The 57,671-nt window shown below is 46.3% G+C and carries 45 protein-coding genes and 1 tRNA gene (1 of these 46 running past the window's edge); 25 read left to right on the forward strand and 21 right to left on the reverse strand.

Features of this window, described 5'->3' with window-relative positions; all coding sequences use genetic code 11:
• Positions 1–292: 292 nt before the first annotated feature.
• The 5 genes from V7S65_RS10640 to V7S65_RS10660 form a co-directional block, all read right to left on the reverse strand.
• Entirely contained in the window at positions 293–1,711 is a 1,419-nt protein-coding gene (locus tag V7S65_RS10640; protein WP_336387141.1) for an efflux transporter outer membrane subunit, read from the reverse strand.
• 41 nt (positions 1,712–1,752) lie between these two features.
• Positions 1,753–4,917 carry an efflux RND transporter permease subunit gene (locus V7S65_RS10645; RefSeq protein WP_336387140.1) on the reverse strand — a complete coding sequence of 1,055 codons (3,165 nt, stop codon included), beginning with the start codon at positions 4,915–4,917 and terminating at the stop codon, positions 1,753–1,755.
• Positions 4,918–5,051: 134 nt separating this feature from the next.
• Positions 5,052–6,245, reverse strand: a complete 1,194-nt coding sequence (locus tag V7S65_RS10650; RefSeq protein WP_336387139.1) for an efflux RND transporter periplasmic adaptor subunit — start codon at positions 6,243–6,245, stop codon at positions 5,052–5,054.
• A gap of 343 nt (positions 6,246–6,588) precedes the next feature.
• Positions 6,589–7,473: a helix-turn-helix domain-containing protein gene (locus V7S65_RS10655; RefSeq protein ID WP_079473401.1), complete on the reverse strand. Its 885-nt coding sequence runs from the start codon at positions 7,471–7,473 to the stop codon at positions 6,589–6,591.
• Between the two features lie 104 nt (positions 7,474–7,577).
• Positions 7,578–9,698, reverse strand: coding sequence for an endonuclease MutS2 (locus tag V7S65_RS10660; protein WP_079473400.1), 2,121 nt, complete (start codon positions 9,696–9,698; stop codon positions 7,578–7,580).
• A gap of 432 nt (positions 9,699–10,130) precedes the next feature.
• On the opposite strand from V7S65_RS10660, the gene msrA reads away from it, so the two are divergent.
• The 4 genes from msrA to ygiD all read left to right on the forward strand — a co-directional run bounded on the left by msrA (position 10,131) and on the right by ygiD (position 12,764).
• Positions 10,131–10,778 (forward strand): peptide-methionine (S)-S-oxide reductase MsrA, encoded by a 648-nt coding sequence (msrA, locus tag V7S65_RS10665; protein ID WP_310009564.1) that lies wholly within the window; start codon positions 10,131–10,133, stop codon positions 10,776–10,778.
• Between the two features lie 235 nt (positions 10,779–11,013).
• Positions 11,014–11,433 (forward strand): hypothetical protein, encoded by a 420-nt coding sequence (locus tag V7S65_RS10670; RefSeq protein ID WP_079473399.1) that lies wholly within the window; start codon positions 11,014–11,016, stop codon positions 11,431–11,433.
• Between the two features lie 57 nt (positions 11,434–11,490).
• Positions 11,491–11,901, forward strand: coding sequence for an Rrf2 family transcriptional regulator (locus tag V7S65_RS10675; RefSeq protein WP_079473398.1), 411 nt, complete (start codon positions 11,491–11,493; stop codon positions 11,899–11,901).
• Positions 11,902–11,942: 41 nt separating this feature from the next.
• A complete protein-coding gene (gene ygiD, locus V7S65_RS10680; protein ID WP_336387138.1) occupies positions 11,943–12,764 on the forward strand; it encodes a 4,5-DOPA dioxygenase extradiol in 822 nt (273 codons plus the stop codon).
• 20 nt (positions 12,765–12,784) lie between these two features.
• Here the strand turns inward: ygiD and V7S65_RS10685 are convergent, their stop codons facing one another.
• Positions 12,785–13,759, reverse strand: a complete 975-nt coding sequence (locus tag V7S65_RS10685) for a TolB family protein (protein WP_336387137.1) — start codon at positions 13,757–13,759, stop codon at positions 12,785–12,787.
• Between the two features lie 212 nt (positions 13,760–13,971).
• Between V7S65_RS10685 and V7S65_RS10690 the strand changes: the two genes are divergently transcribed.
• The 3 genes from V7S65_RS10690 to V7S65_RS10700 all read left to right on the forward strand — a co-directional run bounded on the left by V7S65_RS10690 (position 13,972) and on the right by V7S65_RS10700 (position 17,042).
• Positions 13,972–15,891, forward strand: coding sequence for an ATP-binding protein (locus tag V7S65_RS10690; protein ID WP_336387136.1), 1,920 nt, complete (start codon positions 13,972–13,974; stop codon positions 15,889–15,891).
• Positions 15,878–16,510, forward strand: a complete 633-nt coding sequence (locus V7S65_RS10695; protein ID WP_336387135.1) for a response regulator transcription factor — start codon at positions 15,878–15,880, stop codon at positions 16,508–16,510. The genes V7S65_RS10690 and V7S65_RS10695 overlap by 14 nt, the downstream gene beginning before the upstream one ends.
• Positions 16,511–16,580: 70 nt before the next feature.
• The gene (locus tag V7S65_RS10700; RefSeq protein WP_079473393.1) at positions 16,581–17,042 is read left to right on the forward strand and encodes a hypothetical protein; all 462 of its coding nucleotides are present in this window, start codon (positions 16,581–16,583) and stop codon (positions 17,040–17,042) included.
• A gap of 45 nt (positions 17,043–17,087) precedes the next feature.
• On the opposite strand, the gene V7S65_RS10705 is transcribed toward V7S65_RS10700, so the two are convergent.
• Both V7S65_RS10705 and V7S65_RS10710 read right to left on the reverse strand, forming a co-directional pair.
• Complete coding sequence (locus V7S65_RS10705; protein ID WP_336387134.1) at positions 17,088–19,481, reverse strand: ABC transporter permease; 2,394 nt, start codon at positions 19,479–19,481, stop codon at positions 17,088–17,090.
• A 155-nt stretch (positions 19,482–19,636) separates the two neighbouring features.
• A complete protein-coding gene (locus V7S65_RS10710; RefSeq protein WP_336387133.1) occupies positions 19,637–24,268 on the reverse strand; it encodes a DUF3320 domain-containing protein in 4,632 nt (1,543 codons plus the stop codon).
• Positions 24,269–24,443: 175 nt separating this feature from the next.
• Here V7S65_RS10710 and V7S65_RS10715 point away from each other — a divergent pair, with 175 nt between their 5' ends.
• The gene (locus tag V7S65_RS10715; protein WP_079473391.1) at positions 24,444–24,857 is read left to right on the forward strand and encodes a hypothetical protein; all 414 of its coding nucleotides are present in this window, start codon (positions 24,444–24,446) and stop codon (positions 24,855–24,857) included.
• Between the two features lie 97 nt (positions 24,858–24,954).
• On the opposite strand, the gene V7S65_RS10720 is transcribed toward V7S65_RS10715, so the two are convergent.
• Positions 24,955–25,028: transfer RNA gene (locus V7S65_RS10720), tRNA-Arg, on the reverse strand.
• A 135-nt stretch (positions 25,029–25,163) separates the two neighbouring features.
• On the opposite strand from V7S65_RS10720, the gene ung reads away from it, so the two are divergent.
• Both ung and V7S65_RS10730 read left to right on the forward strand, forming a co-directional pair.
• Positions 25,164–25,835, forward strand: coding sequence for a uracil-DNA glycosylase (gene ung / locus V7S65_RS10725; protein WP_079473390.1), 672 nt, complete (start codon positions 25,164–25,166; stop codon positions 25,833–25,835).
• Positions 25,836–25,848: 13 nt separating this feature from the next.
• Positions 25,849–26,592, forward strand: a complete 744-nt coding sequence (locus V7S65_RS10730) for a lysophospholipid acyltransferase family protein (protein ID WP_336387132.1) — start codon at positions 25,849–25,851, stop codon at positions 26,590–26,592.
• Positions 26,593–26,638: 46 nt separating this feature from the next.
• Here the strand turns inward: V7S65_RS10730 and V7S65_RS10735 are convergent, their stop codons facing one another.
• Positions 26,639–29,269 (reverse strand): putative LPS assembly protein LptD, encoded by a 2,631-nt coding sequence (locus V7S65_RS10735; protein ID WP_133256221.1) that lies wholly within the window; start codon positions 29,267–29,269, stop codon positions 26,639–26,641.
• A 326-nt stretch (positions 29,270–29,595) separates the two neighbouring features.
• Between V7S65_RS10735 and V7S65_RS10740 the strand changes: the two genes are divergently transcribed.
• The 8 genes from V7S65_RS10740 (at position 29,596) to V7S65_RS10775 (ending at position 40,772) form a co-directional block, all read left to right on the forward strand.
• Positions 29,596–30,828, forward strand: coding sequence for an N-acetylmuramoyl-L-alanine amidase family protein (locus tag V7S65_RS10740; RefSeq protein WP_336387131.1), 1,233 nt, complete (start codon positions 29,596–29,598; stop codon positions 30,826–30,828).
• A gap of 125 nt (positions 30,829–30,953) precedes the next feature.
• Positions 30,954–31,952 (forward strand): MlaD family protein, encoded by a 999-nt coding sequence (locus V7S65_RS10745; protein WP_079473386.1) that lies wholly within the window; start codon positions 30,954–30,956, stop codon positions 31,950–31,952.
• A gap of 9 nt (positions 31,953–31,961) precedes the next feature.
• Positions 31,962–33,845, forward strand: coding sequence for an OstA-like protein (locus V7S65_RS10750; protein WP_336387130.1), 1,884 nt, complete (start codon positions 31,962–31,964; stop codon positions 33,843–33,845).
• A 95-nt stretch (positions 33,846–33,940) separates the two neighbouring features.
• On the forward strand, positions 33,941–35,152 hold the full coding sequence (gene nhaA / locus V7S65_RS10755; protein ID WP_227024608.1) for a Na+/H+ antiporter NhaA: 1,212 nt from the start codon (positions 33,941–33,943) through the stop codon (positions 35,150–35,152).
• 85 nt (positions 35,153–35,237) lie between these two features.
• Positions 35,238–35,765, forward strand: a complete 528-nt coding sequence (locus tag V7S65_RS10760) for a hypothetical protein (RefSeq protein WP_079473384.1) — start codon at positions 35,238–35,240, stop codon at positions 35,763–35,765.
• A gap of 99 nt (positions 35,766–35,864) precedes the next feature.
• Entirely contained in the window at positions 35,865–37,382 is a 1,518-nt protein-coding gene (locus V7S65_RS10765; RefSeq protein ID WP_336387129.1) for an NAD(P)H-hydrate dehydratase, read from the forward strand.
• Between the two features lie 179 nt (positions 37,383–37,561).
• The gene (locus tag V7S65_RS10770; RefSeq protein ID WP_336387128.1) at positions 37,562–39,775 is read left to right on the forward strand and encodes a sodium-translocating pyrophosphatase; all 2,214 of its coding nucleotides are present in this window, start codon (positions 37,562–37,564) and stop codon (positions 39,773–39,775) included.
• A gap of 367 nt (positions 39,776–40,142) precedes the next feature.
• A complete protein-coding gene (locus V7S65_RS10775) occupies positions 40,143–40,772 on the forward strand; it encodes an NAD(P)-dependent oxidoreductase (protein WP_079473381.1) in 630 nt (209 codons plus the stop codon).
• 47 nt (positions 40,773–40,819) lie between these two features.
• Here V7S65_RS10775 and V7S65_RS10780 read toward each other — a convergent pair whose 3' ends face one another.
• Entirely contained in the window at positions 40,820–41,818 is a 999-nt protein-coding gene (locus V7S65_RS10780; protein ID WP_079473380.1) for a helix-turn-helix transcriptional regulator, read from the reverse strand.
• A gap of 110 nt (positions 41,819–41,928) precedes the next feature.
• Between V7S65_RS10780 and V7S65_RS10785 the strand changes: the two genes are divergently transcribed.
• From V7S65_RS10785 to V7S65_RS10815, 7 genes are all read left to right on the forward strand, one after another.
• Complete coding sequence (locus V7S65_RS10785) at positions 41,929–42,141, forward strand: hypothetical protein (protein ID WP_079473379.1); 213 nt, start codon at positions 41,929–41,931, stop codon at positions 42,139–42,141.
• Between the two features lie 183 nt (positions 42,142–42,324).
• On the forward strand, positions 42,325–44,706 hold the full coding sequence (locus V7S65_RS10790) for a TonB-dependent receptor (RefSeq protein ID WP_336387127.1): 2,382 nt from the start codon (positions 42,325–42,327) through the stop codon (positions 44,704–44,706).
• A gap of 21 nt (positions 44,707–44,727) precedes the next feature.
• Entirely contained in the window at positions 44,728–45,591 is an 864-nt protein-coding gene (locus V7S65_RS10795) for a DUF4249 domain-containing protein (protein ID WP_111579047.1), read from the forward strand.
• A gap of 119 nt (positions 45,592–45,710) precedes the next feature.
• Positions 45,711–46,589, forward strand: coding sequence for a sterol desaturase family protein (locus V7S65_RS10800; RefSeq protein WP_336387126.1), 879 nt, complete (start codon positions 45,711–45,713; stop codon positions 46,587–46,589).
• A 154-nt stretch (positions 46,590–46,743) separates the two neighbouring features.
• Positions 46,744–47,133, forward strand: a complete 390-nt coding sequence (locus V7S65_RS10805; RefSeq protein WP_079473376.1) for a BlaI/MecI/CopY family transcriptional regulator — start codon at positions 46,744–46,746, stop codon at positions 47,131–47,133.
• 10 nt (positions 47,134–47,143) lie between these two features.
• Positions 47,144–49,423, forward strand: coding sequence for a M56 family metallopeptidase (locus V7S65_RS10810; protein ID WP_336387125.1), 2,280 nt, complete (start codon positions 47,144–47,146; stop codon positions 49,421–49,423).
• Between the two features lie 114 nt (positions 49,424–49,537).
• On the forward strand, positions 49,538–50,668 hold the full coding sequence (locus V7S65_RS10815) for a C1 family peptidase (protein ID WP_336387124.1): 1,131 nt from the start codon (positions 49,538–49,540) through the stop codon (positions 50,666–50,668).
• A 161-nt stretch (positions 50,669–50,829) separates the two neighbouring features.
• On the opposite strand, the gene V7S65_RS10820 is transcribed toward V7S65_RS10815, so the two are convergent.
• The 10 genes from V7S65_RS10820 to V7S65_RS10865 form a co-directional block, all read right to left on the reverse strand.
• The gene (locus V7S65_RS10820) at positions 50,830–51,117 is read right to left on the reverse strand and encodes an acylphosphatase (protein ID WP_079473374.1); all 288 of its coding nucleotides are present in this window, start codon (positions 51,115–51,117) and stop codon (positions 50,830–50,832) included.
• A gap of 448 nt (positions 51,118–51,565) precedes the next feature.
• Positions 51,566–52,165, reverse strand: coding sequence for a 2'-5' RNA ligase family protein (locus V7S65_RS10825; RefSeq protein WP_079473373.1), 600 nt, complete (start codon positions 52,163–52,165; stop codon positions 51,566–51,568).
• A gap of 131 nt (positions 52,166–52,296) precedes the next feature.
• Positions 52,297–53,058 carry a triose-phosphate isomerase gene (tpiA, locus tag V7S65_RS10830; protein WP_336387123.1) on the reverse strand — a complete coding sequence of 254 codons (762 nt, stop codon included), beginning with the start codon at positions 53,056–53,058 and terminating at the stop codon, positions 52,297–52,299.
• A 9-nt stretch (positions 53,059–53,067) separates the two neighbouring features.
• Positions 53,068–54,246: a putative sugar nucleotidyl transferase gene (locus V7S65_RS10835; protein WP_336387122.1), complete on the reverse strand. Its 1,179-nt coding sequence runs from the start codon at positions 54,244–54,246 to the stop codon at positions 53,068–53,070.
• 70 nt (positions 54,247–54,316) lie between these two features.
• On the reverse strand, positions 54,317–54,568 hold the full coding sequence (locus tag V7S65_RS10840) for a type B 50S ribosomal protein L31 (RefSeq protein ID WP_079473370.1): 252 nt from the start codon (positions 54,566–54,568) through the stop codon (positions 54,317–54,319).
• Between the two features lie 74 nt (positions 54,569–54,642).
• Entirely contained in the window at positions 54,643–55,134 is a 492-nt protein-coding gene (locus V7S65_RS10845; protein ID WP_079473369.1) for a YajQ family cyclic di-GMP-binding protein, read from the reverse strand.
• 93 nt (positions 55,135–55,227) lie between these two features.
• Complete coding sequence (locus V7S65_RS10850) at positions 55,228–55,962, reverse strand: head GIN domain-containing protein (RefSeq protein WP_336387121.1); 735 nt, start codon at positions 55,960–55,962, stop codon at positions 55,228–55,230.
• Positions 55,963–56,013: 51 nt separating this feature from the next.
• The gene (locus tag V7S65_RS10855; RefSeq protein ID WP_079473367.1) at positions 56,014–57,096 is read right to left on the reverse strand and encodes a hypothetical protein; all 1,083 of its coding nucleotides are present in this window, start codon (positions 57,094–57,096) and stop codon (positions 56,014–56,016) included.
• Positions 57,080–57,637 (reverse strand): hypothetical protein, encoded by a 558-nt coding sequence (locus V7S65_RS10860; protein WP_336387120.1) that lies wholly within the window; start codon positions 57,635–57,637, stop codon positions 57,080–57,082. Before V7S65_RS10860 ends, V7S65_RS10855 begins: the two co-directional genes overlap by 17 nt.
• Positions 57,637–57,671, reverse strand: the end of a protein-coding gene (locus V7S65_RS10865; RefSeq protein WP_079473365.1) for an RNA polymerase sigma factor. 532 nt of this gene lie beyond the right edge of the window; only the last 35 of its 567 coding nucleotides appear in the window; the start codon falls outside the window, past its right edge; the stop codon is at positions 57,637–57,639. Before V7S65_RS10865 ends, V7S65_RS10860 begins: the two co-directional genes overlap by 1 nt.

Below are 57,671 nucleotides of genomic sequence, written 5' to 3' on the forward strand. Positions count from 1 at the left end.
GGATTCGAACCCCGGGACCTGTTACAGTCAACAGTTTTCAAGACTGCCGCAATCGACCGCTCTGCCAACTCTCCAGGGACGCAAAAGTATAAAAGAAATTGAAAATAAAAAAAAATTCGTGGATTATTTTTAAAACCAGCCAGCAGCAAGGGTTCCCGAAATAAAAATCCCGGCTTACAACACGTAAACCGGGACGATATGATGAAAATGACGGACCTAAGCGATCTGTTTCTTGTAATGATTCTAAAAGCTCTGCTGATGGTCTTTCGCTTTGATCCGTCATTTGCTGCGACTATTTCCAGCCACCGCCCAGGGAGCGGTACAGGTCTACCATCGCGCTGAGGCGCTGGCGGTCTATGTCGGCCTGGGCCAGTTCGGCCTGCAGGGAACGCGACTGTGCAGTGATTACTTCGAGGTAGTTAGCCATACCACTGCGGAACAGCAGTTGGGCCTGTTGTACGGCCAGCTGGGAAGTATTTACCTGGCGAACCGCAATTTCCTGCTGCACCTTTACTTTGTCCAGCTTTACCAATGCATCACTTACCTCTCCTACTGCTATGAGGGCCGATTGTTTAAATTGGATCACGGCCTGTTCACGCTGGATTTTAGCTACTTCCAGTTGCGTTTTTAACTGACGGCGCTGGAAGATAGGCTGTGCCACGCTTCCAGCCACTGTACCAAACAGGGAAGCAGGAAGATTAAACCAGTTGCTGGCTTTGAAGGCATTCAATCCACCGCTGCCGGTGATGGTGAGCGTAGGATACATGCTACCCTGCGCCACGCCTACCTGTGCGTTAGCGGCTACCAGTCCCATTTCGCTGGCGCGTACATCCGGGCGGCGGCTGATCATGGCGGCGGGAATACCTGCCGGCAATGATTCCGTTACCTGGAAGTCGCTCAGTTTACTGCTACGTGTAATCGTTGACGGTAGCTCACCGGTTAAAATGCGCAACGCATTTTCCTGGATGGCAATACCTTGTTCCAGCTGTGGTATCAGCAGTTCCGCAGTTTGCTGCTGCGAAATGGCCTGTTGTACACCCAGCTCGGTTACTTCACCGGCGTTTTTCTGCAGGCGGATCATCTTTACGATGGTGTCGCTGAGTGCCAGGTTTCTGCGGGCCACACTGAGCTGGTTGTCCAGCATCAGCAGGTTGAAGTAACTGTTGGCTATTGCTGCTACCAGCCCGGTTTGCACGGCGTGCTCACCTTCGTATGATTGCAGATAGCTGGCCAGTGCAGCTTCTTTCTGACGTTTTATCTTACCCCAGATATCAATTTCCCACGACATACCTACACCGATGTTAAAATCTTCGATATGGTCGCCGAGGTTATTAACAGAAAGGTTCAATCCATTGAAACTATTCTTGGAAGGGAAGTTGGTACTACCCGATGCAGTAGCCGTAAAAGCCGGTAACCAGGCTACTTTGGCTTGTTTCAGATAGGCCTGTGCCGTTTCTACTTTTTTCACCGCCAGCTGCAGATCATAGTTGCCGGTGAGGGCCTGGCTGATCAGCTGCTGTAAAGTGGAATCTGTAAAAAATTTCTTCCATTCTATTTCTGCTATACTGCTGGTGTCTGAAGGAGCAGTGTCATTATTGAACTGCTGTGGCAGCGCCACCGGGGGCCGCTCGTAATTGCGTCCTACCCGGCAAGCTGCTAATCCTACAACTAAGGACAACAGAATTAAAAATGAGCTATAACTTGTTTTCATTTGTCTTTTTTCTGATTCTGATAATAGATAATGATGATCTTTTAGTGTACCAGCTTTGCTTCATGTCCTTCTTCCAGTTCCACTATCGGCTTGCGGCTGATTTTCTCTTGCAGGAACTGGAAAATTACAAACAGCACAGGTATGATGAATACCCCCAGGACCACCCCGGTAAGCATACCACCTACAGTACTCCAACCGATCGAATGATTTCCTTTGGCAGATGCACCTTGTGTAAAGATTAATGGCAACATACCAACAATAAAGGCAAAGGAAGTCATCAATATTGGACGAAGACGAAGCTGGGCTGCTTCCAAAGCCGCATCAACAAGCTTATAACCCGCTCTTCGCCGTTGTATGGCAAACTCCACGATCAGGATCGCATTTTTTGCCAATAATCCTATCAACATGATCATACCTATTTGTACGTAGATATTGCCTTCTATGCCGCTAAGGCCAATGAAACTATATACGCCTAATATACCCGTAGGTACGGTAAGGATTACTGCCAGTGGCAGGATATAGCTTTCATACTGTGCAGCCAGCAGGAAGAATACGAACAATACACTCAATAAAAACACGAACGCAGTTTGGTTCCCTGCTCTTATCTCTTCCCTGGTAATACCTGTAAACTCATAGGCATATCCTTGTGGCAATGCCTTTTTCGATACTTCTCCGATGGCTGTAATTACATCACCGGTACTGTAACCTGGCTTAGGTGTAGCATTAATGGTAACAGCACTATACAGGTTGTTTCGTGTAACCGTTTCCGGGCCATATACACGTGTGAATTTGGCCACTGTACTTACCGGTACCATCGTACCCAGGTTGTTCTTTACGTAAATAGCATCCAACGAACTTTTATCCATCCGGTATGAAACATCGGCCTGCGCCATTACGCGGCTATATTTCCCGAAGCGGTTAAAGTCTGAAACGAAACTACTACCATAATATGTTTGCAGCGTATTCAACAAATCACCAACAGATACACCCAATTGTTTCACTTTTATATCATCTATATCAATGGTGTATTGTGGATTACCCGTATTAAAAGTAGTGAACGCACTTGCCACTTCCGGCCGCTGACTTAATGCACCAATAAAACCCCATGCCGTTCCCGCTAATTTCTCCAGCGATCCGTTTGTTCTGTCCTGCAACATCATTTCTACCCCGCTCACATTACCGAAACCCTGTATTGTTGGAAAACCAACAAAGAAAGTTAAGGCATCATGTACTTGCATTGATTTGCCTAACAAACCGCCGGCAATAGCAGTAGGGTCTTTTACAGCACCTCTCTCCTTACGATCTTTTAACCGCACAAATATCGCAGCATTAGGGGAAGCATTCGCATTTGTTACGAAGTTCATCCCATTTGCAGCCCATACATCGCTCACGCCCTCATCTTTCATCGTAATTTTACTGATCTGGCTCGTTGCATTCTCCGTTCTGCTAAGTGAACTACCGGGAGGTGTTTGGGTAATACCAACTACAAATCCCTGATCCTCATCCGGAATAAACCCGGTAGGTGTTGTTTTGATCAGCAAAACTGTAGCAACCACCACAAGCAATAATCCGGTAATGGCCACCCATCTGTTCTTCAGCAGGAATTTGATGCTCCGTATATATCTTGCCGTCATTGCATTAAAAGCGGTATTAAACGCATGGAAGAAGCGGGCACCAAAACCTTTTTTCTCTCCACCTTCGCCTATATGCTGATTCTTTAAGAATAAAGCACACAACGCCGGGCTTAGCGTTAACGCATTCACCGCAGAAATAACGATAGCAATGGCCAGTGTAAAGGCGAATTGTTTATAGAATACGCCTGCAGGACCTTGTACAAAGCTCACTGGTACAAACACTGCTGCCATTACCAATGTGATCGAAACAATCGCACCGGATATCTCACTCATCGTTTTAACTGTTGCCTCTCTTGCCGGTAAATGCTCACGTTCCATCGTTGAGTGTACGGCCTCTACCACCACAATCGCATCATCCACCACAATACCAATGGCCAGTACCAATGCGAACAATGTAAGCAGGTTAATACTAAAGCCGAATAACTGTAAGAAGAAGAAGGTACCTATAATCGAAACAGGAACGGCAATTACCGGGATCAATGTAGAGCGCAGATCTTGCAGGAAAACGAAAACCACGATGGCCACCAGGATGAACGCAATGATCAGTGTTTCTTTTACCTGGTCGATAGATGCATCCAAAAACTCCTTCGAGTTGTACATGATCTTAAACTTCATACCATCGGGTAACGCCTTTTCAAATTCTCCAATCTGGCGTTCCAGTTCGGTAAGAATTTCATTGGCATTGGACCCCGGTGTCTGCACAATACCAAAACCAGTAGCCGGTTTGCCATCAAGCAAATTCGAGGCAGTATAAGTATAGCCTCCAAGTTCAACCCTGGCCAAATCTTTAAGGCGAAGAACAGAACCATCGTTATTTGCCTTAATCACCATGTTTTCATACTCTTCAGGCTTGTTCGACTTTCCCTTGTACTTAATAATATACTCAAAAGATTCTTTACTACTTTGTCCCAAACGCCCTGGTGCAGCTTCTACGTTCTGATCTTTGATCGCATTCATCACCTCTGTTGTAGAAAGATTATTAGCAACAAGCCTGTCCGGTTTCAACCAGATACGCATCGAATAATCCTTTGAACCAAATGGCTGTACCTGTGCTACCCCTGGTATACGTTGTAACTGAGGGATGATATTAATTCTTGCATAGTTATTTAAGAACAGTTCGTTATACTTAACGCTGTCCTCGCTGTATATCGCCACAAACATCAGGAAGCTGCTCTGTACTTTCTGTGTAGAAAGCCCGGCTTGCAATACTTCGGGAGGCAGCTGGCTATTGGCCTTAGATACGCGGTTTTGTACGTTTACCGCCGCAATATCTGGATCCGTTCCTTGTCTAAAAAAAACTGTCAGGACGTAGCTACCATCGTTATTGGAATTGGAGGTCATGTACGTCATGTTCTCCACACCATTTACCGATTCTTCTATCGGGGTAGCAACTGTACGGGCTATCACCTCCCCGTTGGCGCCAGGGTAATTGGCGATAACCTGTACAGATGGCGGCGCAATCTCAGGAAATAAAGCCGTGGGCAGGGAAAATAAAGACAACCCTCCCAGTATAACCAATATGATAGAAATAACCGTTGATAACACCGGCCTTTCAATAAATCGTTTTAACATAAATAACAATTATGGGTTGCGGTATGTCCGCACGAGCACAAACAGTGCATGTGTATAACAACACTGCCTGCGTCGCAATTTGAATAATGTTTTGTGTAAACGTTCTTAACACTGGCGTGTTTTCACGCTTAATTTTAAAGTAGTGGCTTTGCTTTCAACAAGCTATCTGTAGATACCATCTGTGGCTGAATAACAACACCATCTTTTAAACCGCCCATCATCATGGTAGATTGAGAAGATAATACAATTTTCTCTCCTTCTTTTACGCCACCAGTAACAAAATAATAGTTAGACGTTTTGCCAGAAATGGTGAGTGGTTTTGTAACGATTTTATTACTATCGGCCACGGTATAAACGAACACTTTGTCTTGCAGTTCAAATGTGGCTTCCTGGGGAATTACCAGTGCAGAAGCATGTAAAGTAGGTATTCTTACTTTACCGGTACTACCACTTCTAAGTACTCCCTGTGCATTAGGAAAGCTGGCACGTAAACTAATTGCACCAATAGTTTTGTCAAACTGCCCTTCCACTATTTCAACTTTTCCTTTTTCAGGATAAACACTGCCATCTGCCAGGATTAATTCTACTGCCGGCATTCCTTTTACTTTTTCAGCAATACTATTACCTGGATATTTTTCCTTGAATTTGAGGAAATCGGTTTCACTCAAAGAGAAATAAACACGCATATCCTTTACTTCAGAAATAGTAGTCAATGCGCCTGCCATTCCCCTGCTAACAAGGCTTCCTGTTTTAAAAGGAATACTGCCTACATAACCATCGCTGGGTGCGCTAATATTTGTGAACCCAAGATTGATACGGGCGGTTTCTACCTGGGCCTGTGCCTGGGCAACATTAGCTTTCGCTGAATTGTAACTTGCTTCGGCCGATTTTAATTGAACATCCGATACCACATTATTACTAAGTAACGGTTTCAATTTATCAACGTTGATTTGTGCATTCTCTAATGCCGCTGTTGCAGCTTGTAAATTTGCAGTGGCATTGTTGAGTTGTTCTACATAAGGTCTTCTGTCGATCGTGAAAAGTGTTTGACCTTTTCTAACGTAAGCACCCTCATCTACTGAAATATTCGTTAGATAGCCGTCTACCTGTGGTCTTATTTCGACATCACGGGTTCCTTCTACCGAAGCAGAGAAATCCTGAAATGTTGTAGCAGGCAATGTAACTGCTTTAATTACAGGTAAAGATGCTGGTGGCGGTGCTTCATTCTTTGCCTGCGATGTGCTGCAGGCAGACAGTACCGAAAGAACAAAAAAACTATAAAGTAAGCCTGCTGGCAATGTGGTTAATGTTGATTTCAATGGTTTCATACTACTTTGTTTTAAACGACTAACAATAAAAATCCCCGGTACGATCAAGGCCAATAAACAGCAGCCTTGCTTCGCAGCAATCAATATAGTGACAGCAATCGGGTTGTGAAATACATGTAGGTAGTCCCGCAACACTCAGACACCTATAACGTTACAGCACATTATACGTCTGAGCACAGCAATTTGTTACTACTGTAAAAAAGAAATTGAAGGTTTGCGGTCGGCCGCTAAAAAATTCTCATCGGTTTTCAAAATTTAGAATGATGCACGGGCGACATCATTATTTTAAACACAATGCAAAAATAGATATTTAAAGTTAACGGACGTTTAAATTATTACGGGTTTAATTGTACTTTTCACGGATACTCTTTTGAAACGATGCAGGAGTGAATCCGGAATGCTTCTTAAAGAAACGGTTAAAATAGGCATCATCTTCAAAATTCAACTGCGCCGCAATCTGCTTAATGGAGTGCTCCCCCCAGTACAGCAGGCGTTTTGCCTCCATAATCCGTTTCTCGTCAATAATAAATTTGGCATTCCTTCCCAGCAACGCCTTCACCGTGTCATTTAAATGTCCCGGTGAAACGTACAACATTTCCGCATAATCCGAAACCTGTGCTTTCTCATGAAAATGCTGGTCTACCAGCATCTTAAACTGCCGCGCCATATTATATTGCGAACTCTCTGCATTCATCCAGTTACCGGAAGGTTCAGAAATACGTCCGCACGCAATAACAAAAGCATTCAGCAGGTTACGGATGATAGCATCCTTGCGCAGTTTGTCGCCGTTATACTCTTTCCTGATCAAATCTGCATAAGACAATACTTCCTCCAGCTGCTCCTGATTCAGCGGAATCATACCGGAACTGAATACACAGCGCCAGCAACTCACCACTCCCTGCATTTCGGGCACCAGGAAGTCGTTGGTGAAGTAAAGGTTAATGAGTTCCGCATCGGGATCCATCTCATGCTGATGCACCTGGTTAGGTTCCATCAGCATGAGCGCCGGCGCTTCCATCTCGTATTTCTTAAAATCAATAATCTGCGTTATGCGACCCTTGATCAATATATCTATACTATATCCATTATGACGATGCGGTATGTTCAGATCACCTGCGCACTCATAACCATTCCACTCCCCCATGAAAAAATTGGCCCCTTCTGCGTAATCGCAGTTATAAACCTGTACATCCGAATTCCGTGTTACAACACGTTCTAATACTTCCATATTGGTTTAATACTTTATCGGGTAAATGATTTTTTGAATTAATTATTAAAGGTAGATGATTAAGTTTTGTTACACCATCTATACAGGTATAGATATTATATATATCATTTCCCCTCCTCTACCTTTTCGGCAGGTTTTTCCTGCACCAGCACAAGATCACTCAGTTTCACATTGATAGGAATGTTACCAATTTTTACAATGGCACGCTTATCACGGATCTCCAGCACTTTACCAACCTGCCTGTTGGTAACTATTTTCACCTGGGTGCCTACCTCAATCTGGCCCTTGATCTCCTCAAATTTGTCCTGTACCTTTTTATTGAGCTGTTCGGTATGCTGTTTCTCCCGGCGGCGGAACAAAAGAATCTCTGCCTGCTTCATTACTTTCTCCTTATCATCGGCCCTCTTCCACTCTATCACGATCTGCTTCAGCTTCCGCTCCATATCTTTCAGGTACTGCAGGTCATCTTCCTTGATCTGGTTCTGTAATTTCAGCAAAGTATACTGTTGCTGCTTGCGTTCTTTGTCGGCCAGTACTTCATATTCCTTCTTCAAACGCTCGTTTTCCTTCAGTAATTTCTGCAGCTCCTTTTCTTTGCTTTCTACTTTCTGCAGATCCTGTTCGGCTTTGTTCAGCAGCTTATCCAGCTGGAAATGCCCCTCATCCACCAGCTTCTTGGCGCGCGCAATGAGCGACGGGTTCAGCCCGATCCGCTCCGCAATGGAGAAAGTATACGAGCTGCCGGGTTTCCCCACCATCAGCTTATACATGGGCATCAGGGTTTGTTCATCGAAGCCCATTGCCCCGTTAACGATCCCTTTTACCTTGTTGGCCATCACTTTCAGGTTCAGATAGTGCGTGGTAACTACACCATAGGCGTGTTTCTTGGCCAGTTCCTCCATGATCACTTCCGCAAAAGCGCCGCCCAGGTTGGGGTCCGACCCGCTTCCCAGTTCATCTATAAAGAAAAGCGTTCTGCCGTTGGCATTTTCCATGAAATATTTCATGTTTTTGAGATGGGAACTGTACGTACTCAGCTCAAACTCCAGCGATTGCGTATCCCCGATATGGATCATCAGTTGTTTGAAGATCCCGATCTGGGAAGATGGATGTACCGGCACCAGCAGCCCGGATTGCAGCATCAGCTGAATAAGCCCGATGGTTTTCAGGGTCACCGTTTTACCCCCGGCATTGGGTCCGCTGATCACAAGGATATGCGCGTCTTTATCCAGGTTAATGCTTACCGGGATGGTAGGCTTCTGGTTTTTCCGGTTATAAAGCAGCAATAGCGGGTGATACGCCTGTATGAGGTTCAGCTGTGCATGCGGCAGCAGCATGGGGTAGTTCGCATCCATATCCAGCGCCAGTTTGGCTTTTGCCCGGATAAAATCGAACGTGCCCAGTATTTCATGATAGCCGTTCAGCAAAAAGGAAAACCCGCTTAATGCGGCCGTCATGGCTTTGAGAATGCGGTATACCTCGCGTCCTTCCTCTCTTTCGAGGGACTGGATATCATTATTCAGTTCTATGGTTTCTTCCGGTTCCAGGAAGGAAGTCTTCCGTGTATCGGATTCACCATGAATAATACCCTTTACCATGCGTTTATTCTCCGCATAAATGGCTACTACCCTGCGGCCGTTGAGGAAAGCCTCTTCCTGGTCGGCCAGGTAGTTGAGCTTTTGCAGCTTCTGCAGGATACGGTCAAACACGCGGCGCAGCTCTGTACGTTTGCGGTACAGCGAAATACGGATCCGGGCCAGCTCCGGGGAAGCATTGTCCCTTACCTGTCCCAGTTCATCCAGCACTTCATCAATGGTAGCGGTGATCTTTTTTTCGTAATGGGTTTCTTTGATCACTTCATACAATGCGGAGTACTGGGCACGGCGGTCGTGATCAAAGAACCGGACGATGCTGTGCATGCTTTCTGCCAGTTTACGCAGCAGCATGGCCTGTTCCCCGGTGAGTACGGCGCCTTCGATAGACAGCAGGCGCAGTTCCCTTTTGAGGTTCAGGATGAAATCGTTCGGGAAATTTTCCTGTAACAGGGTGAGTTGTTTATATTCATGTGCCTGTTGCAGGGCAGTTTTTACGTAATCTATATGCGTGTGCAGGCGGAGTGCTGCGGCCATTTCCTTGCCGAGCTCTGTTTTGCAATGCTCTTGCAGCAATGCCTGTACTTTGTCGAATTCCAACTGCATTAACGCAGATTCAGGAAAATATTTCAAGTGTTAATTTATTTAAAGTAAGAAGGCACCAACAATCAGGTATTGTTCGTGTCTGCGTAAAAGGTTTACGTTCAAGTGCGCGTAAAAGCGCTGCCAACATGGTGGCGGAGAAAGCTGATCCGGGAAAATTATTAATTCTTGTTCATCTTTGTTGTCATTATGCTATCAAACGTTATCCGGCAATTCCGGCTTATACTATCGGTTCCTGCTGCTGCTGACGTATGCTTTTGGGAGGTTTTCAGGGCGCTCCTGGGTTCCTGGAAACTGCAAAAGAATGTTAAAGTTACTTAACTTGTCGGTCTCCTCCATCATATATTACGTAAATTATAGAAAGGAATGTCACTTTAAAGATGCCGAGAATGGCTGCAATCCCTTAACAGCATTACGTTCCCGACATATAAAAAAAAGCTGCATCCTTGAAATTTTTATTTTATGAGAAAATATTCAATATTCATTTGCCTGATTGCAATGGCGTTTTCCGCCTGTGCCCAGCAAAAAAAAGACAAAGTGCCTGGAGATATGGAAGTAACCAATAAGGAAAAAACGGCTACCGCCACCTTTGGAGGCGGCTGCTTCTGGTGTACAGAAGCGCAATTTCAGTACCTGGACGGTGTAACAAAAGTAGAATCCGGCTATGCCGGCGGTGATGTACCCAATCCCACCTACGAACAGGTATGTACCGGTACTACCGGCCATGCGGAAGTGATCCGCGTCACCTACGACACGGCAAAGATCAGCTATGAAGAACTGCTGCAGGCGTTCTGGCTGAGCCACGACCCTACCCAGCTGAACAGGCAGGGCAACGACGTAGGTACCCAGTACCGCAGCGTAATCTTCTATAATAACGAGGCCCAGAAAGAGAAAGCGGAGTTTTATAAGAAGAAACTGCAGGAATCCGGCGCGTACGACAAACCTATTGTGACAGAAATTGCACCGCTCACCACCTTTTATGAGGCGGAAGATTACCACCAGAACTATTATAACCAGAACGGATCACAGCCGTATTGCACTTTTGTGATCAAACCCAAACTGGAAAAGTTCAAAAAAGCGTTTGCAGGGCACCTGAAAAAGCAACTTTAAGGGACGATAGTGCATGGGGAGTGCATCAATAGTGCATCAATAGTGCATGAGGAGTGCATGCTAACAGTATACATAGTGCATGGATAGTGCAATGCCTATCCATGTCCTATGTATCCCAGAGGCATCCGGGAAGTATTAACCTTACATCGGCAACCTCCCCCCTCCTGCATTTATCGCTGAAACCTAAAAAACTTTTATTAACTTATGCAGCAGTTAATAAAAAGTTCCACCATTAATGAGCACTGTACAAGTATGTCCCTGGTGTGGGAGCACGGATCTTATCCGTACCATACCGGAAAAAGACCCATTTCACGTACTGTTTATCTGCCAAAACTGTCAAAAGGTAGTTAACGATCAAACAACCCCGGAAAACCGGAAAAACGCCGTTTCTAAACGTACCATCGAGGAAAAAGCCATACAACTGAGCATGCATTCCGGGAAATTGCACGCCGTTAAATACTACCTCACAGAAATGAACAAGCTCCCCGGCACCAATATTGGCCTGCTGGAAGCCAAAGAAGCCGTGGAAGCCCTCATCGGCGCCCGCGGAGTGGCCAGTGCAGTGAAACAGCCCAGCCGGAATGGTTGTGTTATTGCCCTTATCGTATTGGTGCTCATCATTGCCAGCGTGGTTTACTTCTACACCCACAGATAAATTTTTCCATTCTCCCCTATTATTGTATTTTTGTACTGTAATAAAGTCGATTACAGAATGAACAACGGAAGATTTCCCATATCACTGCATATCCTCACGCTGATGGCCAGCGCGGAAGGGGAACTGTTGTCGTCCGACTTTATTGCCGGCAGCATCAACATCAACCCGGTACTGGTACGCAAGGAAATCAGCAACCTCCGCAACCATGGGCTCATAGAAAGTAAAGAAGGTAAAAACGGAGGCGCCACCCTGGCTAAACCGGCCGACAAGATCCGGCTCTCAGAAGTATACCACGCCGTACAACAGGCTTCCCTGCTGGGAAATAGCAAAAATAAGCCCAACCCCGACTGCCTCGTAGGGAAACAGATCAACCAGCATCTGGACAACCTCTACCAGGAAATTGAGGGCGCACTGCTGCATAAACTGGACAAAACAAGCCTGGCGGACTTCTTACGCCAGTTCGCATAAATTTTATCATTAAAGGCAATGCTGCCATCAGGAGGAATAGCATGCAACTCAGCGATCTCAGGAATATTACCGGCGAATTCAACAACAGCGCCCGCATGCCCGTGATGTTTATCGGGCACGGCAACCCCATGAACGGTATCATGGACAATCCTTTTACACGTGCCCTCAGCAGTATGGGGCGGGATTTACCCCAGAAGCCCAGCGCTATCCTGGTAATATCCGCCCACTGGCTCACCAAAGGCACCCACGTACTGGTAGCCCCTCAACCGGAAACCATCCACGACTTCGGCGGATTCCCGGAAGCACTGTATGCAGTACAATACCCCGCACCCGGCGCACCGGAACTGGCACGGGAAACCAAACAACTCATCACTTCCACCAATGTCATAGAAGATGACCACTGGGGCCTGGATCACGGCTCATGGACGGTACTGAAACACATGTACCCGATGGCTGATATCCCGGTATTCCAGCTGAGCATCGATTATCACCAGCCACCGGAATACCATTTCAAACTGGCAGCAGAACTGAAAGCCTTACGGGATAAAGGCGTGCTCATTATGGGCAGCGGTAACATTGTACATAATCTCCGGCAGGTGGTGTTTACGGATAACGCCAAACCATTCGACTGGGCCATTGCCTTCGACGAAACCGTTAAACAAAAACTGGAACAGGGCGCCTTCACCGACCTGGTAAATTATCATACCCTCGGCAGGGACGCACAATTGTCCATCCCTACCAATGATCACTATCTCCCCATGATCTATACACTGGGACTGGTAAATAAAAACGAGGAAATAAAGTTTACCTACGAAGAAATACAGAACGGAAGTATCAGCATGCGGTGTTTTAAAACCGCTTAATATTATACGGAGCGTGTCTGTTACCGCCAAACAAAATCACCCACTATGGCTACGCCAAGTCCCCTGGAATCAGGGCTGGCCCCCTTTACCGTGGGGTGTATAACCCGGTTATCTTCGCCTGGATACACTTTGTAAACCTGCCCATCAGCAGGAATCAGGCAAAGATGAGGGGCTGTTGTACCACTGCCGGGAACGCCCGCCCGCGAATTGGCCTTCATGGCTATATACCTGCTATCGGGGGAAAAAGAGGGCGCCACCTCCTGCTGGGTGCTCTGCGTGACCTGGTGCAGATCACTGCCATCAGCATTCATCAACCAGATATGACCATTGAGGCTCATCGCTATTTTTTGCCCGTCGGGACTGGCAACAGCATCCCCCTTCCAGTCAGAAAAAGAAATGTCTTTGATTTTAAAGGCACGGCTGAAATCAACGGATGTGCGATACAGGCTGCTGTTCTTTTTAAACAGTATAGAACCATCCGGAGCCCAGTTAATGGGGTCTAAGTATTCAAAAGTATGATCAGCTCCGTACCCGGCAATACTTTTGAGCACATTACCTGCCATATCAAGGATGACAAGTCCCTCCCGGAGTGTTGGACGCAAAGCCAGTTTAGTACCATCGGGAGAAATACAAGGCAGCCCGCCATGATTATCAGCGGGTTCATAGCTAACCTCTTTAAGCGTGGAGCCATCACCCGTATTGAAAATGATATATTTGGTCTCATCATAGGATACATCTACCTGCTTTACTCCCTTTTTTCCATCCCAGCTAATATCCCAGCCGGCATCTAACCAATTTTTCATCACCAGTGATAATTCCCCGGTGGACATATCAATTTTTGTAATCCCTTCGGTGCCCTGTTTGATAAAGATAGCCCCGGGACCATAGTTGTAAGAACCGTTGTCTCCACCAGGACCCTGCTGGTCATCTTTCTTACAGGCATTGAGCAGCATCATTGCAACGAGGACCGGAAGTAGTAATATTCTTGTTTTCATATACGCTAATTAAATGGGGAATGGCATTGCTAAATTGCAATGAAATGCAGCTCAAAACAATCCGTAAAATCCTTCATTTTTCTTCTCCATGAAAACCCTTAGATGAAATCAGGCTAAACCGGTATTGCCCCCAACACCAATAACCCCGATTTTTGGGTTATTAAAAAAATAGGTAGCTTACTATCATTATTTGTTAATGCCTTGTCGACCGGATGAAGAAAACCTGTTTACTTACCATCTTTCTGTTTAGCACCCTGGGTACATATGCGCAGTTTGGAAGCCTTGTAGACAGTTTGCTACGCTCAATCCAGGCAGCAAGGACTGATACTGCAAAGGCCATTTTGCTTTATGAGCTGGGGGACCAATGGTCTGTTTCAGATACTGGCAGAGCAGCTGCTTACATCCGGGAAGGGCTCCGGCGGTCCGGAAAATTTCCCTTTTACCAGGGGGTAGGTTTCTTTTATCTGGGCAGGGCTTATATGGATACAGATGGAAATAAAGCAATCATCGCCTTTGATAAAGCCCTTGACTATCTTCATAAATACCAGACAACGGAATCCTATCGGTTACAAAGCCGGACATGGGCCAACAAGGCCGTTATTGCACAACGCAACAACGATAACAAACAATACCTGGATATTTTTCTGAACCATGCTATTCCTTTGGCCGCCAAAGCAAGAGATAGTATACGTGTTGCAGAAGGGTACACCAACATTGCCCTTCCTTTTATGAATTATGAAGAGTATGATAAAGCCATTTTTTATTTTCATAAATCAATAGAAATATTTCGCAGACACGCCCCCTTAGATCCGCGGCAGGCAGATAACTTCACCAATCTCGCAAATATCTATATACACAGGCAGATGCTTCCAGAGGCTAAAACAAGCCTTGACAGTGCTTTCGCTATTCTTGAAAAAGACCCCCATTCTCTTTATTTTCCCTATTACTATACAACAGAAGGTATGTATTACAGGGCAAAGGAAGACTGGAAAAAGGCAGAAAACAGCCTGGAAAAAGGATTGGTCATTGCTGAAAAAATCAAGAGCAGGTTTGATATCCGTTCACTGCTTTTTCAAAAAGCAAAACTATACAATAGTAAACACGACCTTTTAGCCTCCAGGAATGTATTGTTGAAAATTTATAACGAAGGCTATGCAGAGATAGATAGCGATAAAAGGAATATTTTACAGGAGCTTGCCTTTGTTGAAGCAGAACTCGGAAATATGGGAGCAGCCTATCGATGGCAGACGATGTACAGTGAATTATCAGACAGCTTTTATAAAAAACAGTCCAGTCTTCAGATCGCAGATCTGGAAGGCAGGTATAATTACGTGCAAAAAGAAAAAGAATTGTTGAAAGCCAACAACAAAGAGAGAAAGCAACGGATGATCATGTGGGGAAGTATTGGTGGTATGTTGCTTACCGGCGGTTTGTTCTATTACTTATTCCGGCTCCGGAAAGATAAGGCTGAACAGGAGCTGGTGTACGTGAAACAGCAACAACAGATAGCGGTGGCCCAGGCATTGCTTGAAGGAGAAGAAAAAGAACGGACCCGTTTGGCAAGGGACCTGCACGATGGCCTGGGAGGTATGCTGGCCGGCGTAAAAATTAATCTGACAAGCGCGCTTCAGGATACTCCTTCTGCTGAAATGAACAGGGTAATCGCACAACTGGATAACTCGGTGACTGAACTGCGGCGCATTGCACGGAACATGATGCCGGAAGCATTGTTGCGCTCCGGGTTGGAATCAGCACTGGCTGAGTTATGCCAATCCTGCCATACCGATCGGCTTCATGTTTATTCCAGTTTTCTCAACATAAAAGCCGGAATGCCAAAGCAAATTGAGATTATTATTTACCGTATTGTGCAGGAACTGCTTGCCAATGTAGTGAGGCACGCGGAAGCTACAGAAGCTTTTGTGCAATGCAGTCAGGACGGGAATACTTTCTACATAACAACAGAAGACAATGGTAAAGGTTTTGATCAGGCAAGCGGAAAATCCTCCAAAGGGTTGGGACTGGGAAATATCCGGAGCCGGGTGGAATTTTTAAAAGGGAAACTGGACATTTATACAAAAGCCGGGAAAGGCACAATTGTAAATATAGAATTGCCAACAGATGAAAGAGCATAAGCTTTCCATTATTATCGTAGAAGATCACTCCATCGTTGTTGAGGGGTTGAGCAGCATCCTGCGAAACGAGGAAAGGATGAACCTGAAAGGAAGCTTTTCAAATGCTGAAGATGCCTTACAATTCCTGGCGTCCAATACAACTGATGTAGTACTGCTTGATATCGGGCTTCCGGAAATGCCGGGTACGAAAGTTTGCCGCATCATAAAAAACCAGTACCGGTCAACAAAGGTGATCGCACTTACCAATCACACAGAAAAAAGCGTAATACAGGAAATGCTGGAAAATGGCGCCGATGGCTACCTGTTAAAAAATACCTCAAAGCAGGACCTTGTCAATGCGATTTTCCAGGTGATGAACAATACGTTCATCATGCAGGCAGAGCTGCAAAAAGTGCTTTTTGCACCAGCAGCTATGAAGGAGAGCGTACCGCGGCTTACCACAAGGGAAAAGGAAATCCTGCTGCTTGTGAGCGAAGGCGCCACCACAGCTGTCATTTCCAGGCAGCTTTTTATAAGTACCCAAACAGTGGAAACGCACCGGAGGAACCTGATGCAAAAATTTGAAGTAAACAATTCTGCGGCGCTGATCCGCAAGGCAACAGAAAAAGGCTTGTTATAAAGTCTACTCCTTATTAATTTTGCCAGCTGCATCCTTTTTTTGAAAGTGTAAACATATTAACCCAAATGAAATGGCAGTTATAAAAAGAATACAATCAAATTACAACAGCATTCTCCGGGCTAAAATCCATTTCTTCCTGAAAAAAAGCCTCTGGATGTACTTAATAAGCATGTTCCTTATTGGTTATGCTATTCCTATCGCTTCATTGGGCATTTTTCTTTCATCATTAATTTACTTTTTTTGCCTGATAATTATTCTGATTCCAATATATCATTTCAGCGCAAAAGCTATCGCAGATAAAAATAGTTTCGATGCGGACATAGAATTCAACGAACAGCACATTATCATCAGGCATCGAAACAAGGCAGTGGTAGAAACAAAGGAATGGGACTGGGTGAAGAAACTGGATATTACTGACAGGGACGTTTTTCTTGTTGTTTATAACCCCAATCGCTTTTTGATCTCACTTAGTAAAAACAGCCTGTCTGAAAGTGAGCTACAATTTTTTGAGAAGAAAAAAGGAAATATTTAACTACTGTTTGTAGTAAAATATTTCCCGTTCAGCTGCCCCACTTCTTTAATCAGCCCGCAAACTCTTAACAGGATTGGCCAGTGCAGCTTTTACTGCATGGAAACTTACGGTAGCCAAAGCAATTACCACCACTGCACTACCTGTAAGCACAAACACCCAGATACTGATGCCTGCATGATAAGCGAAATTGTTCAGCCAGCGGTCCATAATCCACCAGGTAACAGGGAATGCCACTGCAGCAGCAATAAGCAGTAACTGCAGAAAATCTTTCGATAATAATTTTACAATATTCCCGGTAGAAGCGCCCAGTGTTTTACGCACGCCTATTTCCTTGGTTCGCTGCACGGCCGTGAAAGCCGCCAGCCCAAAGAGTCCCAGGCAGGCAATAAACAATGCCAGCACCGCAAACAACATAAAAATCGTTTCCTGCTTCTGCTCACCGGCATACTGCCTGGCAAAATTCTGATCAATAAAACTATAATCAAACTGATGGGCCGGATCAAAGGAATGAAACACCTTTTCAATATAGGCAACTGCAGCCGGCACGTTTGATTTGCTCACCTTTACGTATACATTATCCTGTACACCCGGGAATGGCGGCATTTCCAGCACCAGCGGTGCTATTTTATGCTGCAGGGAATAAATGTGAAAATCTTTCATAACGCCAATCACTACACGCTCCGCACGATGCCCCTCCTGGTCAATCTTAAACTGCACCCGCTTTCCCAGCGGCTGATCCCAGTTCAGCATTTTCACAAGCGTTTCGTTGATCAGCACCGAATGATGCATATCCGATTCACCGGTATCTGAAAAATTGCGGCCGCTTTGCAGCGTGATGCCCATTGTTTTCAGGTAATCGGCGTCCACCATATAATTCTGCGCAACTACCGATGCGTCGGAAATACTGCCGTTCTGCTCAAAGAAAAAGCCGTGCCCGCCAATATTATTCCGGCCTATAGGGTTACTGGCCGCAGCCACATGCTGCACCAGCGGGTTACGCAACAACTGATCTTTCAGCACCGGCATTTTACTCCGCATCTGCTGGTCCGGTATATGGAAAGACAACACCTGGTCTTTGTCGAAACCCAGGTTCTTATGCATCATGTACTGCAGCTGATCATACGCCACCATCGTGCTTCCTGTTAAAATGATCGCAACAATAAACTGGAAGGTAACAAGCCCCTTCCGGAAACCGGCGTGGCCGCTGTTTCCCAGCTTTCCTTTCAATGAATTGATCACTTTAAAACCAGACATAAACACAGCCGGGTAAATCCCTGCAAACAGCCCCGTAAGTAAAGCCAGCATCACAATAACGATGATGGTTTTTACAAGTCCAAACTGCCACAACTGTACCTGCGAACCGGTAAACGTATTGAACCAGGGCAGCAATATAGCCACCAGTCCCATTGCAACGAGGGCTGCCAGGAAGGTGAGCAGCATGGATTCTGTGAGGAACAGACGCGCAATTTCTTCCCTGCCCGATCCCATACTTTTCCTTACGCCCACTTCTTTTATGCGCGCACTGGCGCGGGCGGTAGCCAGGTTCATATAGTTGATACAGGCAATCAGCAGCGTGAGCAAACCAATACAAAGAAAAATATAGATATACAGGATGTTGCCGTTGGGCGATATTTCATAGTCGAGGTGGGAATGCAGGTGGATATCCCGCACGGGCTGTAGCTCCATTTTGTACGTCACCTCACCCATCCGCGGTTTTAAATACCGCTCAAAAAATGCCGGCAGCTTGCTTTCCAGCGCTTTAGCGTCTGCATCTTTCTGCAATAACAGGTAAGTATATACGTCGAAATTCTGCCAGCCGTTGGCGTTGTAGTCCGGCGGTAGTAAGCGTAATGCGCTGAAAGAGAAATGAGAATTGGAGGGCACATCTTCCATTACAGCGCTCACGGTATAAGCGGTGCTGTCGTCGGTGAGGATTGTTTTTCCGATTGCCTCTTCGGGGCTGCCAATCAGCTTTTGAGCAAGACTCCGGGTCAGCACCAGCGAATTAGGCTGAGCCAGGGCGGAAATAGCATCGCCTGCGGCCATCGGGAAATTGAACACATCAAAAAAGGTGCTGTCCACAAAAAACATATCGCCTACTTCCAGTTTCTTTTCACCATATTTCAATGCGGCGCCACCATCAGCTTCTACTCTTGTAATCTGTTCTATTTCCGGGTAATCCTTTTTTAACACGGCGGCAAATGGTGCGGAAGTGGAGGCCAGGTGTAAATTACCACCAGTCCATGTAGCATGATTAACGGCCCGGTATATACGATCCGCCTGCGGATAAAAATTATCATAACTGGTTTCCCTGTGCACATAAAGCAACAATAGCCAGCAGGCAGCGAGACCAATAGACAATCCGGCAATATTGATCAGGGAATAATATTTAAACCGGACCAGGTTACGCCATGCTATCAGGAGATGATTTCGAAACATCGGGAGAAATTTAAAGTTGATAACTATCTCACACTATTCTCTTCTCCACACCTGAAAAGCAAAAACATGCCATCCCGGATGTATCCTAAATACCAGCATTAAACAGATATTATTAATTTAAATTTGTCCGGTTTCAGCACAACGCCTGTACGATATTATGCCTTCAGCAATTCTCCTTCCCGTTGTACCAGGTTATTTTGAATACTGATATCGATGGCTTTCAGGATCTCTTCTTTCATTTCTTCGGTTACGCGGCTGTAGCCGAACATCCTGGCGATGAAAGGCACTGCATCCTCACGTTGAATAGCTACCGCATCTTTCACCACTTTTTCCAGGGCTACGCCTATTTCTTCAGTGGCGATATAGTTGATTTTCCTGGCAGTAGCCGGCAACTGGCTGCGGTTGCGCACTACCGGTGTTGGCAGCGAAGTATCCCAGAGGAATTGTCCTTTGATCTTGATCCGTTTGCTGGCGTCAGAATGACGAACAGCATGACGCAGTATTTCCCGGATACGGGGTCCCACCCTGGTAATGCCTGCTGCTTCTACCATTCGCCGCGCCAGCTCGTCGAAATGAACCGGGCTTTCCACTACTACTACCTGTTCTATCCAGTTACATAGTTTACCAATGGGAGAAAGATGAAATTCCTGCGCCCGGATCTCATCGGGCAGCACTGCGGTTTCATATACCGGCACTTCTTCTTCCTTTTCTTCCACTGCTTCGCGGGTCAATACCTGCAGGGTTTCTTTTTTCGCATCTTCGGCTACCTGGTCGTCGATAGCCACAGCGGCTTTTGCTTTTTCAATAGCCGCCACCAGGCGGTTCAGTTCCCGCTCCGGGTTACGGAACCAATCGGTGCTCCACACGCGGTGGATTTTCCAGCCAACTGCTTCCAGTACCTGCTGCCGCAGGCGGTCGCGGTCGCGGGCGGAACGGGCAGAATGATAAGCCGCCCCGTCGCACTCGATCCCCAATATATAACGACCCGGATTTTCCGCATCTACAATAGCCAGGTCAATATAAAATCCTTTTGAACCCACCTGCTTACGCACAATATATCCCAGCGCTTCCAGTTTCGATGCTACATTTTCCTCAAACGGACTATCCGCCGGAAGCCCTGTTTCCGCGGTCATATACAGCTTACCATGCTGCGCGAAATACAGGAAGTTTTTCAGCGATTGTATGCCATAACTCTTTGTTCTGTTCACATCAATATCGTCGGCGGTGATGTTGGTAAATACTTCGCAACGCGTTTTCGCGCGTGTGATCAGTACATTCAGTCTTCTTTCCCCGCCTTCATTATTCAGCGGGCCAAAAGACATGGCCACATACCCTTCCTCCGTACGTCCGTAACCGATAGAAATAAAGATCACGTCTCTTTCATCGCCCTGCACGTTTTCCAGGTTCTTTACAAAGAAAGGTTCGTCCTGGTGCGCCATGAAGTATGATTCCAGCTCGGGCGACTTACGCCGGCGCAATTCCAGCGCATCGCTGATCGCCTGCCGCTGCGAGGTACTAAACGCCACCACGCCCAAACTCATTCCCGGATTTTTACGCGCATGTTCCATCACCGCATCGGCTACAATCTCCGCTTCCTTTGGATTGGTACGGGTTTTACCACGGTCGTAGGCTGTATCTTTCAGGTGGTGGAATACCAGTCCTTTTCTTTCTTTGTCACCCGGACTGGGGAATATCACCAGTTTATTTTCATAAAATTCATGATTCGACAACGTGATCAGCGATTCATGCCGGCTCCTGTAATGCCAGCGCAGCATGCGTTGTGGCGCACCCTGTGCATCACACAAACCAAGAATGCTCTGCATATCTGCCGTAACATTTTCTTCATCATCTGTTTCCCGTGTAAGGGAATCGAAGAAACTGGTGGGCGGCAATTGTTTATTATCTCCCACTACTACCAGTTGCTTACCGCGCAAAATAGCGCCCAGCGCCTCTACCGGCTTCACCTGGCTGGCTTCATCGAAAATAACGAGGTCAAACTCCAGTGTGGCCGGCGGTAAAAAATTAGCAATAGACAATGGACTCATCATAAATACCGGCTTGATCGCCTGTATTGCCAGCCCCGCTTCCTGCATCAGTTTACGGATAGGCATATGACGCGCCTTTTTGTTAAACTCCGTGCGCAGGATGTTTACCTGTCCGCCGGCATCTGCACGGGGCATTTGCTCCCAGTGCTGTAACGCTGCACGGGCGCGGTTATACTGAAGGTTCAGTACATCCAGTTTACGAAACTGCTGTACCATTTCTTCATGACCGGCGCGTTCAAATTTACGCAGCGCAGGCTGTGACTTCACGGCTGTTTCCACCAGGTATTCATACCATGTTTTCTCCAGCGCTGTTCTCAGCAGTCTTGCACCGCCTTCCCAATCCTGCACCGGCGTAAGCAGGCATCCCAGTTGTTCCTGTATAGCCGTTTCCGTTATATTGTTCCATGCAATGAGATGATGTATTTCCGGTAGTTTATCTGTCCATGTTTGTAACTGCCATTGCTGTGCATCCAACTGCACAGGGAATTGTGCCGGCGGCATTTCCAGCTTTTCCAGCACCGCGGTGTTGCATTGCTGCTGCTCCTGCAGCAGTTGCGTAATCCGCTGCTGATCGGCCAGGGCATCGGCGGCGCTGCGATGACTGTGCAACCATGTTGCCACCTGCGCAGGGCAGCTACCTGCTGAAATTCGTGTATGCAGTTCCGTTAGATAGGCCGTTGCTTCTTCCAGCGCAGGCCAGTCGGTATGTGATTTCTGCCAGCGGCTGCCGAACAGGGTACTGGCTAAAGCAGCGTGTTCTTTCAGCAGGGCATCCTGCCGCCTGAACTCCATGATCGCATCCACGTATTGCAGCTTTTCTTCTTTGTCGTCCGGCAAGGCATGTTTGCACAACGCTGCCAGCTGACGGTTGCTTTTTTTGTATGCGCCAATCAGGAACTTATACCATTTGTGGCCATGTGCCAGCAGGTTTTCCCGGATCTCCATTACATTCTGTTCCCATGCTTCGGGAATAAAGATCTCCTGGTATTGCTGCTGCACAGTGGTAGCCGCAACGCCTGCAGCCAGCCATTCCGCGATATCCTGTTTTTGCAGCAACCATGCTTTATTGGCAACATCTATTTCCTGCAGGTCCGGTTGACGGGCCAGCAGCGCGCAAATATCAATAAGCGTATGTATAGCGGTAATATCTTTGGGAGATGGGATACTCATTTTTCCCGCGATCGCGGAAGTCGTTTGCATCAATGCCGCCTGTGCAGCCAATGCTTCTTTCAGCAGCTGGGCAAAAGCAGTTTGTTCATGCGGCAACAACACCGTGAGCCGGCTGCCGCGGAAAGCGAGATTGGCCGGTACGCCTGTTTCCTGCAAACATGCCTGTATCCGCAATGCCATTGCAGTGGCTTTGTTCATCGCAGCAGCATCCCACCGCGTAATATCCGGCAATTGTATATGCGGCAAGGTGATACCCGCAGTTTCTTCGTTTAGCCGCAACAGGTAGCCTATTACCTGGTGGGCGGTTAAACCGCTTTTTTCGATAGCACCATTTACCGAAAGACAATAATCATTTAATTCCTTCTTATAACCATCCAGGAGTAATACTTCTTCCTGTAACTTCTGGATAGACGGGCGCCCCAGTTCCAGCACCTTTCTCAGTTCCTGGTGCAGTTCTTTTTTATTGGCTTTGTGGCTGTGTAATTCAAGACAGGCTTCTCCCAGCTGGATATTATCCAGCCGGCGTTTCACCACTTCCAATGCTGCCATTTTTTCCGCTACAAACAGTATTTTTTTTCCGCGGCCAATCGCATCTGCAATGATGTTGGTAATCGTTTGCGATTTACCCGTTCCCGGCGGGCCCTGTATCACAAGGTTACGGCCTTCCTGCACACTCAGCATGGCCATGATCTGGGAGCTGTCGGCATCCACTACCTGGAACAGTTCGTGCGCATTGGTATCGTTGTCGATAAACACATCGTCCGGCAGCTGCGGGGCAGTGTCTGAAAACCCGCCGCCAAAAAGGCTTTGAATTACCGGGTGGGTAAGGATATCATCTTCCTGCTGCCATTTGGTAGCATCCAGGTCGTTATAGATCATGAATTTGCCGAAAGAGAAAAAGCCCAGTTCCACGGTATCGGCGGCTACTTTCCATCCTGGCATGGGTTCCACTGCTGTAGCCACTTCTGCCAGGTAAGCATTTACATCAAAGTCTTCCACATCCGGCAGGTCGGGGATATTAATATTAAAGTCGGCTTTCATTTTTGCCTGCAGCGAAATATTGGCGCCTACTTCCTCGAGGGAGTATTTCAACCGGAAACGCTCTCTCGCACTGGAGCGGTCCAGCAGCACCGGCACCATGATCAGCGGGGCAAACCGAGCTTCTTCGCTGCCTGCGGCTTCGTACCACTGCAACATCCCCAGGGAAATATAGAGAATGTTCACCCCCTGCTCTTCCATGCTCATCCGTGCGGCGTAGTAGGTATTGAGCAACCGGGAATGCAGGGTTACCTGGTTTTCATTGGTTTGTAAACGGGTATCGGTTAACGCATCTTTCGATACCGGTTCATTATACTGCACTACTTCTTCTTCCTGCTTTTTTTCGGGGCGGCCGAGGAACGACATGGTTTTACCTTCCCGCACCAGTATATCATAAATGGCAGCAGATTGTTCTTCTACAATATGTAAACCTTTGCCGGCCGGCAACTTGTAATTCAACAATGGATTTCTGAGGCCTAAATCCAGCAACTCCTTCCGGGAAGATTCAAGCCTGGTTAATATGGATGCGATCATAATGGCAAAATAAAACGCTACAAATATAATTTTAATAAACGGTGAAGAAGGAGAAGAAGTATACAAAAGAAGAAAATCCTGTGTTACCGGATAGGCGTCACCGTGCCATATACGATATATAACTATATTTGAACCTGAAACCAAACCCCGTCCTGCGGTGCAGGACATTACCTCTATGAATACAAAATCCATTATTTCACTCACCACTTTTGCTCTTTTAGTATTTACCGGCCTGATTATACTTGGATTGTGGGGTTGTCCGCAATACAAAGTATACTCCCAGCGCATGGAAGGGGAAGCGCTGCTGGCGCATGCGCAGGCTTCCAAAGAAGTAGCTGTGGCGGAAGCCCGCGCCAAAATGGAAAGCGCCGCTATGCTGGCCGCTGCAGACACCATCCGGGCGCATGGCGTGGCCCGCTCCAACCAGATCATCGGGGAGTCGCTGCGTAACAATGAAGCCTACCTCCACTGGCTGTGGATCGATAACATTGAGAAAAACCCGCAGGCGGTGATTTATGTACCTACAGAAGCTAACCTGCCTATACTGGAAGCTGGTCGCCGGCCCTGGCTGAAGGATACCGCCAGGTAATATATCTCTAACGGATATACGAAAATGTATGGTTACAAACAGGCTAAAAAAGAAAATGGTTGCATCGTTAAATGCAACCATCAATTCTTTTTTTCTGTGTCCTGGATTGGATTCGAACCAATGGCCTACTGCTTAGAAGGCAGTTGCTCTATCCAGCTGAGCTACCAAGACTTATGTGTTTGTTTTCCCTTAAAATGTGAAATAAATTACTATATTTAACTCGCATTTTGGGAGTGCAAATTTATGTAAATTTCTCCCAATAAATCAAATTTAATTTATTTTTCTCTAAATATTGATGTGAACACTATGGATGTACAAATAGAATCAAGCTGGAAGGAAGCGCTGAAAGATGAATTTCATAAGTCTTATTTCGATCAGATCGTGATGTTTCTTAAACATGAAAAGGCATTGGGTAAAGTGATTTATCCTGCCGGAAACCTGATCTTTAATGCCTTTGACAAAACGCCTATAGATAAAGTAAAAGTAGTGATTCTCGGGCAGGATCCCTATCACGGTGCAGGACAGGCGCATGGACTCAGCTTTTCCGTACCTGATGGCGTAAAACCTCCTCCCTCGCTTGTGAATATTTACAAGGAAATGAAAACAGATCTCGGGCTGGAAATACCTACCAGCGGCAATCTTACCAAATGGGCAGAACATGGCGTACTGTTGTTAAATGCCTTTCTTACCGTAAGGGCCGGTGAACCAGCCTCCCACAGCAAAATAGGTTGGGGCGATTTTACAGATGCTGTGATCCGCAAAATTTCAGATCAGCGGAGCGATGTGGTATTCCTGCTCTGGGGCCGCTTTGCACAGGATAAACAATACCTGATAGACGCTACAAAACATCATATATTGCAGGCAGCACACCCCTCTCCTTTCAGTGCCGATAAAGGATTTTTTGGATGCAGACATTTTTCAAGAACAAATGAAATACTCGGAAAGGCAGGCATAGCACCGGTAGACTGGAGACTGTAAAAAAACAACCCCTATGTTTAAAAATATCTTCGGCAGAATATTCGCAGCATGGATGTTGGTGATGTTCGCACTAACAATGCTGGTAGTATTCATTCCCATATGGATCATTTCTTACATGCCGGAACCACGTAGAACAAAAGGATTTCTTTTCTTTGGAAGAATATGGATGAAGGTATATCAGCCACTGATCGGCTGCCCTGTACGCAAAAAAGGATTGGAATATTTTGCACCCGGACAAACCTATGTAGTAGTATGTAATCACAATTCACTGATCGATGTGCCGGTTACATCTGCAGAAATTCCCGGTATCAATAAAACACTCGCAAAAGCATCTCTCGGCAAAGTACCGCTGTTTGGTGTGCTGTACCGCATAGGTGGTATCCTGGTAGACCGCAGCAGTGAAGCCAGCCGCAAACAAAGCATTGTTGAAATGAAACATGCCCTCAGTTTAGGCATACACATCCTGCTTTACCCGGAAGGCACACGCAACCGCACGGATCAGCCTTTAAAAGATTTCTATGACGGCGCCTTTGCATTAGCGATAGACACACAGGTGCCATTGATGCCGTCGTTGCTTTTTCACACTAAAAAAATATTACCGGTAGGAAAGAAATTTTTCGCATGGCCGCATCGCATCGATTATCATTTCCTGCCGCCTTTGCCTACTATGGGAATGACAAGAGATGACCTTCCGGCTTTTAAGGAAAAAGTATTCCGCCTGATGTGGGATTATTACCTGGCCAACAATACAAAATAATATAACGAAAGCGGGGATTGCCTAAGGCAATCCCCGCTTTCGTTTGTTAGAGATCCTGGAACTGTCTCGATCGGTTTATCCGCAGATCACGCAAAATACCGGCTTTCGGATTAATGGTGATACTAAACTGCCGGAAAGTACCAAACGGAATGAGGTTGATAGACATCTGCCAGCAGTGCAGGTCGCGTGAGATATACATATTCGTATAGGCGATCTGCATATTGGTAAAGTCGAAACCACTGTTCAAACCAATCTTCCATTTTGGCGTGAGACTAAAGTCGCCGTTAAAACTTACATATTGGGTAATACGCTTTACCACACCGCCGGAATCGGGGATAATGGTGTTGGTATAAGATAAGCTATAGGAAAGATCCACACGCCAGGGGATATCGAAATCCACGTATTCACCCGGATTGTTACGCACCATCTGCAGCTGTCGCTGTTGCGCAGCAAAAGCGGCGTCTGCACCCTGTACATTCTCCAAAGAGTCGATCTTCTGTTCCTTTTCCTTGCTCTTTGCATCCTTCGACTGGAACGAAGTGCTCAGGGAAACGCTGGCGTTGGTTAAACGCCCCAGGCTGATCTTGCCCTGCTGCCATACGTATTTATCGAGGCGGCGGCCACGGGCATCAACCTGGTATGGGTCGATGTTACCGCTGGCGGAGATATTCAGTTTATCGAACAGGTTGGTACGGGCGTACAGGCTGAAAGTAGACAACTTAAATGAATCGGCCACCAGGTTGTAGCTGCCGTTGATCCCAAAACCATCCAATAGTTTTATTTTCTTTTCATGGTTCCCCGTGGTATCTTTTTTCGAGAATACCTTCATCTCCAGGTTATTATCCAGTCCGAAGTTCAAACCACCGAATGCGCCGGGAGATGGCACCCCGATGATAGCCCCGTCGAAGTCGGATACAATTTGTTTATCGCCTTCCTTGTTGTACTGCAGTTCATGATAGTACTTACTGGAAAGGTCCGGGCGGTAACTGGCGCTCAGCGTGGGCCGCATCACATGGCGGATGGCTTTCACCTTTGAATTCTTGTTAAATGTGTACATACCGTATATGGCGGTAGATAACGACATGCTGGCGCTGATGTCGCGCGCACTGTAGAAACCGGGAATATAAGTAGTATCAATAGCACCGAAAGTATCGAGTCCGGGATTCCACTTTTTGGGATCCCATTTACGGGCAAATTTCTTGGTATACCAGTATTCTGTATAGTTGATGCCTGGTGATAAGGTAAAGGTTTTAAACACCGGGATAGAGAATGAAATCGGGATATTGTGCTGCATACCTGTTTGCATGGCGTCAAACATCGCTTGCTTTCCAAACAGGGAATCCTTGAAATTAGCCTGGTTACGCAGGATGGTATTGTAGGAAACCCCGATTTTTTCATACCACTTGGGCGTACCCACCATTTCCTTTGGCTGGAAAGGGTAGATCGTGTTCACCGTGAAGGTTGCATCCGGGAAAGAGATGGACACATCGCGGGTGCTTAAGTTCTGGGAGTGGTTCAACCCCATCGTAAGGTTATAGGGTTTCCCCTGCCAGGTTTTAGAGAACGTGATAGACGATCCGATGTTATTATTTACACGGGTATTGTAATCATACACGTTGTATCTGTTATAAGACGAGGTTCCGAAGTTCACAGCGGCGCCAAAGTTCACGCCGGGGCGTGCCTTGCTGTCCATGCTGTGGTTCCAGGTTACGCGGAAGTCTTTGGATGTGCTGAACTCTGATTTTACGGCCGGATCCCCGAAGCGGGTATTGGCAAAGCTCAGGTTAAGCCCTCCGTTGTACTTATAGCGTTTCCGGTAGGTAGGACTGGCCGTGAGGCTCCAGCTGCCGTAGGAATACACATCCCCCCGCATGGTAAGGTCAAAATGATCGCCCAGCCCGATATAGTACCCGCCGTTTTCCAGGCCGATCCCTTTCTGCTGGTTCACCACGTACTGTGGCGGCAGGATCCCGGAGCGTTGTCCCTGGGTGATGGGGAAAATGGCAAAAGGTATATACAAAGGTGTGGGAATGCCTTCAATTTCCAGGTTAGCCGGTCCGGAGATCACCAGTTTATCAGGGATAACCTTTATTTTACGGGCTCTGAAGCTAAAGTGCGGCGTATCCAGGTTACAGGTGGTATACCCGTTTTTAAAGCCGAAAATGGTATTATCCGCCGCTTTTTTGGTTTGCTGGCTGTGAATATAGCCTTCCCCGTACTGGGAGCGGGTATTATAGATCTTTGCTTTCTGGGAGGTAAAGTTATACTTGAGGGTATCCGATTCAAAGCTTTGTCCGCCGTCGTTCATCACCGGGCCGCCAAACAGCTTGCCGGCGGTGTCTTTGGCGTTGGTAGCCTCCAAAATGCCGGTTTCCTGGTCGAAATTCATTTTTTCGGCAGAAAGGTCAATCGTTTTGTATTTTGTGTTGGCCGTGCCATATAAATAGAAGCGTTTATCGGGTACCATCAGGATGATGGAATCCTTTGCCTTATAATTTACCGGCGCATCCAGCGTGTCTTTCGATATCTTTGGTACGAACAAGGTATCAACTGTCGTTTCACCACTGGTGTCCACGCCTTTGGTTAATTGGGTGGAATCGGCTGTGACAGGGGGAACAGCTGCCGGTTTAGGTATTTTACCGGTATCTTTCCGTATCAGCGGGGTCGTATCTGCCAAACTTTTGTTAAAAAACGTAACAACTTGTGGCCTTTCACCCGCAACTGCATCTATAATAAAGGGAATGGCGATGAACATACCGGCAAAAACCAGGTATGTATGCCGAAAAAACTTTTTATAATTATTTTTGTAGCTAGCGTTCATGTGTTATGGCGGCAAACCTACAAGATTTTATACAATTTATTACAAATGGTAACTTGTAATGTTTGTAAGGTAATATAACGAAAGGTAGCGGAAACTCACGTGGAACAAGCGGATTATTAATTTAACAGATAAACTTATTTTTTTATTTTTTGTGAAAAACAGCACCCATTAAAATGAGAATCATGCGCTGGAACCGATTTTGGATTTTAGGACTGGGAACACTACTCACCTGTACCTTATTTATTCAGGCCAAAACAAATCCCGTTTCCGATAAACAGGACAAGCCTATACGAACTATTGTTATTGATGCCGGCCACGGCGGTGAAGATCCCGGCGCAAAAGGCAGCTATTCTACCGAAAAACAGGTAACGCTGGAAGTGGCACTGAAACTGGGAAAGATCCTGGAAGAAAATATGCCCGATGTAAAGGTAGTGTATACACGAAAAACCGACCGTTTTGATGATCCCCGCAAAAAAGCACAGATTGCCAACGACAACAAAGGGGAACTTTTTGTGTCTATCCACTGTAATTCTACCGGGAAAATCCGTAAAGTAGTAGACTATAAAACCGTTTACCGTAAAAAAGGGAAAAAGAAAATAGCGGTTAAACAACCCATATACGCTTACTACCCCAGCAACGCCAAAGGCACGGAAACGTATATATGGGCTACCAGCAAAAACAACGCAAAGATGGAGTCCCTGAAACAAAACTCCGTTATCGTACTTGATGCCAACTCAGAAGAAACCCAGCAGCTGATGAGCGACGATCCCGAAACCTTCATCCTGCTCAATACCCTGAGAAACGCCTACTTCGACCAGAGCCTCCGCCTCTCTACCCTTATTGAAGATGAATTTACCCGGGTAGGACGCATCAGCCGCGGCGCCAGGCAAAGAAACGAAAAAGGGATCTGGGTACTGTCTGCCACCGCCATGCCAAGCGTGTTAGTGGAACTGGGCTTTATCAGCAACCCCGAAGAAGAAGACTACCTCAACTCCAACAACGGACAACAGGAACTGGCCAATTGCATTTATAAAGCCATTAAGCGTTACCGTGAGGAACTCGACAGGTTTACCAATAACCGCAATACCCAGACATCTACCACCAAAGCATCTTCCAAAAGCAATAACACCACCGCTTACTTAAACACCAGCAACAGGAGCAGCAATAATAAACCCGCACCTGTACCCGGCGACAGCTATTGCGTACAACTCATGATCACTGACAAATTTTATAAACCGGGAGCTTCCATTTTCAGGAAGCTCCACGGCGATGTGAACCGCCAACCCATCGTGATGAATAAAAAAAAACTGAACAAATATATCCTGGGCCGGTTCAGGACCGATGAACAAGCCTCCGGCGCCATGCGCAAAGCCCGCAAGCTGGGTTTTAAAGACGCTTTCGTAACTTCTTGCTAATCATACCACCTCCCCGATCCCCTCTTCTTATTACCCCGCTTTCCTCTTTTTTATTACTAACATTTTCGTACGACCACTTCCGTGCATGCTTTTTGATTATTTTTGCGTGAACGTATACGAATCTCATGCTCAAATTATCTAACGAAACCAAAGTAGGTGTATTAACTGTGCTGGGTATAACCTTACTTGTGCTGGGCTTTAATCTGCTGAAAGGAAAAAGCCTGTTTTCTCATAATAAAACCATTTACGCGGTATACCACCAGGTAAACGGTTTACAACCAGCCAATGCAGTACAGGTAAATGGCCTGGTGGTTGGTAATGTAGCTAACCTGGAAGTAATGGGCAAAGATGCTTCCCGCATCCTGGTTGCCATCACCATTACCAAAAAAATTGACATCCCCCGTAACTCTGTGGCACGTATCAGCAGCGACCTGCTGGGTACCAAAACAGTACAGCTCGACCTGGGTAACGCCGGCGAATACCTGCAAAGTGGCGATACCATCTACGCAGCCGTGGATGGCTCTATGACCGATGCCCTGAAAGAACAGCTTAACCCGCTGGTAAAAAAACTGGAAGGCACCCTGTCTAATATCGACTCCGTACTGATGTCGGTAAACGCCATTCTCGATACCACCGCAAAAGGCAACCTCCAGGACGCCATCCGCAACCTGAATACCACCATGCGTAACTTTACGCATACTTCCGCATCCCTCAACGGCATGCTGGATCCCAACAACGGTAACATCCAGAAAACATTCGACAACCTGGCCGCCGTTACCGGTAACCTGAAAGATAATAACGGTAAAATTACCGGTATACTGGATAATGCCCAGAAAGCCACCGATGCGCTGGCTAAAGGTAACATCGACAAAACACTGCTACAACTGCAGCAAACTGTCACCGGCCTTAACCAGACCCTCAACAAACTGAATACGACCGATGGCACTGCGGGCATGCTGCTGAACGATAAAAAAGCGTACAACAACCTTCAGTACTCACTGGGTAACCTGAATAAACTGCTGGAAGACCTGCGGGTTAATCCAAAACGTTATGTACACTTCTCCCTGTTTGGCAAAAAAGATAAAACGAAACCGTTACCTTCTGACACAATAGCGGTACAATAAAAAGAATCAATGCATCGATACATAAAATCAGGGATTTTTCTGGCCGTCATCTGCCTGCTGGCAGCTACGGCCAGCGCCCAGTTTCCGGCCCAACCAACGCCGAAAACCGGGTCGGTAATTGAAATTATTCACGCGGATACACTGATCATGAATGAAAAAGATTCTATCAGCGTAACCCGCTTCATCGGCAACGCCGTATTTAAACAAGGTACTACCCTGTTTAACTGCGACAGCGCCGTGAAAAATAATAAAACCAATATCATCGACGCATACGGTCATATACATATTAACCAGGCCGACAGCGTGCATATCTACGGTAATTACCTGAATTACGATGCCAATACCCGCATTGCACTCCTCAGGGAAAATGCAAAACTCACCGACGGGAAAGTTACCATCACCGGACCGGAGCTGCAATACGACATGAATGCCAAGATAGGCTCCTATGTTAAAACCGGTAAACTCGTAAATGGTAAAAGTGTACTCACCAGCGATGAAGGATACTATTATACCGATACCAAAGAAATGCATTTCATGCGGAATGTATTGCTGGTAGATCCGGAATACACCCTCAGCACCGATGAACTGCTCTATAATACCGATACCAAAATAGCCACCATCGTAGCGCCTACCACCATCAACAATAACGACAAAAGCGTGATGTACGCCACCAGTGGTTATTATGATACGGAAAAAGGATACGGTAACTTTGGTAACCGGCCTACCATCGAAGACAGCACCGGCACTATTACCGCCGATAATATAGAAATGGATAAACTCACCGGCATGGCCTATGCCACCGGTAACATGGTGTATAAAGATACCGCCCGCAAAATGTCGCTGCTGGCAAACAGGGGCATCGTAAACCAACGCGAAAAAACGGTGCTCGCCACCCAGAAGCCGCTGCTCATCATGGAAAAAAATAAAGATACCCTGTATATGGCCGCCGACACCCTGTTTTCAGGCGTGATCAGGCCAGACGACAGCTTATCTATTCCCTCTGTAGCCGGCCTGAAACGCATTCCGGATTCTCCTACAAAGAATCTGAAAACAATCAAAAACATACGACCGCCGGAGAAATTTACCGCCACCATATCCCCCATCACACGCGGCGACTCTATCGCCCGGAAACAACAGGATAGTGTAGCCGCCAACGTTATGATGTTCATCGCCGACAGCACCCTCGCCAAAACCAGGCAGAAACTGGATTCCGCGGTAACAAACATAAAAGTGGCGCCCATACCGGATGTAGTGATGCACGATTCCCTGCCCGGTATCAAACACCACGCAGACAGTATGGCCCTCACAGCGCCCAAAGACACCAGCGAGCAACGGTATATCCTCGCTTACCATCATGTAAAAATATTCTCCGACTCCCTCCAGGGCGTGGCAGACAGCGTATACTATTCGTCAAAGGATTCTATCTTCCGCTTCTATGGTACCCCCGTGCTGTGGTCTAATAACACCACCCAGCTAAGCGGCGATACCATCCTCATGTTCACCAAAAACCAGACAGCAGATAAAATGCTGCTCAAAAACAACGGCTTTATTATTAATGAAGCCGGACCAGGCATGTTTAACCAGATCAAAGGCAACGTGATTACCGGCTATGTGCTGGGTGAAACCCTCGACTGGATGCATGTGGAAGGGAACGCGGAAACGATTAACTATATTAAGGATAAGGCCGGCGCTTATATGAGCGTCAACAAAGCCCAGTGCGCCATTATCAATATCTTCTTTAAGAAAGGAGAAGTAGATAAAGTAGTGCTGATCAAAGATCCGGAAGGAACCGTGTATCCGTTTACCCAACGACCTAAAGAACAGCTCCTGCTGGAAAACTTTAAGTGGGACATTAAACGGCAGCCGAAAACGAAATACGAGCTAATGCAATAATTTCCGTTGGAACAATACCTGGAAATGGCTGCTTCACCGCAGCCATTTCCAATATCATCTCTCCCGGAAATATTTTTTTACCCAAAAGAAATGCTGTGATCAAGACCTCTATTAACATCATCCGGAAAACACTGATATCCCCTATCCACACCTTTCTGAAAGATAGTCGCGCGGTAGGAATAGTACTCATTGTATGCACCATCATATCAATGATACTGGCTAACTCCGGTGTGCAGGAAGATTATATAGGGTTCTGGAATACTTTATTTGATCCCGCAGGCGGTCACCATTATCAATACAGGTCTTTACACCTGCCCAATTCCTACCTGTTGTGGATAAACGACGGTATGATGGTACTGTTCTTTTTCCTCGTAGGAATGGAAATAAAAAGAGAACTTACCGTGGGAGAATTATCTTCTGTGCGCAAATCCATTTTGCCGGTATTGGCTGCCATCGGCGGAATGCTGTTCCCCGCGCTGATCTTCGCCCTCTTCAATAAAAATACGCCGTATGCACATGGCTGGGGTATTCCTATGGCTACCGATATTGCTTTCTCACTGGGCATTTTGTCACTGCTGGGCAGAAGAGTGCCTGTAACGCTCAAAATTTTCCTGATGGCGCTGGCCATTATCGACGACCTGGGCGCCATATTAACCATTGCCATCTTTTATACCCCACACCTGGATGTAAAATATTTACTGATAGGCGGCGGTGTGTTGCTCATCCCGCTGTTATTGAACTTCCTGAAAGTACAACGCCTGATCTTTTATTATATCCCCGGTATTGTACTCTGGTATTGCGTCTTCAATTCCGGCGTGCATGCCACTATTGCAGGGGTATTACTGGCATTCTGTATTCCGCAGGACCGTATAGCCGGACTGGTGCATAGTTTACATGACCCCGTGAATTTTGTTATCATGCCTGTGTTTGCCCTCGCCAATACTGCCATCCTTTTACCCACAGATATCAGCGGCGCGCTGCACAATAAAATCAGTTACGGCATCATTGCCGGATTGGTATTGGGAAAACCACTGGGTATTTTTACCCTTTCCTTTGCGGCCGTAAAACTCAAGCTGGCTACCCTGCCTTCAAAATCAGGCTGGTTACAGCTTGCCGGCGTTGGACTTATTGCCGGTATTGGTTTTACCATGTCTATTTTTATTTCTTCACTGGCCTACCAGGAAAGGGAAATGCAGATTATAGCTATCATGTCAGTAATTGTCGCCTCCCTTGCAGCAGGCATCGCCGGATTTATTTTTCTGCGACTGATCAAACCGGTTGGCACTGTTCTTGCAAAGCAACCCTGAAATTAATTTCGTCGTGTATATACTTTAGAGAACATGCCAACGTTTCTCAACGTATATTTTTAAGTTTCATTCAAACAACACATCTATGAAAAAAGTCGTGTTACTTTTCAGCCTTATTGCTGTACTTGCAATCCAGGCAAACGCGCAGAAGAAAAAAAGTTATCAGAGCAGCGATCCATCCAACTACGAAACCGCACTGGGTATCCGTCTGAATCCGTGGGTAGTAGGGTTTACCATCAAGCATTTCATTAAGGGTCCTCACGCAATAGAAGGACTGGTAACCACCAACCACTCGCACAAAACAAATGTTACGTTTACCGGGTTGTATGAATACAACTGGAATATAGGTGTACCTGGATTGAATATGTATGCCGGTGGTGGTGCGCACGTAGGCTTCTACGACCGTCGTGATTACGACTGGGACCGTTATATAGATAAAGGCAAAGGTACTTATGTGTCTCCGGGTCTGGATGGCATCATCGGTGTCGAATATACTTTCAAGAAAATTCCTTTAAACATCAGTGCTGATCTGAAACCTTACGTACAGTTTGTTGGACCCACCAACTACCTTGGTGAGGAGATCGGCGGTGTGTCTGCCAGATATACTTTTTAATCCAGGCGACCACTTCATTACAAACGGATCATGAGGCAAGCATGGTCCGTTTTTTTATGTTCCTTATTTTGGAGTAATTTTAATGTTTAACATCCCGACATGAAAATCTTCTCCGCTGCACAGATCCGGGAGGCAGATGCCTTCACCATCGCTCATGAACCCATCAGCAGTACACACCTGATGGAAAGAGCCGCCGGACAATGTGCCGCCTGGCTGGAAGATCATTATTCCCCCTCACACCCGGTTTATATTTTTTGCGGAAAAGGAAATAACGGGGGAGATGGACTGGTCATAGCCCGATTAATGCTCGGTCATGGTTACGATGTGCATACCTGTATATTGCAGCATAGCAGCAAAGCAAGCCCCGACCATGAACACCAGCTCCGCACCCTGCAACAGCTGCATCCCGCAGGGATCTATACCATCGGCGATGTATCCGACTTTCCGGAACTCCCTCCCAACGCCATCATCATAGACGCTATTTTTGGTACCGGTATGAGCCGCCCGGTGGACGGCTGGGTAGCTGGGATTATACACCTCATCAACGACCAGCGCCACAAACATCCCATTATAGCTATAGACATGCCCTCCGGCCTGATGGCTGATGAAAGCAGTGTGCATAACCCTGTGGTACAGGCCCACACCACCCTGAGCTTTGAATTTTATAAACTGGCTTTCCTGCTCCCGGAAAATGCACCGTACGCAGGAGATGTACACATTTTGCCGATAGGGTTACACCCGGACTATATAACGCAAACGCCTGCACGATATCACCTGTCCGACCGTGAAATGATGCGCACCATTTACCGGCCCCGCGATCCCTTTGCCCATAAAGGCACTTACGGCCACGCACTGCTCATTGCCGGCAGCTATGGAAAGATGGGCGCAGCGGTTTTAAGCGCGCGCGCCTGCCTCCGCGCCGGAGTGGGCCTGCTTACCTGTCATGTTCCCCAATGCGGCACCCAGATCATGCAGATCAGCGAACCGGCCGCCATGTGCATCACCGACGAAGCCCCCCACTACAGCACCCATTTTCATCAGGGAATCAGCTCTGCCGGTTACAAGGCCATCGGCATTGGTCCTGGCATCGACAAACAACCCGGAACAGCCAAATCGCTCGAAATGCTGATGGACGCCTGGCAACGCCCGATGGTGATAGATGCTGACGCCCTCAACCTGCTTTCCGTATATCCCTACCTGTTATACAAAGTGCCGAAAGGATCCCTGCTCACCCCGCATCCGAAAGAGTTTGAGCGGTTATTCGGCAAAACTGCCAACGATATAGCGCGACTGGAGTTATTATCAAAAAAAGCAGTGGACCTCCAACTGTATATTTTACTAAAAGGACGGTACACCGCCATTGCCTGCCCGGATGGCGCCATATATTTCAATCACACCGGCAACCCCGGTATGGCTACCGGTGGCAGCGGGGATGTACTCACCGGGATCCTGACCGGTTTGCTGGCGCAGGAATATACCCCAAAGGCCGCCATGCTGCTGGGCGTGTGGCTGCACGGCTATGCCGGCGACCTGGCAGCGGCGCAGCTCTCGCAGGAAGCCATGACCGCATCTGACATTATCTCTTCACTGGGCAACGCCTTCCGGGAAGGCATCTGAGCGCTTTATTTTTTTTCGCCTGAAATACTTACTCATGGCCCATGTGTACAATAATTTTATTTACTGCGTACACAATTAATAATTTATGTTTTATATTCATTTGAATATTTTTTTTGGAATCCTATTTTTTTTAATTAATAAACTTTTTTGTCAACCACGTATTTATAAATTTCGCTTACATGAATATAGTTTACCTCGTTCCATGTTTTGGATTATTGGCTTTGTTGTATACGGCTGTTAAAAGCTCCTGGGTTACACGCCAGGATGCAGGTAACGACAAGATGAAAGAGATAGCCCAGCATATCGCTGAAGGCGCTATGGCATTTCTGAAAGCTGAGTATAAAGTCCTTATTTACTTTGTGATTATTGCCGCCCTGCTGTTGGGATACATGGGAGCTACACATGAAAACTCCCACTGGTCTATCGCACTGGCTTTTGTGATTGGTGCGGTATTTTCCGCCACTGCGGGTTTCATCGGCATGAAAATAGCCACCAAAGCCAATGTGCGTACCGCGCATGCAGCGCGTACCAGTCTCGCTAAAGCGCTGCAGGTATCTTTTACCGGCGGTTCTGTAATGGGAATGGGTGTTGCCGGTCTGGCAGTTCTCGGATTAGGCTCCTTATTTATTATACTGAAATCATATTTCGGGGCGGAAGCCAATACCGCTGAAATGATTAAAACCATTGAAGTGCTTACCGGCTTTTCTTTGGGTGCAGAAAGTATTGCGCTGTTTGCCCGTGTGGGTGGCGGTATTTACACCAAAGCGGCTGATGTGGGCGCCGACCTGGTAGGTAAAGTGGAAGCCGGCATCCCGGAAGATGATCCCCGGAATCCCGCTACCATTGCGGATAACGTGGGTGATAACGTAGGTGACGTAGCCGGTATGGGCGCCGATCTGTTCGGTTCATACGTAGCCACCGTATTGGCCACTATGGTGCTGGGTTCTGAAACCGTTTCGCATGACGCATTCGGCGGCATCGCCCCTATCCTGCTGCCAATGATCATCGCCGGCGCAGGTATCATCTTTTCCATGATCGGAACCCTCTTTGTTCGCATCGGCGAAGGCTCCGGGCTGAATACAGGCGTAGTGCAAAAAGCGCTGAACATGGGAAACTGGGGTTCTATTATATTAACAGCCATTGTTTCCTATTTCCTGGTAAACTGGATCCTCCCGGAAAGCGCCATGACCTTACGCGGTCATGAATTTACCCGCGGACAGGTATTCGGCGCCATCATGGTAGGACTGGCAGTGGGTACACTGATCAGTATCATCACAGAATACTATACTGCAATGGGTAAACGCCCGGTAAAATCAATTATCCGTCAATCTGCTACCGGGGCGGCTACCAATATTATTGGTGGTTTGTCTGTTGGTATGGAATCCACTACCCTGCCCATCCTGGTGCTGGCCGCCGGTATTGCCGGTTCCTTCCACCTGGCTGGCTTGTACGGTGTTGCCATTGCCGCAGCTGGTATGATGGCCACTACAGCCATGCAGCTGGCCATCGATGCCTTTGGCCCTATTGCCGATAACGCCGGTGGTATTGCGGAAATGAGTGAACTCCCTAAAGAAGTAAGAGAAAAAACAGATATCCTCGATGCAGTAGGTAACACTACTGCCGCTACCGGTAAGGGTTTTGCCATTGCGTCCGCTGCTTTAACCGCACTGGCGCTGTTTGCCGCCTTTGTGGGTGTGGCTGGTATCCAGGGTATCGACATTTATAAAGCCAACGTACTGGCAGGTTTGTTTGTGGGCGGTATGATCCCGTTCATCTTCTCCTCCCTTGCTATTGCGGCGGTAGGCCGTGCAGCAATGGCGATGGTGGAAGAAGTACGTCGCCAGTTCCGCGAAATACCCGGCATCATGGAAGGTACCGGCAAACCGGAGTACGATAAATGTGTGGCTATTTCCACGCAGGCATCTATCCGTGAAATGATGCTGCCAGGCGCTATTGCCCTGATCTCTCCTTTGCTGGTAGGCTTTATAGCCGGTCCGGAAGTATTGGGCGGGTTCCTCGCCGGTGCTACCGTTAGTGGTGTGCTGATGGGAATTTTCCAGAACAACGCCGGTGGCGCCTGGGATAACGCAAAGAAATCTTTCGAGAAAGGCGTGGAAATCAACGGCGAAACCTACTACAAAAAATCTGAGCCGCATAAAGCATCTGTAACCGGCGATACCGTAGGTGATCCGTTTAAAGATACTTCCGGCCCGAGTATGAACATCCTCATCAAACTGATGTCTATCGTGTCATTGGTGATTGCGCCTACCCTGGCGGAGATGTTTCATACCAAACAACCACCGGTTCCTCCTACTGTTAAAACAGAAACGGTAAAACCGGCCACCAAAACGGTAAGCAGCAAGGTGACTGCTTATCTCGTGGAAAAGAAATAACTTTCGCGGATGTTGTCTTTCTCAGGATTAACCGTAATTAGGCTGATTTACTTGATTTAACTTTTTGGATTTTGTATATGATTTAGGGAGATGTAAGCGAATACCCGCTTGTATCTCCCTAAATCTTTTTAAATCAAAAGTGATCAAATCCCTAAATCAACTCAATCACGGTTAATCCTGAGAAAGACAACATCCGCAAAAAACAATTGGTAATTAAAATATCTTCCCTATCTTTGTACTGTAATTATTTTTATTACAGATCAAAGGATCTGTTTTTTATCCCCTAAACTGTAATATTTTTTCTAACAATTAGAACAATCAGCACGGGCAGGCTGTATTATTTAGTCACTACAAAAAAATAAAAATCATGAAAGTTGCCATCATCGGAGCATCCGGATTTATAGGATCAGCCATTTTAAATGAAGCGCTGAGCAGAGGACATGAAGTTACCGCTATCGTTCGTCACCCGGAAAAGATAACCGTTACCAACGCGCATCTTACTGTAAAAAAGGGAGACGCCACCAACGAAGCAGAGTTAACACCACTGCTGGCTGGCAATGAAGCCGTGATCAGCTCCTACAGCGCCCACGACTCCGCCACCTACGTAAAGGCTATCAACGCCATTATTAATGCTACCAAAAAGTCCGGTATCAAAAGGCTGATCGCTGTTAGTGGTGCAGGCAGCCTGGAAATCGCCCCGGGCGTACAATTGCTGGATACACCGGAATTTCCTGCAGAATGGAAAGGCGGCGCCACAGCCACCCGCGACGCATTCAATGTGATTAAACAATCTACAGATCTCGACTGGACCGTGATAAGCCCGGCTATGATGATAGAACCAGGTGAACGTACCGGAAAATTCCGTTTGGGCACCAACCAGGTAGTATTCAATGATAAAGGAGAGAGTAAAATTTCTTCAGCCGACTACGCTGTAGCCTTACTGGATGAACTGGAACAGCCGCAACATATCAAACAACGCTTTACATTGGCGTATTAATAAAAAAGGACAGGAGAAACGAATCGTTTCTCCTGTCCCTTTTATTTTTAACCCCTGACTTTCCCGGGACTTATCCCGAATTTCTTACGGAAAGCAGTACTGAAGTGCTGCGGAGATGAATACCCTGCCTGTTCCGCAATGAGCGACATGGGCAAATCGCCTCCCTGTATCAGTTCCCTGGCCAGTTCCAGGCGGTGGTCGTTCAAATAACCAAATACCGTATTATCAAAAATGGCTTTAAAGCCTGATTTCAGCTTAAATTCATTCAATCCGGCTTTGCGCGATAACTCCTCCAGGCTCAGTGGCTGTTGCACATGCTGTATCACCAGGTCCCTCGCGTAATACAGCTTCTCCACATCCTGCGGAGTGATTTTACTGCGTAAAGGCGTACCGGACGATTGGGTCGCTTCCATCTGCTCACATTGCAAAGCCAGTAACTCCATAGCTTTCGACTGTAAGAACAGCTTTTTCAAACCTCCCTGGAATTTACACTGACGCACCTCCTCCATCACCATCTTCATACGGGGAGTGATCCGGGGATTATACTTATCTGCCAGCGTAACGGATTTATTCCCGGCCACGTTATTGGCCAATCCATCCAGCACCCGCCCATTATTCTCCGCCAGCTCCAGGAAACGCGCCGGTGTAAAGCTCAGGCCCAAAAAATGAATGTCCCGCTGCTTCTTTACCGCTATCGTCTCCGTTTGCGCCGGGCTAAACATAAGATTATGCTCCTGTGTGGAAAACCTGAAATTGTCTGAAATGCCACCCAGTGTGGTAGTAATATCTCCCTGTTCCATGAACAGGAGCATCACCAGGGGTTCCATAAAATCCGAAGAAATATGGATATTCTCGTAAACCTGTGCCTCGCAACAGGCAATACTGGTGCCTTCGAAGTTATATTCGTGCACAGTTGCAGAGCCAAAATCCTTTTGCAGTTCCTGGGTTTCTTCAATCATTCCCCTGGAACGGATCTTATGGTAATCGAAAGGAATTTCTTCCGTTAGCAATACCTGATTGGCATCATCTGTAATAACTACGCCCATAAAAAAATCCGTTTCGTATAATTGATAATCCGTCTCGTGTAACAGTTATATGGGATAACAGTAGCAAATTTGCATAAAAATATTCCGAATACTCAAAAAAATTATCATCTATGTTGGGAATATTCCGTACCAATATTACAACTGTTCAGGATAGAAACAATGTGATTGACGCCATTTCAGCACAATTTACCGTAAATGCCTGTAGCGTAGACCTGGAAGACTGTGACAAAGTACTACGCATTGTAAGCCCTCAATCATTGGCAGAACAAACTATTATAGATTTTGTAACCCGGCTCGGGTTTAACTGTGCCATCCTGGATTAACAGGGGCTTACATTTTATTGAAAAAGGAAGGCATGAGCCTTCCTTTTTTCGTTAAATCGTGTTATAACACAATTATGATTTAAAAAAATAATTTATCGCCGTAGGGGTAACATATTTTTGCAACGTCTTATATGCATGCTACAAAAATGCAACAGACATAATATAAAACTGCATCTGACTTTTATGAAAACTAAGGCAACCATGTTGCTGTCTCTGCTCATTTTGATCCTCGCAGGACAATCAGCAACCGCACAGCAGCAACGATATACCGTAAGCGGCTATGTAAAAGACAAGAAAAACGGGGAAAGCCTGGTAGGCATTTCCATTGGCAAAAGCGGCACCAGTCTGGGTACCGTGAGTAACCAATACGGATTTTATTCCCTTACGCTTCCGGCCGGAGAACACGAACTGCAGTTCTCTTATATGGGCTACGGTACCTATAAAACAACCGTTAACCTGAGAAAGAACGTTACACTCGATGTAAGCATGGAAGCCACCAGCAGCCAGCTGAACGTAGTAACGGTTAACGGCCAGAAACAGGAACGGACCGTTAATACCCTGAATACCAGCATCAACAAACTGGATATACAGCAAATGAAAAAGATGCCCACCTTCATGGGTGAGGTAGATGTACTGCGGGCCATCCAGACCCTCCCCGGTGTTAACACCGTTGGTGAAGGCGCTTCCGGCTTTAACGTACGCGGTGGTAACAGCGATGAAAACCTCATCCTCCTGGATGAAGCGCCTGTATACAACTCCACCCACATGCTTGGCTTCTTCTCTGTATTCAACCCGGATGCTGTTAAAAGCCTCAACCTCATCAAAGGTGGCTTCCCCGCTGAATACGGTGGCAGAACTTCTTCCGTATTGGATATCCGTATGAAAGATGGTAACAACCAGGACTTCAACGTAAACGGCGGTATTGGTAACATCTTCAGCCGCCTGTCGGTGGAAGGCCCGCTGGTAAAGGATAAATCCTCCTTTATAGTGGCCGCCAGAAGATCTTACATAGATATCCTGATGAAACCTTTTGTAAAGGGGGATATGAAAGATACCAAGCTCAATTTCTACGATCTCACCGCCAAAGCCAACTACAAATTCAATAAAAATAACTCCTTGTTTGTAAGCGGTTATTTTGGCAGAGACGTTTTTGGTTTTGGAAAAGATATAAACATGAACTGGGGCAACACTACCGCCACCGTAAGATGGAACCACGTATTCACCAACCGCCTGTTCATGAACTTTACTACTTATTATAGTAAGTATGATTACAGCCTGAAGTTCAACAACGATTCCAAGAAAGCAACCAATGAAGATTCACAGGGATACGACTGGACATCTAACATTATCAACTACGGTGTAAAACCTTCCTTCACCTATTACATCAATGCCGCCAACAGCCTGCATTTCGGGGTACAAGGCATTTATTACACCTTTAAACCAGGTACAGGTACCAGCACGGAAGGATCACTTAAACACGTTAAACAAATTAATGATCAGCACGCACTGGAATCAGCCGTATACCTGGATCATGAATTTAAACCAACAAAGAAATTCGGGATCCAGTACGGAGGCCGTTTATCTGCCTATCAGTTCATCGGTAAAGGAACTGCCTACTATTTTAATGATACCACACCAGGCATCCGCAAGCGATTAATAGGCAGCAAAGACTACAATGGCAATGACCTGATCAAAGGTTACTATTACTTCGAACCCAGGATCAGTGCCCGGTATGCGTTTACAGATGAACACGCCGTGAAGCTGGCCTATAGCAGAACTACACAGTTCATGCACCAGCTGTCCAACACCGCATCCCCTACTCCCCTGGATATCTGGACGCCCAGCACCAACAATATCAAACCAATGGTGTCTGACCAGTATACCGCAGGCTACTTTTACAATGCACCTAACGATGCCTACGAACTGTCGGCCGAAGTGTTTTATAAAACCACCGACAACCAGCTGGATTACATCGACAACGCCAACCTGCAGCTGAACCCTCTTATCGAAGCAGATCTGCTGCCTTCCCAGGGACGTGCATATGGACTGGAACTCTATGCGAAAAAAGATATCGGCAAAACTACCGGTTGGGTAAGCTATACGCTGTCACGCACAGAAAGAAAAACCATCGGTATCAGTATGGATGAATGGTTCCTGAACCGTTACGACCGCACCCACAACCTGAACCTGGTGTTAACACATACTTTCACGAAACGTACCTCCCTGTCGGCCAACTGGGTATTCGCCTCCGGCACACCGGGAACTTTCGCGGATAACAGGCTGGAATTCCAGGACTGGGACATTCCTTACAACAGTACCGAGAAACGCAACAACTACCGCCTGCCTGCATATCACAGACTGGATCTGTCTATGACACTGAAAGGCAAACAGCTGAAACGCTGGAAAGGAGAATGGGTATTCTCACTGTATAACGTATATGGCCGCAGAAATGCCTACACCATCTACTTTAAACAAAACGACGATGATCCTACCAAACGGGAAGCAGTACGCCTGTCTATCATAGGCTCTATTATCCCTGGTATCACATATAACTTCAAGTTCTAATTGTCCAAAATTCAAGATCAGATGAAAAAGTCATTATTCCTCATATTGTTTGCTGTTGCTGCAGGTTTCACCGCCTGCGAAGACAAGATTGACCTGGACATTGCGAAAGGAATATCCTACCCGGTACTGGATGCATGGATTACCAATGAAGCCGGTATACAAACCATCAAGTTTACCATGTCGGTTCCTTATACGGATAACAGCCCGGCTCCCATCATCGATGATGCGAAGATCACCCTGTTTGACCTGACCACCGGCGAGTCTTATCCGTTCCTGTTCAAAGACAACAAATACACCTACAACGCTTCCAACAAAGCTATCGGTGTTATAGGCCACGGATACAAGCTGCATGTGGAATTCAAAGGTGAAATATTTGAAGCGTTCGACAGTATCAAAAGAGTAACAACCATAGATTCTATCTCTTATGAATTCAAAACAAAAGAGGAATCTATCAGCAACAAAGAAGGCTACTACGCCAAGTTCCACGCCAGGGACCTGGCCGGTGCAACAGATTATTACTGGATCCGCTCCTACCGTAATGATACGCTCAGGCGCCTGGAAGATAACTTCTCCATTGACGGTTCCTACGATGAAGGCGTTTCCGATGGCAACACATTCATTTTACCGATAAGAGAAGGCATCACTGACTATGATAAACCTTTCCAGGCAAATGAAAAGGCCATTGTAAGAATGCTTTCCCTCACCCACCCAAGCTACGATTTCCTTACCCAGGTAAATAACCAGGTAAATTCCGGCGGATTATTTGCCAAAGTGTTGGAAAACGTAAAAAGCAATGTACATAATACCACTCCTTCCGGTAAAACGAGGATCCTGGGCTGGTTTGGTACGTCTGCCGTGAGCCGCGCAGAGAGAACATTTAAATAGTGCCTGTTTTTAATACTACAATGCAGCGGGGAAACTTTTTCTCCGCTGCATTTTTGCTTTCATCACCGCGGGAAGCCCGGCAAAAAATCGGTAACTTCCGTAACAGAAAGTTTCCACATATGCCTCCCGACCTGATAACATATGCCATTCCCGGATTTGTGCTGTTGATACTGCTGGAAATCGTTTTTACGGCCATCGATAAAAAAAATATGTATGAGCCCAAAGATGCCCTCAGCAGCATTGCAATGGGCCTGGGCAATGTGTTTATCGGGATCTTCACCAAAGCCGTTATTTTTGGTATCTATCTTTTTCTTTACCAGTTCCGGCTGTTTACGTTGGGCTTTACCTGGTGGGCATGGGTATTATGTTTTTTTGCAGATGATTTCAGTTACTACTGGTTCCATCGCAGCAGTCATAGTATCCGTTTCTTCTGGGCCTCACATGTCATCCATCATTCGTCTGAAAAATACAACCTCGCCACCGCCCTGCGTCAAACCTGGACCGGCAATTTAACCGGCACCTTTACTTTCTGGCTCTGGATGCCGCTCGTTGGGTTCCATCCGGTGATGGTAATGAGCATGCAGGCCATCAGCCTGATTTACCAGTTCTGGATTCATACAGAAGTGATCCATAAATTACCGGCGCCCATAGAGTACGTGTTCAACACGCCCTCCCATCACCGCGTGCATCATGGCTCTGATATCGATTACCTGGACCGGAACCATGCGGGGATCCTCATTATCTGGGATCGCATGTTTGGTACCTTCACCCCGGAGAAGCAACGACCGGTATATGGTCTCACTAAAAATATACACACCTATAATCCCTTCCGTATTGCCACCCATGAATGGCTGGATATCTGGCGGGATGTGCGGCACGCCCGTTCTTTACGTGAGGCCGTGCACTATATTTTTGATGCCCCCGGCTGGAGTGCAGATGGCAGCCGGAAAACCACGCGGCAGCTGCGAAGGGAACAGGCCCTGCCTGCCAGGGATTGAACGTTGGCAAGCCTCATTTCCTCCCCTCTCTTTTTGTTAAAGAAAATGCAATTTTAAAAAAATCTTCCCCGATATTTTGCAATTACGAAAACTATCGTACATTTGTTTACGAAGATATTCGTACAACAATAATCATCATCCATAAATCATTGCTTTGAAACAGATCCGGCCTACAGAAAGTGAATTGGAAATTTTGGGCGTTCTATGGGAAAAGGGCCCCAGCACCGTTCGTGAGATACATGATATCTTATCTCAAACGAAAGATGCCGGCTACACCACTACCCTCAAACTGATGCAGATCATGCATGAAAAAGAGCTGTTGCAGCGCGATACCAGCAGCAAAACTCATGTATACACTGCCGCCATTTCACAGCAGAAAACACAGCAACAATTACTGGATAAAATGATAGATACCGTTTTTGGCGGTTCGGCTTCACAACTGGTTATGCAGGCCCTCGGCCATCATCAGTCGTCGGGAGAAGAACTGGAAAAGATCCGGCAATATCTTACTGCAATAGAAAAAGAACAAAAGGAAAACAGGTAAATCTAGTACTATGAATGTATTACCTATTACGGGCGACTTCGTGCGCGCCCTGGGTTGGACCATCCTTCATTCCATGTGGCAGGCGTTCTTCATCTATACCTGCTTACGGATAGTATTAAAACTCTGGCCACAGGCAGGCGCACGGATAAAATACAATCTGTCGCTGCTCTCGCTCTCGGGCATTTTTACCTGGTTCCTCGCTACGTTGTATATGCATGTGCAACGACTGCAGGAAGCAAGAGAAGCAGTACTACACTTCAGTGGCACCCTTACTCCGCAGGAAACGGTTCATCTCACCGCCGTGTATCCCAGCCAGGACCCGCTGATATGGCTGTTTCCCAACCTTGAACTTTGTTTTCCTTTCCTGGTAGCACTATACATTACCGGTATGGCCGGCATGATCGTCAAACTATTATCCGATCTGTTTCAACTCCGTAAGATCCGTACTACCCGGATAGAGCCCATGGGAGAAGCATGGGATAAACACCTGGATAAACTGGCCGCCAGATTACAGATTCCCCGCAAGGTGAAACTCCTCATCTCCAGGCATGTACAGGTTCCCGTGATGCTGGGATTTTTAAAACCCCTCATCCTCTTACCGGTAGCAATGGTGAATAACCTTACGGAAGCCCAGCTGGAAGCAGTACTGCTACACGAACTGGCGCATATTAAACGCAACGATTATCTGTTGAATATCTTCCAATCAATTGTTGAAACAATTCTTTTCTTCAATCCTTTTGTATGGCTGATTTCCAAAATCATCCGTATGGAAAGGGAACATTGTTGCGACGACCTGGTTATAGCCAGCACCGTACAACCACTGCAATATGCGCATGCACTGGTAGCGTTGGAGGAATACCGCCTTACCGCCAACCGGCTTACTATGGCTGCTGCAGACAGTAAACAACATCTGTTTCACCGCATTAAACGCATCATGGAAATGAAAACTAAACACCTTAATTATAGCCAGAAATTTTTAGCCGTACTCATCATCGCCACTGGCCTTATCTCTATTGCGTGGCTAAACCCTGCTAAAGGAAAAGATCATAACGACCAGCAGCAACCGGCAAAAGCAAAAATTGTAAAAGACAGCGCTCCGCAGAAAAAGCTGGCCGCCGTTGAACCGGATGAAACTACCCGCAAATTCCGGGAACAACTGGAAATTGCTACCACAGATACCGTTCTTCCTGCGCCACCACCAACACCTGCTCCTGAACCGGTAACTGCTCCTGAGCCTGTGCCAGCACCATTACCACCAGTGGCACCTCTGGCGCCATTAAAAGAGGATCTGTCAGTAGACCTTTCAGATATCCAGGTAACAGACCAGAGCAACGTTTCCACTAATGTAAATACACAGGTAAACGTAAATAAGAATAATAAACGCACTGCAACAACCAACAAAGCGCAGGCATTTAATTACAACTATAAATTCGACTACCAGGTCAACAAAGATGAAGTACGCCAGCAGATCCGGGAAGCACAAAAAAGCATCCAGCAGGCCATGCAGCAGCTGAACCAGGTAAATATGAAAAAAGTACAGGCGGATATAGCCGAAGCCACCAAAAATATTAAATGGGATGAAGTATCTGCCGAAGCCCGTAAGGCACAGGAAGAAAGCGTGAAAGCCCTGAAAAATATTGACTGGGGCAAAATCAGCGCCGCACAGAAAGAAGCCGCTGAAGCACTGAAGAACATTGATTTTGCTGCACTCAACAAAAATCTCCAGGCCGCTTACGCTGGCATCAACACCAAGGAATTCTATGATAAGGTAAGCAAAGAAACTAAGGCGGGTCTTAAAGCAGCCAGCCAGGCCACACAACATGCTGCCTCCTCCCTGGAGGAAGCCCGTAAAAACAGGGCGGAAGCACTCGCCAATGCCGCAAGGGTACGGGAAAATATCGCCAGGGAAAGAGAAGTTACCCAGAAAAACAGGGATGGAGAACTAAGAGCGAGGGAAGGCGATGAAAGAGCAAAAGAAGGAGAAAGAAGAGCGAAAGAAGGAGCTGAAAGAGCAAAGGAAGGTGAAAGGAGAGCGAAAGAAGGGGCTGAAAGAGCGAAAGAAGGTGAAAAAAGAGCCGCCTTTTATAAAGAAATGATCTCCCAAATGGAGGCAGATAAGCTCCTGGACGCCAAAAAAGGTTATAAGGTAGAAAAAAATGAAAACGGGCTGTTCATCAATGATGTTAAACAACCGGACAACGTGGTAAACAAATACCAGAAATACCTGCAAACAAAACAGGTGATCATAAAAGGTTCTGCAAACTCATATCATTCCGATATACAAAACTGATTTACTGCCATTCTATTGCAGATTACATCCGTACCATTACCGTTCATACGGTAATGGTATTTTTTATTATACGGGTTCGCTTATCTTTAGGTTAATAATTTAATGAAATCGCATATGAAAGCATTTTGTTTAACCCTTGCCGTGTTCACCGCCTTAGCAGCAGGTGCACAGGAAAAGGGCGTTGTAATCAGCAATCTGGAAAACGGTAAAATCAATGCAGCCACCCCGGTTAAAAACCAGGGCATGACCGGCACCTGCTGGTCATTCTCCTCTACTTCTATGGTAGAATCGGAGTGTTTACGAAAAGGACTGCCGGAACTGGATCTGTCTGAAATGTTTACCGCCCGCAATATCTATATAGAAAAAGCCAAAAATTATGTTCGTCGCCAGGGCTTCGCCCGTTTCGATGAAGGCGGACTGGCACACGATGTAATCCATTCCATAGCTGCCTATGGCATAGAACCGGAAAGCGTTTACAGCGGCTTAAAAGGCAATGCCACCGTCCACAACCACTCAGAAATGGTGGTGACCATGAAAAAATACCTCGACAGTATCATCAAAGTATCGCCGGTACCGGATAACTGGATATCACAGTTTACAGGGATCCTCGATCAATACATGGGAGCGCCTCCTGCCACTTTTGAATATAACGGCAAAACATATACTCCGCAAAGCTTTGCAAAGGAAGTGGTTAAGTTCAATGAAGACGATTATGTTTTCCTGACTTCCTTTACACACCATCCTTTCTACAAGTCCTTTATCATTGAAGTACCGGATAATTTCTCCAACGGCGCTTATTTCAATGTGCCCGTAAAGGAACTGACCGGTATTACGGAATCCGCCCTGCAAAAAGGCTATACGGTATTATGGGATGCAGACGTAAGCAACCGCGGGTTCGCCAGCAGCAAAGGATTTGCATTACTCACCTCACCGGAAATCACACTGAAAAAAGATAGTATCGATCCTGATATGACTGAACCCGTATATACACAGGATTCACGTCAAAAGCTATACGAAGAGTTGATTACACAGGATGATCACCTGATGCACATTACCGGAATAGAAAAATCACCAAAGGGTAAAACATTCTTCCTGGTAAAAAATTCATGGGGTAAAAATTCCAGTCCGTTTGGTGGCTACGTAAATGTATCCGAAGCTTACTTCGCAGTAAACACCATCACGATTGTTGTTCCAAAAGCCGCACTGGATAAGTCTTTCCAAAAGAAATACACCAGTACTAACTAAATAAACATGCATGACAAAAGCGCAAAGAAATTTTCACGGTTGTATTCAGTTGCGTTGCTCCGTAAAATTTCTTTGCGCCTGTTGTCTGCCGGTCACGGATAGCTTTATCTGCGATTGATTGGCATAGGTAACGAAGCACCTGCTGTTACCGGACCAGGGATTTATGAATAAAGGATAGTAAACCCTTTGATATGTTGTACATCACCGTCGGTGATTTCCAGTTCCTTCACTGCAGCCATAGCAGGCCCCGACCTGCACCATGCAATAAAATCTTCCATTTCTTCCGCTGTTCCCTCTGCCAGTATCCATACACTTCCGTCCAGCAGATTTTTAACTTGTCCTTGTATATGCATTGAATCGGCTACACGCTTTGCATTAGCTCTGAATCCTACTCCCTGCACACGGCCCTTCACAATAATTTCTTTGTGTACAACTGTCCTGGTTGCCATAAATTTATAACGATTTTCCCTGTAATGGTCTTCTTCGGATGGGGTTATATCACATGAATACAGCTCCCACTCAAAACATACTAAATATTCGTCAAAGATACAAACAACCGGAAAACTAATTACAGACAGGAACCTTCAGGGCATACCAGAAAAAGAAGAATTGGTTAAACAAACAATTATCTGAACCAGGATTTACCGGATTTATGGATACGCAGCAACCTATGAAAATGCTTGCCTACGGATCTAATAACCACTACAGTTCTATAGCCAGCCTGCAACAGCAGCTGAAAAACTGTAATAGCAACAGTATGAAAGGATGGTTAACTTGAGGGAAACAAACATTGATGAAAATTGATATAGGGGATAACAAATTATTTTATCCGTAACATTTCACCAATCCTGCGAATCTACCATCCGGTAATTCCTGAATCAGACTATAGTTCACTGCTTATGCAGCAGCATAATTAAATAATGAACCTACCATGTGCTCAATATCTCCAAAAACAAAGTCTTTCACCCGCTCATACTTACCACCGGACGCCGGTCTTTTCAACAGGCTAAAACAATGGCAGTTAAAGCTGCGCACAAAAATCTGCTGCGCCAGCAATGGCATGATCATATTTACCTCCGCATCCTGCAAACCTCTCGCCAGCATAATATGCGGCTTGAATGTTTGTGGTTTCAATTCAAAAGTTTGCATAATGCTGCGGTGTAAATCGATCAGTGGCTTGGGATTGGCTACATTGATGAAAACACTGTTGTGCCCGTCCGCATGCCTCAGGGCATCAATCTTTGCCGTATAGATGGCAAAGCCAGCCTGTTTACGCGCTACCTCTTCCAGCATATCAACAAAATCGTCCTGGAAACGCTCAGGGAAAGCAGACCTGAACAAGGCCACATGAACCGGTGCAGCAGACATCATCGTATCGCTTAACTCAGTTGCTACAAACTGACGGATACGGGTCACATCTTTCGCAACCAATGCATCCGGATTCACTACCACCAAATAATCAAATACCTCTTCCGAAATTTCATAATTCGTATTCATAACCTGATATTTTAATTCTTCCTGTTAGAATGACAATACGAATATACAACCTTTTTTCAGAAATACTAATATTTTTAGCATTATTTACTAAAAAAATACGCAGTTATTATAACTGCGTATTTCTCAATTACTTAAGATAACTTCTCAATAATCGCCACAAAGTCGGCTGCCACCAGGGAAGCGCCACCAATCAAACCACCATCTACATCCGGGCTGGCAAAGAGTTCCGCCGCATTACCGGGTTTCGCGCTGCCACCATATAAAATGGAAGTATGCAAGGCTGCCTCACGGCCAAATTTATTAGCAATCTGCGAACGGATAAACGCATGCATGTCCTGCGCCTGTGCGGAACTGGCTGTTAAACCGGTACCAATAGCCCAGATCGGCTCGTAAGCAATCACCACATTCTTCAACTGCTCTTCTGTAAGGTGAAACAAACTTTCTTCCAGTTGTTTTGCCACATACGCATTCTGCGTTTCTGCCTGTCTTATTTCCAGCGGCTCACCACAGCAGAAAATAGGTTTCAAACCGTTAGCCAGCGCCTGGTCTATCTTCTTAGCCAGCATAGCATTGCTTTCCTGGAAATATTCCCTTCTTTCAGAATGACCCAGAATAACATAATCAACACCTATTGATTGCAGCATTTCAGCAGATACCTCACCGGTATAGGCACCGGATTTTTCACTGTAGCAGTTCTGTGCTGCCACATAAAAACCAGGATAGCTTTTCAGCAACGATTTTGCTTTCTGCAGATAAGGAAACGGAGTAGCGACTATTACTTCCTGTCCTTCTTTCAGTTTCAGTCCTGCCTGCAGGATATCGTTGATCAACTGCTCGCCCTGTGCCAGCGTAAGGTTCATTTTCCAGTTACCTGCAACAATTTTCTTTCTCATACTGTGATATTAAGTTTTAAGGTCTTTCTGATTTATTTGTGCATATAATGCTTCCAATACCTGCTTATCCTTTTCCGTAAGCTCCTTCCCTTTCAACGCCATCCAGTTGACGGCATCCTTCAGTGCTTCCGCCAAACGGTAAGTGGCCTGATCCCCCCAGCTGAATGAACCCACAAATTTCGGCGGAAAATGCCCGCCAAACACATTGCACGATACCCCGATCACAGTACCCGTATTCAGCATGGTATTAATGCCGCACCTGCTGTAATCCCCCATCAGCACACCGCATTTTTTACCCGCGGATACGGCCTCTCCCTGCGCCTCCATCCATACTTTCACGTCAGATACATTATTCTTCAGGTTGGAACCCGATGTATTGGCCCCGAGGTTACACCATTCCCCTATCACTGCATCTCCCAGGTAACCATCATGCCCCTTATTGGAATACCCAAACATTACGCTGTTCTTGATCTCGCCTCCACCGGTACAATACGGCCCCAATGTAGTGGCGCCATATATTTTAGTCCCCATTTTCAATACCGCCCCTTCGCCCATCGCAAAAGGTCCCCTGATCATACAGCCTTCCATCACTTCCGCATCCTTCCCGATATAAACCGGCCCTGTAGCGGCGTTCAGCACACTGTACTCTACCTTTGCGCCTGGCTCCACGAAAATGTCCGTATGATTGATCTGTTGATTGGTGTGTGATAAGATAGCAGATTCCCTGCCCTTTGTAAGCAGCTGATAATCTGCCCTGATTGCTTTATCGTTGAGCGCAAAGATATCCCAAGGCTTATAAATTCCCAGTACTTCCCCCGGATAATTTTTCCGGGCGCCCGGAGCCAGCAAAGGCGCCCCCTCCCCCTGCACCGCTTTCGCCAGCAATTCGTTGTCTTTATACAACTCCTCTTCCGGTTGTAACTCACGGATAGCAGCTACCAGTCCGGCGTCCGGCAGTATATGTCCACTCAGTAAGATGTTAACGGTTGGGGTGCCTTTGTATAGCAGGGGAAATTTGTCCTGCAGATGCGGTACGGTGAAATGACTAGTACCTGTACCCAGCCAGTGCTCCCACTTCTCCTGTATGGTGAGTATTCCTACTCTGCAGGCAGCAATGGGTCTTGTATGCGTAAAGGGGTATAACAGCTCACGTACGGGCGTGTCAAAAAGAATATAGTTACGCTCCATAGGGGACTAAAATAAAAAATCCCATCGATAAGCCGATGGGATTTTTCTAAAAAATATTTTACTTTAGAAACTATGCTTTCTTAGCGTAGCGCTTGTTGAATTTGTCAATACGTCCTGCAGTATCCACCAACACATTCTTACCAGTATAAAAAGGGTGAGAAGTATTGGAAATTTCCAACTTAATCAACGGATACTCATTACCATCTTCCCACTTTGCAGTTTCTTTGGAAGGAGCGGTAGAGCGGCTTAAAAAGCTCTCGCCGTTTGACATATCTTTAAATATCACAAATCTGTAACTTTCTGGATGGATTCCCTGTTTCATATCAAAATTATTGTAAATACAGGGTGCAAAGTTAACTAATTTTCTTTAACACCCAAAGATTATTCGTAAAAAAATCAGGATTTCATGTTAATATACTGCAAAGGTATACCCAGATTGGATTCCTTCGCCTTTTGTATAACCTCCTGTAAGTCATCGATCTTCTTCCCGGTTACCCGTACAATATCGTCCATAATGGCCGCCTGTACCTTTAAACCGGCATCCTTGATCATCTTTACTATCTTCTTGGCATCTTCCTGTTTAATACCATTACGCACCGGTATTTCTTTCTTAAATACCTTCCCGCTCTGGTAAGGCTCCTTACTCAGATCGTAAATACTGGCGTCCAGCCCCTGGCGCATCGTCCGGCTTACCAGCACATCCAGCACCTGGCCCAGTTTCATATCACTTTCTACCTCTATATTCAGCACCAGTTCTTTCTTATTCAGCTCAATCTCCACATGTGAACCCTTGAAATCAAACCTGTTGGTGATCTCTTTCTTCACCGTGTTAATAGCATTATCCAGTGTCTGTAAATCTACTTTGCTAACAATATCAAAGGACGGCATAATTAAAATTTTTATATTCGAACAACAAATATAAAAAAGAAAAAGCAGGTAGAGAACTACCTGCACGTTATATACTCTAAATCTAACTTGTTATTATATCTTGCTGATCTTACCCATGCCGGACACAGACTGGGTAATACTCGGTTCTCCTTTATATTTTACCTTTCCCATACCGGAAATGCCTACGTCCAGTTTCTTCTGCACAAATACATCTGCCTTACCGGTACCGGAAATACCAATCTTCGCATTTTCAGTGGACAGATCCAGCGCTGAAATATCAGCAGAACCGGAAATACTATAATCGGCGTTATCCGTATTGCCCTTCAGGGTAAGGTTACTGGCTCCTGCAACGCCCACTTTCAGTTCATGGGTACGAATGTCGAGGTCGGCATCAGCCGCACCACTGAACCGCAGCTCTATACGGTCGCTGGTAAGCTTTCCCTTGCTGGTAAAACCACCGGCGCCACTGGCCGATAATTTATCTACCTTCTGCAGGGTGATGTATACTTTGATTTCTTTGGTAGGCTGAATATTGTACCCTTTCTTTGAATGGATTCTTAATTCGCCACCGGCAATATCTGTCAGGATATATGGCAGCAGGTTATCTTCTGCCTCTACCCGGATAGAATGGGTATTCCCCTGTTCAATCACCACCTTATAAACACCGGAAGTACTGATATCTGTAAAGGCAGACGCATCCCGGGATTCCTGTTTCACATTTCCGTTTCCCTTTATTCTTTCATCGCTCTGACGCGTAAAGGAAACAAGTACACTGGCCGTAAGCAGCAATGGCAAAGCAACCAGGAAGTAAGCAGCGATTCGTTTCATAGTGTAACTTTATTTTAAAAAGATTTTAGAATGGCGTTCTGATCTGTTTAATTAATAGGTACCCAGTTTTACATCGGTGTTTGTACCACGTATTTTTATATAAGGAGATGATTCACTTCCTCCCCCCGCCAGCGCCTTAAAACGCAGGTTCGAATTCATCTTGTTGGAGATCACATTCTTCAGCTCCAGCCCACCGGTATCCAGATCCCCGTTTACCAGGTTCGCTTCTATCGATAATGGCTGCCTGGAACCAAAACTGATATTCAGATCTGAATACGTGAGTTGAAAATCGGCCTGCTTAAATCCGTTGCCCACTTTTTCTATCTTCACATCTCCATAGGTCATATTCAAATCAACAGACTGCTGCAGTTCTCTTAACCGCACATCAGAATAAGTACCCCGGCCAGACACGGCACCTGTTACATCCATTTTATAATCATCGTAATTGGAAGAAATTCTCAGGCTGCCCACGCGGTTAAACGCATACTCACTATAGTTGGAATTGGCATCCAGCGATTCCAGCTGTCCGCCACGGATAGCAGAATAATTCCCCCTCACCCTTACATTGGCCGCTTTGCCAACCTTGCCCTTATCACAATAATTTATTTTGAAGACAAGATCCTGCGCCTCGCGGATATCAAATGTGCAATAGTTCATTTCCAGGGTGACAGGGAAACTGAACTTATCCGCTATCACATCGCCAAACTGGTTCTTCACCATTAAGTTCTGCAGGCTTTGCGGAATATAAATATCGTAGTCAATGTTCACGTAATCTTTCGAATCCATTTTACCACCCCATGAAAACCAACCGGAATTGTTCTTCGACGGGTTGTAATAAGTAGTCAGCGACACACCGTTGTTACCCTGGTTGGTGTTCACTTCCACCAGTTCTGCAATGGCTTTCGCCTGCTCGTCATTTTTACCGAAACCGGTAACGGTGATGGTTGCTTTGATTTCGTTTTTGTTCCACGCATGAAAAATGATTTTGCCGTACTTATTGGAAAGGTTTAACGTGGCGTTATCATTTACGGTGAACTCCTTTACAATGGTTCTTTTATAAGTAGTAGATCCGTTGTGGGCCTGCGCCAGTAAAGGCAGCAGCAGGAATAACAAGCACTTAAATTTCAGCTTCATAATGTTTTTTTGTTTGACCGGGAGCTACATGTTTATCGTGTAACGCTTCCAAAATTTTATCCAACAGATCCAGCTTCAGCTGGTAGTAGCGCACCATAGCAGCGCGGATTCTTTCATTGCCCGGATTATTTTTTAATTCTTTCTCCAGTGCTTTATAAGTATCGTTGCGAAGTTCCAGTTCCTTACGGGCAGCGCTATCCAGCCCCAGTGCTGAATCGGGATAAGCATCAATCAGCTGCAGTTTTTCGTTTATGCGCGACGTATAGTAAACGCCCGCTTCCTGTATATCAGGCGCTAACACAGCAAGTTCCTGCTGCTGTGGCTGACGGTGTTTGGTGAAGTAAAAAAGAGCGCCTGCATTGGCCAGCAATACTGCGATCACGGCTGCTTTAAACCAGTTTTTCTGTAAAAGGGAAATCACCTTTCCTTTGCGCCTGCCCGTCAGCTCCTGCTCCAGTGCGCTCCAAACCCTCGGTGAAGGGCCCTCTTCCTCAAATTCGTTCCGGTGCTGGCGGATAAAACCTTCAAAATTGTCTGGCATTAACGAGTTACATTTTGCTGTTTTACAATTTGTC

Origin of the sequence: Chitinophaga sp. CCNWYY40 (assembly GCF_037483205.1) — a bacterium.
In the GTDB taxonomy this organism is placed as follows: domain Bacteria; phylum Bacteroidota; class Bacteroidia; order Chitinophagales; family Chitinophagaceae; genus Chitinophaga; species Chitinophaga ginsengisegetis.

Bases quoted from the DNA above. Each gene is read 5' to 3' on its own strand.
- V7S65_RS10675 (WP_079473398.1), top strand. From the start codon at position 11,491: ATGAACAACGGAAGATTTCCCATATCACTGCATATCCTCACGCTGATG.
- V7S65_RS10745 (WP_079473386.1), top strand. From the start codon at position 30,954: ATGCTCAAATTATCTAACGAAACCAAAGTAGGTGTATTAACTGTGCTG.
- V7S65_RS10800 (WP_336387126.1), top strand. From the start codon at position 45,711: ATGCCTCCCGACCTGATAACATATGCCATTCCCGGATTTGTGCTGTTG.
- V7S65_RS10810 (WP_336387125.1), top strand. From the start codon at position 47,144: ATGAATGTATTACCTATTACGGGCGACTTCGTGCGCGCCCTGGGTTGG.
- V7S65_RS10670 (WP_079473399.1), top strand. From the start codon at position 11,014: ATGAGCACTGTACAAGTATGTCCCTGGTGTGGGAGCACGGATCTTATC.
- V7S65_RS10775 (WP_079473381.1), top strand. From the start codon at position 40,143: ATGAAAGTTGCCATCATCGGAGCATCCGGATTTATAGGATCAGCCATT.
- V7S65_RS10840 (WP_079473370.1), bottom strand. From the start codon at position 54,568: ATGAAACAGGGAATCCATCCAGAAAGTTACAGATTTGTGATATTTAAA.
- V7S65_RS10640 (WP_336387141.1), bottom strand. From the start codon at position 1,711: ATGAAAACAAGTTATAGCTCATTTTTAATTCTGTTGTCCTTAGTTGTA.
- V7S65_RS10850 (WP_336387121.1), bottom strand. From the start codon at position 55,962: ATGAAACGAATCGCTGCTTACTTCCTGGTTGCTTTGCCATTGCTGCTT.
- msrA (WP_310009564.1), top strand. From the start codon at position 10,131: ATGAGAAAATATTCAATATTCATTTGCCTGATTGCAATGGCGTTTTCC.
- V7S65_RS10700 (WP_079473393.1), top strand. From the start codon at position 16,581: ATGGCAGTTATAAAAAGAATACAATCAAATTACAACAGCATTCTCCGG.
- V7S65_RS10710 (WP_336387133.1), bottom strand. From the start codon at position 24,268: ATGATCGCATCCATATTAACCAGGCTTGAATCTTCCCGGAAGGAGTTG.
- V7S65_RS10750 (WP_336387130.1), top strand. From the start codon at position 31,962: ATGCATCGATACATAAAATCAGGGATTTTTCTGGCCGTCATCTGCCTG.
- V7S65_RS10855 (WP_079473367.1), bottom strand. From the start codon at position 57,096: ATGAAGCTGAAATTTAAGTGCTTGTTATTCCTGCTGCTGCCTTTACTG.
- V7S65_RS10795 (WP_111579047.1), top strand. From the start codon at position 44,728: ATGAAAAAGTCATTATTCCTCATATTGTTTGCTGTTGCTGCAGGTTTC.
- V7S65_RS10705 (WP_336387134.1), bottom strand. From the start codon at position 19,481: ATGTTTCGAAATCATCTCCTGATAGCATGGCGTAACCTGGTCCGGTTT.
- V7S65_RS10760 (WP_079473384.1), top strand. From the start codon at position 35,238: ATGAAAAAAGTCGTGTTACTTTTCAGCCTTATTGCTGTACTTGCAATC.
- V7S65_RS10695 (WP_336387135.1), top strand. From the start codon at position 15,878: ATGAAAGAGCATAAGCTTTCCATTATTATCGTAGAAGATCACTCCATC.
- V7S65_RS10770 (WP_336387128.1), top strand. From the start codon at position 37,562: ATGAATATAGTTTACCTCGTTCCATGTTTTGGATTATTGGCTTTGTTG.
- V7S65_RS10690 (WP_336387136.1), top strand. From the start codon at position 13,972: ATGAAGAAAACCTGTTTACTTACCATCTTTCTGTTTAGCACCCTGGGT.
- V7S65_RS10825 (WP_079473373.1), bottom strand. From the start codon at position 52,165: ATGAATACGAATTATGAAATTTCGGAAGAGGTATTTGATTATTTGGTG.
- tpiA (WP_336387123.1), bottom strand. From the start codon at position 53,058: ATGAGAAAGAAAATTGTTGCAGGTAACTGGAAAATGAACCTTACGCTG.
- V7S65_RS10645 (WP_336387140.1), bottom strand. From the start codon at position 4,917: ATGTTAAAACGATTTATTGAAAGGCCGGTGTTATCAACGGTTATTTCT.
- V7S65_RS10790 (WP_336387127.1), top strand. From the start codon at position 42,325: ATGAAAACTAAGGCAACCATGTTGCTGTCTCTGCTCATTTTGATCCTC.
- V7S65_RS10815 (WP_336387124.1), top strand. From the start codon at position 49,538: ATGAAAGCATTTTGTTTAACCCTTGCCGTGTTCACCGCCTTAGCAGCA.
- ygiD (WP_336387138.1), top strand. From the start codon at position 11,943: ATGCAACTCAGCGATCTCAGGAATATTACCGGCGAATTCAACAACAGC.
- V7S65_RS10740 (WP_336387131.1), top strand. From the start codon at position 29,596: ATGCGCTGGAACCGATTTTGGATTTTAGGACTGGGAACACTACTCACC.
- V7S65_RS10655 (WP_079473401.1), bottom strand. From the start codon at position 7,473: ATGGAAGTATTAGAACGTGTTGTAACACGGAATTCGGATGTACAGGTT.
- V7S65_RS10845 (WP_079473369.1), bottom strand. From the start codon at position 55,134: ATGCCGTCCTTTGATATTGTTAGCAAAGTAGATTTACAGACACTGGAT.
- V7S65_RS10820 (WP_079473374.1), bottom strand. From the start codon at position 51,117: ATGGCAACCAGGACAGTTGTACACAAAGAAATTATTGTGAAGGGCCGT.
- V7S65_RS10715 (WP_079473391.1), top strand. From the start codon at position 24,444: ATGAATACAAAATCCATTATTTCACTCACCACTTTTGCTCTTTTAGTA.
- V7S65_RS10785 (WP_079473379.1), top strand. From the start codon at position 41,929: ATGTTGGGAATATTCCGTACCAATATTACAACTGTTCAGGATAGAAAC.
- ung (WP_079473390.1), top strand. From the start codon at position 25,164: ATGGATGTACAAATAGAATCAAGCTGGAAGGAAGCGCTGAAAGATGAA.
- V7S65_RS10650 (WP_336387139.1), bottom strand. From the start codon at position 6,245: ATGAAACCATTGAAATCAACATTAACCACATTGCCAGCAGGCTTACTT.
- V7S65_RS10730 (WP_336387132.1), top strand. From the start codon at position 25,849: ATGTTTAAAAATATCTTCGGCAGAATATTCGCAGCATGGATGTTGGTG.
- V7S65_RS10685 (WP_336387137.1), bottom strand. From the start codon at position 13,759: ATGAAAACAAGAATATTACTACTTCCGGTCCTCGTTGCAATGATGCTG.
- V7S65_RS10835 (WP_336387122.1), bottom strand. From the start codon at position 54,246: ATGGAGCGTAACTATATTCTTTTTGACACGCCCGTACGTGAGCTGTTA.
- V7S65_RS10765 (WP_336387129.1), top strand. From the start codon at position 35,865: ATGAAAATCTTCTCCGCTGCACAGATCCGGGAGGCAGATGCCTTCACC.
- V7S65_RS10780 (WP_079473380.1), bottom strand. From the start codon at position 41,818: ATGGGCGTAGTTATTACAGATGATGCCAATCAGGTATTGCTAACGGAA.
- V7S65_RS10860 (WP_336387120.1), bottom strand. From the start codon at position 57,637: ATGCCAGACAATTTTGAAGGTTTTATCCGCCAGCACCGGAACGAATTT.